Source organism: Arthrobacter sp. B3I4 (assembly GCF_030816855.1).
Taxonomy (GTDB): Bacteria; Actinomycetota; Actinomycetes; order Actinomycetales; family Micrococcaceae; genus Arthrobacter.
On the sequence record NZ_JAUSYK010000001.1, the window covers coordinates 1,469,442 to 1,525,599 of the forward strand.

The 56,158-nt window shown below is 67.9% G+C and carries 55 protein-coding genes, 3 tRNA genes and 1 pseudogene (2 of these 59 only partly in view); 34 read left to right on the forward strand and 25 right to left on the reverse strand.

What is annotated here, in order from left to right; all coding sequences use genetic code 11:
* On the reverse strand, positions 1–135 hold the 5' end (the start) of the coding sequence (locus QFZ61_RS06895) for a catalase (RefSeq protein ID WP_307034561.1). The gene continues 1,377 nt to the left of window position 1, outside the view; only the first 135 of its 1,512 coding nucleotides appear in the window; it begins with the start codon at positions 133–135; the stop codon falls past the left edge of the window.
* Between the two features lie 24 nt (positions 136–159).
* Entirely contained in the window at positions 160–624 is a 465-nt protein-coding gene (locus tag QFZ61_RS06900; protein ID WP_307034563.1) for a Fur family transcriptional regulator, read from the reverse strand.
* 115 nt (positions 625–739) lie between these two features.
* Between QFZ61_RS06900 and QFZ61_RS06905 the strand changes: the two genes are divergently transcribed.
* Both QFZ61_RS06905 and htpX read left to right on the forward strand, forming a co-directional pair.
* Positions 740–2,011 carry an MFS transporter gene (locus QFZ61_RS06905; protein WP_307034565.1) on the forward strand — a complete coding sequence of 424 codons (1,272 nt, stop codon included), beginning with the start codon at positions 740–742 and terminating at the stop codon, positions 2,009–2,011.
* A 62-nt stretch (positions 2,012–2,073) separates the two neighbouring features.
* Entirely contained in the window at positions 2,074–2,946 is an 873-nt protein-coding gene (htpX, locus tag QFZ61_RS06910) for a zinc metalloprotease HtpX (protein WP_307034567.1), read from the forward strand.
* A gap of 25 nt (positions 2,947–2,971) precedes the next feature.
* On the opposite strand, the gene QFZ61_RS06915 is transcribed toward htpX, so the two are convergent.
* Entirely contained in the window at positions 2,972–3,463 is a 492-nt protein-coding gene (locus tag QFZ61_RS06915; protein ID WP_138768479.1) for a YajQ family cyclic di-GMP-binding protein, read from the reverse strand.
* 199 nt (positions 3,464–3,662) lie between these two features.
* Between QFZ61_RS06915 and QFZ61_RS06920 the strand changes: the two genes are divergently transcribed.
* On the forward strand, positions 3,663–3,917 hold the full coding sequence (locus QFZ61_RS06920; protein ID WP_307034570.1) for a hypothetical protein: 255 nt from the start codon (positions 3,663–3,665) through the stop codon (positions 3,915–3,917).
* Between the two features lie 150 nt (positions 3,918–4,067).
* A tRNA-Tyr gene (locus tag QFZ61_RS06925) sits at positions 4,068–4,149 on the forward strand.
* A 98-nt stretch (positions 4,150–4,247) separates the two neighbouring features.
* Here QFZ61_RS06925 and QFZ61_RS06930 read toward each other — a convergent pair.
* Positions 4,248–4,952 (reverse strand): alpha/beta fold hydrolase, encoded by a 705-nt coding sequence (locus QFZ61_RS06930; protein WP_307034572.1) that lies wholly within the window; start codon positions 4,950–4,952, stop codon positions 4,248–4,250.
* 228 nt (positions 4,953–5,180) lie between these two features.
* On the reverse strand, positions 5,181–5,705 hold the full coding sequence (locus QFZ61_RS06935; RefSeq protein ID WP_307034573.1) for a hypothetical protein: 525 nt from the start codon (positions 5,703–5,705) through the stop codon (positions 5,181–5,183).
* 542 nt (positions 5,706–6,247) lie between these two features.
* Between QFZ61_RS06935 and QFZ61_RS06940 the strand changes: the two genes are divergently transcribed.
* From QFZ61_RS06940 to trxA, 6 genes are all read left to right on the forward strand, one after another.
* A complete protein-coding gene (locus QFZ61_RS06940) occupies positions 6,248–6,424 on the forward strand; it encodes a DUF1059 domain-containing protein (protein ID WP_307034575.1) in 177 nt (58 codons plus the stop codon).
* Complete coding sequence (locus QFZ61_RS06945) at positions 6,421–7,572, forward strand: EAL domain-containing protein (RefSeq protein ID WP_307034577.1); 1,152 nt, start codon at positions 6,421–6,423, stop codon at positions 7,570–7,572. Before QFZ61_RS06940 ends, QFZ61_RS06945 begins: the two co-directional genes overlap by 4 nt.
* 127 nt (positions 7,573–7,699) lie before the next feature.
* Positions 7,700–8,428 (forward strand): MgtC/SapB family protein, encoded by a 729-nt coding sequence (locus QFZ61_RS06950; protein WP_307034579.1) that lies wholly within the window; start codon positions 7,700–7,702, stop codon positions 8,426–8,428.
* A 267-nt stretch (positions 8,429–8,695) separates the two neighbouring features.
* Complete coding sequence (locus QFZ61_RS06955; protein WP_307034581.1) at positions 8,696–8,884, forward strand: hypothetical protein; 189 nt, start codon at positions 8,696–8,698, stop codon at positions 8,882–8,884.
* A 192-nt stretch (positions 8,885–9,076) separates the two neighbouring features.
* Positions 9,077–9,622 carry a thioesterase family protein gene (locus QFZ61_RS06960; protein WP_307034583.1) on the forward strand — a complete coding sequence of 182 codons (546 nt, stop codon included), beginning with the start codon at positions 9,077–9,079 and terminating at the stop codon, positions 9,620–9,622.
* A gap of 112 nt (positions 9,623–9,734) precedes the next feature.
* Entirely contained in the window at positions 9,735–10,139 is a 405-nt protein-coding gene (gene trxA, locus QFZ61_RS06965) for a thioredoxin (protein WP_307034585.1), read from the forward strand.
* Between the two features lie 111 nt (positions 10,140–10,250).
* Here the strand turns inward: trxA and QFZ61_RS06970 are convergent, their stop codons facing one another.
* Positions 10,251–10,529, reverse strand: coding sequence for a putative quinol monooxygenase (locus QFZ61_RS06970; protein WP_307034587.1), 279 nt, complete (start codon positions 10,527–10,529; stop codon positions 10,251–10,253).
* A 112-nt stretch (positions 10,530–10,641) separates the two neighbouring features.
* Here QFZ61_RS06970 and QFZ61_RS06975 point away from each other — a divergent pair, with 112 nt between their 5' ends.
* Positions 10,642–12,318 carry an AMP-binding protein gene (locus QFZ61_RS06975; RefSeq protein WP_307034589.1) on the forward strand — a complete coding sequence of 559 codons (1,677 nt, stop codon included), beginning with the start codon at positions 10,642–10,644 and terminating at the stop codon, positions 12,316–12,318.
* 72 nt (positions 12,319–12,390) lie between these two features.
* On the opposite strand, the gene QFZ61_RS06980 is transcribed toward QFZ61_RS06975, so the two are convergent.
* Positions 12,391–13,371: a DNA-3-methyladenine glycosylase gene (locus tag QFZ61_RS06980; protein ID WP_307034591.1), complete on the reverse strand. Its 981-nt coding sequence runs from the start codon at positions 13,369–13,371 to the stop codon at positions 12,391–12,393.
* Between the two features lie 169 nt (positions 13,372–13,540).
* Here QFZ61_RS06980 and QFZ61_RS06985 point away from each other — a divergent pair, with 169 nt between their 5' ends.
* Positions 13,541–13,978, forward strand: coding sequence for a VOC family protein (locus QFZ61_RS06985; RefSeq protein WP_307034593.1), 438 nt, complete (start codon positions 13,541–13,543; stop codon positions 13,976–13,978).
* A gap of 54 nt (positions 13,979–14,032) precedes the next feature.
* Here QFZ61_RS06985 and QFZ61_RS06990 read toward each other — a convergent pair whose 3' ends face one another.
* On the reverse strand, positions 14,033–15,166 hold the full coding sequence (locus tag QFZ61_RS06990; protein ID WP_373427193.1) for an SLC13 family permease: 1,134 nt from the start codon (positions 15,164–15,166) through the stop codon (positions 14,033–14,035).
* Positions 15,167–15,322: 156 nt separating this feature from the next.
* Between QFZ61_RS06990 and QFZ61_RS06995 the strand changes: the two genes are divergently transcribed.
* The 5 genes from QFZ61_RS06995 to QFZ61_RS07015 all read left to right on the forward strand — a co-directional run bounded on the left by QFZ61_RS06995 (position 15,323) and on the right by QFZ61_RS07015 (position 21,608).
* Complete coding sequence (locus tag QFZ61_RS06995; protein ID WP_307034596.1) at positions 15,323–16,708, forward strand: cystathionine beta-synthase; 1,386 nt, start codon at positions 15,323–15,325, stop codon at positions 16,706–16,708.
* A gap of 17 nt (positions 16,709–16,725) precedes the next feature.
* Complete coding sequence (locus tag QFZ61_RS07000; protein WP_307034598.1) at positions 16,726–17,934, forward strand: cystathionine gamma-synthase; 1,209 nt, start codon at positions 16,726–16,728, stop codon at positions 17,932–17,934.
* Positions 17,935–17,940: 6 nt separating this feature from the next.
* On the forward strand, positions 17,941–19,221 hold the full coding sequence (locus QFZ61_RS07005) for a glycosyltransferase 87 family protein (protein WP_307034600.1): 1,281 nt from the start codon (positions 17,941–17,943) through the stop codon (positions 19,219–19,221).
* A 154-nt stretch (positions 19,222–19,375) separates the two neighbouring features.
* Positions 19,376–20,776, forward strand: coding sequence for a glycosyltransferase 87 family protein (locus QFZ61_RS07010; RefSeq protein WP_307034602.1), 1,401 nt, complete (start codon positions 19,376–19,378; stop codon positions 20,774–20,776).
* A gap of 10 nt (positions 20,777–20,786) precedes the next feature.
* Positions 20,787–21,608, forward strand: coding sequence for an SDR family oxidoreductase (locus QFZ61_RS07015; RefSeq protein WP_307034604.1), 822 nt, complete (start codon positions 20,787–20,789; stop codon positions 21,606–21,608).
* 181 nt (positions 21,609–21,789) lie between these two features.
* On the opposite strand, the gene QFZ61_RS07020 is transcribed toward QFZ61_RS07015, so the two are convergent.
* On the reverse strand, positions 21,790–22,977 hold the full coding sequence (locus QFZ61_RS07020; RefSeq protein ID WP_307034606.1) for an acyl-CoA dehydrogenase family protein: 1,188 nt from the start codon (positions 22,975–22,977) through the stop codon (positions 21,790–21,792).
* 223 nt (positions 22,978–23,200) lie between these two features.
* Here QFZ61_RS07020 and QFZ61_RS07025 point away from each other — a divergent pair, with 223 nt between their 5' ends.
* From QFZ61_RS07025 to QFZ61_RS07050, 6 genes are all read left to right on the forward strand, one after another.
* A complete protein-coding gene (locus QFZ61_RS07025) occupies positions 23,201–23,854 on the forward strand; it encodes an MOSC domain-containing protein (RefSeq protein WP_307034608.1) in 654 nt (217 codons plus the stop codon).
* Positions 23,855–24,318: 464 nt separating this feature from the next.
* Positions 24,319–26,352 carry a DEAD/DEAH box helicase gene (locus QFZ61_RS07030; protein ID WP_307034611.1) on the forward strand — a complete coding sequence of 678 codons (2,034 nt, stop codon included), beginning with the start codon at positions 24,319–24,321 and terminating at the stop codon, positions 26,350–26,352.
* Positions 26,353–26,657: 305 nt separating this feature from the next.
* Positions 26,658–26,729: transfer RNA gene (locus QFZ61_RS07035), tRNA-Thr, on the forward strand.
* Positions 26,730–26,790: 61 nt separating this feature from the next.
* A tRNA-Met gene (locus QFZ61_RS07040) sits at positions 26,791–26,867 on the forward strand.
* A gap of 244 nt (positions 26,868–27,111) precedes the next feature.
* Complete coding sequence (locus QFZ61_RS07045; protein WP_307034613.1) at positions 27,112–28,110, forward strand: DUF808 domain-containing protein; 999 nt, start codon at positions 27,112–27,114, stop codon at positions 28,108–28,110.
* Between the two features lie 46 nt (positions 28,111–28,156).
* The gene (locus tag QFZ61_RS07050; RefSeq protein ID WP_307034615.1) at positions 28,157–28,816 is read left to right on the forward strand and encodes an NAD(P)H-binding protein; all 660 of its coding nucleotides are present in this window, start codon (positions 28,157–28,159) and stop codon (positions 28,814–28,816) included.
* 174 nt (positions 28,817–28,990) lie between these two features.
* Here QFZ61_RS07050 and QFZ61_RS07055 read toward each other — a convergent pair whose 3' ends face one another.
* A complete protein-coding gene (locus tag QFZ61_RS07055) occupies positions 28,991–31,261 on the reverse strand; it encodes a M43 family zinc metalloprotease (protein WP_307034616.1) in 2,271 nt (756 codons plus the stop codon).
* Positions 31,262–31,382: 121 nt separating this feature from the next.
* Between QFZ61_RS07055 and QFZ61_RS07060 the strand changes: the two genes are divergently transcribed.
* Positions 31,383–31,685: a hypothetical protein gene (locus QFZ61_RS07060; RefSeq protein WP_307034618.1), complete on the forward strand. Its 303-nt coding sequence runs from the start codon at positions 31,383–31,385 to the stop codon at positions 31,683–31,685.
* A gap of 182 nt (positions 31,686–31,867) precedes the next feature.
* On the opposite strand, the gene QFZ61_RS07065 is transcribed toward QFZ61_RS07060, so the two are convergent.
* Positions 31,868–32,947 (reverse strand): ROK family protein, encoded by a 1,080-nt coding sequence (locus QFZ61_RS07065; protein ID WP_307034620.1) that lies wholly within the window; start codon positions 32,945–32,947, stop codon positions 31,868–31,870.
* Between the two features lie 203 nt (positions 32,948–33,150).
* On the opposite strand from QFZ61_RS07065, the gene QFZ61_RS07070 reads away from it, so the two are divergent.
* The 5 genes from QFZ61_RS07070 (at position 33,151) to QFZ61_RS07090 (ending at position 38,197) form a co-directional block, all read left to right on the forward strand.
* On the forward strand, positions 33,151–34,857 hold the full coding sequence (locus QFZ61_RS07070; protein ID WP_307034622.1) for a glycoside hydrolase family 13 protein: 1,707 nt from the start codon (positions 33,151–33,153) through the stop codon (positions 34,855–34,857).
* A gap of 83 nt (positions 34,858–34,940) precedes the next feature.
* Complete coding sequence (locus QFZ61_RS07075) at positions 34,941–35,888, forward strand: aldo/keto reductase family oxidoreductase (protein WP_307038045.1); 948 nt, start codon at positions 34,941–34,943, stop codon at positions 35,886–35,888.
* Between the two features lie 128 nt (positions 35,889–36,016).
* Positions 36,017–36,880: a CoA ester lyase gene (locus tag QFZ61_RS07080; RefSeq protein ID WP_307034623.1), complete on the forward strand. Its 864-nt coding sequence runs from the start codon at positions 36,017–36,019 to the stop codon at positions 36,878–36,880.
* Positions 36,881–36,907: 27 nt separating this feature from the next.
* Complete coding sequence (locus QFZ61_RS07085; RefSeq protein WP_307034625.1) at positions 36,908–37,843, forward strand: DUF2797 domain-containing protein; 936 nt, start codon at positions 36,908–36,910, stop codon at positions 37,841–37,843.
* Positions 37,844–37,972: 129 nt separating this feature from the next.
* Positions 37,973–38,197, forward strand: a complete 225-nt coding sequence (locus QFZ61_RS07090) for a DUF3188 domain-containing protein (RefSeq protein ID WP_307034627.1) — start codon at positions 37,973–37,975, stop codon at positions 38,195–38,197.
* Here the strand turns inward: QFZ61_RS07090 and QFZ61_RS07095 are convergent.
* Positions 38,187–39,866: a SulP family inorganic anion transporter gene (locus QFZ61_RS07095; protein ID WP_307034629.1), complete on the reverse strand. Its 1,680-nt coding sequence runs from the start codon at positions 39,864–39,866 to the stop codon at positions 38,187–38,189. The two genes, QFZ61_RS07090 and QFZ61_RS07095, sit on opposite strands and share 11 nt — an antisense overlap.
* The gene (locus tag QFZ61_RS07100) at positions 39,863–40,240 is read right to left on the reverse strand and encodes a metalloregulator ArsR/SmtB family transcription factor (protein ID WP_307034630.1); all 378 of its coding nucleotides are present in this window, start codon (positions 40,238–40,240) and stop codon (positions 39,863–39,865) included. Before QFZ61_RS07100 ends, QFZ61_RS07095 begins: the two co-directional genes overlap by 4 nt.
* 197 nt (positions 40,241–40,437) lie before the next feature.
* On the opposite strand from QFZ61_RS07100, the gene QFZ61_RS07105 reads away from it, so the two are divergent.
* The 4 genes from QFZ61_RS07105 to QFZ61_RS07120 all read left to right on the forward strand — a co-directional run bounded on the left by QFZ61_RS07105 (position 40,438) and on the right by QFZ61_RS07120 (position 43,807).
* Entirely contained in the window at positions 40,438–40,935 is a 498-nt protein-coding gene (locus QFZ61_RS07105) for a MaoC family dehydratase N-terminal domain-containing protein (RefSeq protein ID WP_307034632.1), read from the forward strand.
* A gap of 3 nt (positions 40,936–40,938) precedes the next feature.
* Positions 40,939–41,376, forward strand: a complete 438-nt coding sequence (locus QFZ61_RS07110; RefSeq protein ID WP_307034634.1) for a MaoC family dehydratase — start codon at positions 40,939–40,941, stop codon at positions 41,374–41,376.
* 21 nt (positions 41,377–41,397) lie between these two features.
* Positions 41,398–42,669 (forward strand): sugar MFS transporter, encoded by a 1,272-nt coding sequence (locus QFZ61_RS07115; protein ID WP_307034636.1) that lies wholly within the window; start codon positions 41,398–41,400, stop codon positions 42,667–42,669.
* A gap of 70 nt (positions 42,670–42,739) precedes the next feature.
* Positions 42,740–43,807 (forward strand): UDP-N-acetylmuramate dehydrogenase, encoded by a 1,068-nt coding sequence (locus tag QFZ61_RS07120; RefSeq protein ID WP_307034637.1) that lies wholly within the window; start codon positions 42,740–42,742, stop codon positions 43,805–43,807.
* A 39-nt stretch (positions 43,808–43,846) separates the two neighbouring features.
* On the opposite strand, the gene QFZ61_RS07125 is transcribed toward QFZ61_RS07120, so the two are convergent.
* Complete coding sequence (locus tag QFZ61_RS07125; RefSeq protein ID WP_307034638.1) at positions 43,847–44,332, reverse strand: hypothetical protein; 486 nt, start codon at positions 44,330–44,332, stop codon at positions 43,847–43,849.
* A gap of 85 nt (positions 44,333–44,417) precedes the next feature.
* Between QFZ61_RS07125 and QFZ61_RS07130 the strand changes: the two genes are divergently transcribed.
* Positions 44,418–45,524 (forward strand): winged helix DNA-binding domain-containing protein, encoded by a 1,107-nt coding sequence (locus tag QFZ61_RS07130; RefSeq protein WP_307034640.1) that lies wholly within the window; start codon positions 44,418–44,420, stop codon positions 45,522–45,524.
* Positions 45,525–45,539: 15 nt separating this feature from the next.
* On the opposite strand, the pseudogene asd reads toward QFZ61_RS07130, so the two are convergent.
* The 11 genes and pseudogenes from asd to QFZ61_RS07185 all read right to left on the reverse strand — a co-directional run.
* Positions 45,540–46,683: pseudogene (gene asd, locus QFZ61_RS07135) on the reverse strand (aspartate-semialdehyde dehydrogenase).
* 77 nt (positions 46,684–46,760) lie between these two features.
* Positions 46,761–47,162, reverse strand: a complete 402-nt coding sequence (locus QFZ61_RS07140) for a hypothetical protein (RefSeq protein ID WP_307034642.1) — start codon at positions 47,160–47,162, stop codon at positions 46,761–46,763.
* Positions 47,149–47,802 carry a hypothetical protein gene (locus QFZ61_RS07145; protein ID WP_307034644.1) on the reverse strand — a complete coding sequence of 218 codons (654 nt, stop codon included), beginning with the start codon at positions 47,800–47,802 and terminating at the stop codon, positions 47,149–47,151. Before QFZ61_RS07145 ends, QFZ61_RS07140 begins: the two co-directional genes overlap by 14 nt.
* Positions 47,803–47,811: 9 nt before the next feature.
* On the reverse strand, positions 47,812–48,918 hold the full coding sequence (locus QFZ61_RS07150) for a WXG100 family type VII secretion target (protein ID WP_307034646.1): 1,107 nt from the start codon (positions 48,916–48,918) through the stop codon (positions 47,812–47,814).
* A 218-nt stretch (positions 48,919–49,136) separates the two neighbouring features.
* On the reverse strand, positions 49,137–49,355 hold the full coding sequence (locus QFZ61_RS07155; protein WP_307034648.1) for an NF038396 family protein: 219 nt from the start codon (positions 49,353–49,355) through the stop codon (positions 49,137–49,139).
* The gene (locus QFZ61_RS07160; RefSeq protein WP_307034650.1) at positions 49,355–49,948 is read right to left on the reverse strand and encodes a dihydrofolate reductase; all 594 of its coding nucleotides are present in this window, start codon (positions 49,946–49,948) and stop codon (positions 49,355–49,357) included. Before QFZ61_RS07160 ends, QFZ61_RS07155 begins: the two co-directional genes overlap by 1 nt.
* On the reverse strand, positions 49,945–50,748 hold the full coding sequence (locus QFZ61_RS07165; protein WP_307034653.1) for a thymidylate synthase: 804 nt from the start codon (positions 50,746–50,748) through the stop codon (positions 49,945–49,947). The genes QFZ61_RS07160 and QFZ61_RS07165 overlap by 4 nt, the downstream gene beginning before the upstream one ends.
* A gap of 35 nt (positions 50,749–50,783) precedes the next feature.
* On the reverse strand, positions 50,784–51,218 hold the full coding sequence (locus QFZ61_RS07170; protein ID WP_307034655.1) for a GntR family transcriptional regulator: 435 nt from the start codon (positions 51,216–51,218) through the stop codon (positions 50,784–50,786).
* The gene (locus QFZ61_RS07175) at positions 51,215–52,873 is read right to left on the reverse strand and encodes a hypothetical protein (RefSeq protein ID WP_307034657.1); all 1,659 of its coding nucleotides are present in this window, start codon (positions 52,871–52,873) and stop codon (positions 51,215–51,217) included. Before QFZ61_RS07175 ends, QFZ61_RS07170 begins: the two co-directional genes overlap by 4 nt.
* A gap of 78 nt (positions 52,874–52,951) precedes the next feature.
* Positions 52,952–53,917 carry an NUDIX domain-containing protein gene (locus QFZ61_RS07180; protein ID WP_307034659.1) on the reverse strand — a complete coding sequence of 322 codons (966 nt, stop codon included), beginning with the start codon at positions 53,915–53,917 and terminating at the stop codon, positions 52,952–52,954.
* An 11-nt stretch (positions 53,918–53,928) separates the two neighbouring features.
* Positions 53,929–56,158 carry the 3' portion of an RNA degradosome polyphosphate kinase gene (locus tag QFZ61_RS07185; RefSeq protein ID WP_307034661.1) on the reverse strand. It continues 35 nt past the right edge of the window, so the window shows 2,230 of its 2,265 coding nt (coding positions 36–2,265); its start codon lies off the right edge, out of view — the gene reads right to left on this strand; the stop codon is at positions 53,929–53,931.

Consider the following 56,158-nt stretch of genomic DNA (forward strand, 5'->3'; position numbering starts at 1 on the left):
GAGCTTCTCGATCAGGTAGTGATCGGTCAGGATGATCGCTCCGTCAGCACCGACGGTCTGGGAATGGGCATCGGACGTGACGGGGGCGCCGGACTGTGTCGTGGACACTGCGGGCGCAGAGATGTTCTGGGTCATCGTTCTCCTATTACTGTTTCTTGCTTAGTTGCGGGTGGGAAGTTTTTGGTTGCGCTGGCACTCTTCGCAGACGCCCTGGTACAGAACATCGGCGATCTGGATGGTCATCGGCTTGGAGCCGGCCTCCCAGTGCGGCGTCAGGCAGGGCGCGTGGCCGACGGCGCATTCGACGTCCTCGACGCGGCCGCAACTGACGCAGACCGCGTGGTGGTGATTGTCGCCGACCCGGGTCTCATACAGCGCGGGAGAGTGCGGCGGCTCGAAGCGGCGCAGCATCTGCAGTTCCGTCAGGTCGCCCAGGACCACATAGACCGACTGCGCGGTAAGGTCCGGCAGTTCCTCGCGGGCGGCGGCGAGGATGCCTTCGGCCGGCGAATGCGGATGGCGTTCGACGGCGGCCAGCACGGCCAGCCGCTGCTTGGTCACCCGGCGCCCGTGGGCACGCAGGGCGCCGGCCCACGCGTCGGTGCTGCCAAGGGAATCCGTCATGCCCTCATTCAAGCACTTATTTTTAGCGGTTCACAATAAGGCACCCCTTATCCCGACACTCCCTGCCGGAGCTGAGGGAGCGTCCGGGGTTCGTGCGGGCCATTAGAGTTGCCGGGTGGGGAAATTGCTGGCGGACATCTCGCCTTTACGTGAGAGCCCGGCGTTCCGCCGTCTGTGGCTGGGATCCGCTGCTTCGGCCCTTGGCAGCCAGCTGACCCTGGTGGCGGTGAGCCTGGAGGTCTACCGACTCACCCAGGACAGTCTCTATGTGGGCCTGCTGAGCATCTTTGCGCTGGTTCCGCTGGTTTTCGGCGGCCTGCTGGGCGGCTCCATAGCTGACGCCCACGACCGGCGGACGGTTGCCCTGCTGGCCTCGGGCGCGCTCTGGCTGACGACCGGTTGCCTGGCGCTCCAGGCCTGGCTGCAGGTGGGGAACGTGTGGCTGCTCTACGCACTGGTGGCGGTGCAGAGCGGGGCGCAGGCCATCAACCAGCCGGCCCGCAGCGCCATCATCCCGTTGCTGGTGCGCCAGGAGCTGCTGCCGGCGGCCAATGCGCTGAGCATGATGAGTTTCGGCCTGACCATGACCGCAGGGCCGCTGCTGGCCGGCGTCCTTGTGGCCTCTGTCGGCTTCGCCTGGACCTACACGATCGATGTAGCCAGCTTCGCGTTTGTCCTGTGGGCCTTACTGAAGCTGCCGGCGATGCCGCCGGGGCACGAGTCGCACCGTGCCGGCCTGCGCTCCGTCGTCGAGGGTTTCCGTTTCCTCGGCACGCGGCCCAACCTGCGGATGACCTTCGTGATCGACCTCGTGGCGATGATCCTGGCTCAGCCGCGGGCGCTGCTGCCGGCGATCGCGGCGCTGATGATCGGCGGCGGCGAAGCGACCGTCGGTGTGCTGCTCGCTGCCACCGCCGTCGGCGCCTTTTTGGCCGGGCTCTTCTCCGGCCCGCTGGGTGCCGTCCGCGCGCAGGGCACCGCGGTGGTGTGGTCGGTGATGGGGTGGGGCGCCTCAATCGGCGGGCTCGGCCTCGTCGTCGTGCTGGCCGGGCGCGCAGGCGCCGACGGCGTGACGGTGTGGCTGGTGCCTGCCGCGCTGTGCTGTGCGCTCGCCGGAATTGCTGACTCCGTCAGTGCAGTCTTCCGCACTACTATTCTGCAGTCAGCCACTCCTGACCACCTGCGTGGCCGGCTGCAGGGCGTGTTCGTTGTTGTTGTGGCAGGCGGCCCCCGAGTGGGTGACATGCTGGCGGGCGGTGCGACGAAGTTGCTGAGCGAGGGCTGGGTCCTGCTCGCGGGCGGAGTGCTGTGCGCGGTGGTGGCCTGGCTCGTGGCGCGGTGGCAGGGCGGGTTCCTGGGGTACGACGCCCGGAACCCGGTTCCCTAGCCGTTCGTTTTGAAAGTGGGTGTCCGAGTGCAGGGCACCCGGGGCCAATCTCGGGAGGACCAGTGCACAACCATCACAACGGTTTGAAGACGGCAGTCCTGTTCGGAGTGTTGTGGGCGGTGCTGCTCGGCCTGGGAGCGCTGATCGGATCGAGCATGCGCAGCGCGGCACCCATTTGGATCATGGCACTGATCGGCGTCGGCACCACCTTTTACGGGTACTGGAACAGCGACAAGATCGCGATCCGGTCCATGCACGCCTATCCGGTCTCCGAAGCGGAGGCGCCGCAGCTGCACCAGATCGTCCGGGAACTGTCGGCCCGCGCCAACCAGCCGATGCCGCGGATTTACATTTCACCGACGATGGCGCCGAACGCCTTCGCCACGGGCCGCAACCCGCAGAACGCGGCGGTGTGCTGCACGCAGGGCATCCTGCAACTGCTCGATGCCCGCGAACTGCGCGGCGTGCTGGGCCACGAACTGATGCACGTCTACAACCGGGACATCCTGACCTCTTCCGTGGCGGCCGCCGTCGCCGGCGTCATCACCTCGGTGGGCCAGATGCTGCTGTTCTTCGGCGGCGGCGGTGACCGCCGCAATGGGAATCCGCTCGCCCTGCTCGCGATGGCCCTGCTGGCCCCCTTTGCTGCCTCGCTGATCCAGATGGCCATCTCCCGGACACGGGAGTACGACGCCGATGAGGACGGCTCGGCGCTGACCGGCGACCCGCTGGCGCTCGCCTCAGCCCTGCGCAAAATCGAGCAGGGCGTCCAGCTTGCGCCGCTGCCGCAGGACCAGCGCCTGGTGAACGCCTCGCACCTGATGATCGCGAACCCGTTCCGCGGCGGGGGAGTGGCACGGATGTTTTCCACCCACCCGCCGATGGGCGACCGGATTGACCGGCTGGAGCGGATGGCCGGGCGTCCGCTCCGTTAGGAGACCCGCCACCGGTCCGGGGGCGTCAGCTGCGGAAGTTCACAAACTGCAGGTCGGCCTCGTCGAAGCCCTTCAACAGGTTCATGGTCTCCTGCAGGTCGTCCCGGGACTTGGACGTGACCCGCAGCTCATCGCCCTGGATCTGGGACTTGACCGACTTCGGGCCCTCGTCGCGGATCAGCTTGTTAATCTTCTTCGCGAGGTCCTGGGCGATGCCCTCCTTGATGGTCGCCTCGAGCCGGAACTCCTTGCCGGACGGGTAGGGTTCGCCGGTGTCCAGAGACTTCAGCGAAATACCTCGGCGGATGAGCTTGGACTGCAGCACATCCAGGACCGCCAGCACACGCTCCTCGGAGTTGGCCTTCATCAGGATCTTCTCGCCGCTGAAGTCGACCTCCGCGCCGACGCCCTTGAAGTCGTAGCGCTGCGCCAGCTCCTTCTGGGCCTGGTTGAGCGCGTTGGCAACTTCCTGCTTGTCGACCTTGCTGACGACGTCGAATGTGGATTCGCCTGCCATGACTGTCCTCCTAATGTTGTCCGGACGCCCCCGGGAGGGCGGTGTTTTTCTGCGTTCCAGCCTAGTACGGATGCCCCGCCTGTGAAGCTGCCGCCCGGCACTGGTCCTCACAGCCGGCTCAAAGCTGAACCGCGGGAGGAATGAAGCTTGAGCAGGCACAGTTGTAGCCGTCGAACCAGCCGTCCGAAAGGCAAGGGACATGAACCGCAAGGCCGTCCGATCCGTTCCGAGTTCCTCCGCGCAGGCGGCCGCCTCCCTCTCCGCGGCGGCGAGCTCGATGGCCGCCGCGGCGCTCGCGGCGTCCATCATCCTAAGCCCGGCCGCCGGTGCGTCGGCCCGCCTGGACGGGGTGCAGGCGGACCTGACCCGGGCGGTGCAGCTGAACCAGGTCACGGCCGAACAGGCCGCGAAGTTCGAGGCAAAAATGGCCGACCGGATCCTCGGCGAAGCCTGATATTCCGGCCCCGACAGTACGGTGCCGTGCCGATTCGATTCTTCGGCGGAAGTTCTGTAAAGTTGTCTTGCCCGCGGTTGCTGGAAGCGGAACGGACTGGAAACAGCCGTTCCGAAGACGGAAGCTGCGAGTGATCTTCTTTTGAAGTTCGGCAGATTACCCGAGCGGCCAAAGGGGGCTGACTGTAAATCAGCTGGCAACGCCTACGGGGGTTCGAATCCCTCATCTGCCACCCTCGGAAAAGCCTCCGGAACCCATCGGTTCCGGGGGCTTTTCCTTTTGCCCGCACCGGTTAGGTGGCGGGCCGGCGAGGTGCCGGTACCGGCGCTTTCAGTCTGTCCGGCCCACGGCGCCGAGGATGGCTGCGCCCAGCTCTGCTGGCCTCGTGAACTGCGGCCAGTGACCCGTGGGCAGATCGATGAATTCGACGTCGCGGACCCGGGCCAGCTCCGCCACATACGGGTGCCGCGCCTGGATCCATTCGCGCAGCACCGCCGACGGAAATTCACAGGCGATGACGGAGGCGGGGACGTTGTAGCGGCGTTCATCGCCGAGCCGCTGCTGGTCAAAGGCGACTCCCTTGGGTTCCGGGACGGCTCGGGCCCGGAAGGCCTCCCGGATTCCGTCATCCAGGTCAACGAGGTCGGCATCCTCGAAAAATTCCCACGGCGGCAGGGGTATCTCGTCGCCGTCGGCGGGCAGACTGTCGTTGATTACCCCACCGTCTGCCAGCGGGCCACTGTCCACGTAGATCGCGCGCGCGATGCGGTCCGGGCGGGCATCCACCGCGCCGTGGATGATCGCTCCGCCGCCCGAGTGGCCCACCAGAACGACCGGGCCGTCGATCCTGTCCACAGCGGCCACGACGGCGTCGATGTGGGTCCGCAAACCGATTCCTGCCCGGGGTGCGGACCGGGATGCCAATCCGGGCAGCGTGAGCGGATGGACCCGATGTCCGGCGTTCAGCAGGGGCGGCGTAACTTCCGACCACGACGACGCGTCCAACCAGAAGCCGGGAACGAGGATGATGTCCATGGCGGCACCCTACGCCGTTTCGTTGGCGGTTGCTGTCCAAAAAGCAGACGTTCTCTTCCGGCCGGGAGGTTCCTCGTCCGGCTGCCCGCCGGCCGCGGAAGACAGGTGCAAGGGTGGGTGCAGGTGCCTGCGCACCGGGAATCCCGTTGGCCGCAAGAGCAGGGGCACCGCCGAGACGGTGCCCCTGCTCTCCCGGCGCGGCATTCCGCGGGCGGGAAACCGGCCTCCTTATGACTTCTTGTGGGACTTGTCGTCGCTCTTGTGGTCGCTCTTGTGGTCGTCCTTGTGGGACTTGTCGTCGCTCTTATGGTCGCTCTTGTGGTCCGACTTGTGGTCTACGGACTTCTTGTTTCCGTCGTCGTGGCCCTTGGAATTGCCACGGTCATCACGGTGGTTGTCCCAGTTGTACCTGCCGTCATGGTCCCACCAGCCCCAGCGGTCGTGCTCGCAGCCATTGCCGTCATGCCAATGGCCGTTGTAGTCGTCGTCTGAGCGCAGGTTGCAGTCGTCGTCGCGCCAGCCGGCACGGTCGCTGCGGTCGTGGTAGCGGCCCTTTGAGTCCCAGGAGCCATGCGAGGAGTCGTGCCTGGTCATGCAGGTGTCGTCCTTGGCGTCCCGGTGGTTGCCCGACAGGGTAGTGGCAGCCTTCAGCCCGGTATCCGCCGACGCCGCTCCCGCGGAAAGAACGGTGCCGCCGAAGCTAAGGCCTCCGGCAAGCAGGGTGACGCCAACCAGTCGAATTGAGCTCTTCATGAGGGTTTCCTAGCGTGAGTTTCATCTTGATGGACCGCAACACCTAAGTGCAAAGGCAGCGCTTTGCGGCCAGCGCCCATTCGAATACTGCGGCTGTAGGCCCCAAAGTGCCGAGGCGCCACAGCAACAGCAAATCAGCGCCTGACGGCAGTCGCTTGCGGGGCGCTAGCGGTGCCGAGCGGTCTCGGGGCTCCGTGCCAGGTGCGAGTGATGCTAACTGTCACGCCGGCGCACGGTTTGTTTTTTCTTTGGGGACCCCCCGCGCCTGCCCCAACGCCTGCAACTGCGGTTCCCGGAACGGTGATCCTGGACCGGTTGCGGCTGGAACGATACCCGCCTCGTCATTGAGTCATCGGCAGAGGTTCGTTCAGCAACCACGATAGTCCGATGCGGGAGTTGTGAGTAGGTCCGAGACCCAACTTTTTCTGTCCGCCACTAGCACCTCAAAGAAGGCGGCCGACATTCAGGAACGGTGAATCGGCCGGTTCTGGCCTACCGCGGAGTAGGGTTGGGCCGTCAATTGTTGAAGCATAGGAGCTGAAGTGAAATCTTTTGCATGTGGTGACGTCGTTCCGGGCTGTGAAGCCCGCTGGGTGTGCAGCACGGAGGATGAAATCCTGGTCCAGGTAGGGGCGCACGCGGCGTCGGTTCACGGCCTGACCGAGGTGCCCGCCGAGCTGGTTGAATCGGTCCACAAAGCCATTCGCCCGGTTAGTTGAGCCGATCGGCGGGCGGGCCGCACCCCGACGCCGGTGCCCCCGCGCCGTCGGAGTGGGCCGGGCTGCTCGCGGCAGCCTGCCGCGGCGAGGGGCTGGCGGCGGCCTATCAGCCGATCATTGACACCGCCCGGGGGACGGTGGTGGGCTACGAAGCCCTCGCCCGGTTTCCGGGCTACGCCGAGAAGAACCCGGAGTCCTGGTTCGCCGCGGCGCGCGAGCACGGCATGGCCGCCGAGCTCGAAGCGGCGGCACTGCGCACAGCCCTGCGGGCACGCGCGTCGCTGCCCACCAACTGTTTCCTGACCCTTAATGTCTCGCCCGAGCTGCTTACCTCGGAGAGTATCCGCGCTGTCTGGCGCGAGGAGGGCCAGCTGGGCGGCCTCATTGTCGAACTGACAGAACAGACGCCCATCGATTCGTATGTCGGGCTGGAGCCGGACCTCAACCAGTTGCGTTCCGCCGGTGCCCTGATTGCCGTCGACGACGCCGGTGCAGGGTATGCGGGCCTGCGCCACTTGCTGGCACTTCGGCCCTCGATGATCAAGATTGACCGCGAACTCATCCAGGACGTCGACAGGGACGAAGCCAAGCGTGCCCTCATCAGCATGCTCGGGACGTTCGCCAGCCACGTGGACGCGTGGATTCTCGCTGAGGGAGTGGAGCGGGTCGGGGAGCTGGATGCGCTGGTGTCCCTCGGAGTGCCGCTGGTGCAGGGCTACTACCTCGCCCGGCCCGCGCCGCCGTGGGCCGCTCTGGATATGGACCTGGCCCACCGCCTTGCTTCGAAACGGCCCGTGGCGCACAAGACTGTGGTCCGCGACGTCGTCGAACCGGCAACGACGACGGCGAGCGCCGGGTTGGCGGCGGACGCCTTCACGGACAACCCGGCGCTGGAGGCCGTGGTGCTGCTCGGTGAGCACCGGCGGCCGGTTGCGGTGCTGGATGCCGGGGCGGCCGCGCTGGGCGTAGTGAGCCCCGGGATGCGGGTGAACCTCGATACTCCGCTGGACCAGGCGCTGGCCCGGTCCATGACCCGGGCAAAGAACCAGCGCTTCGATCCGCTCCTCGTCACAGACAACGCGGGCCGCTTCGCAGGTGTCGCGAGGATGGAGCGCATGATCACGGCGCTAACGGAAGCTGGCCGGTAGGCACCGCCAAGGCTGGGCAGCGGAGTGCCGGACAACCGGGACCGTATGTGGATTGCTAGAGTCTGCTGTACACGGACGGTACCGGCGGGCCCGCTCTTCCTGCCCGGCCAGGAAGGAAGCGCGCGGCATGGCCCAAATGCTGGGACTGTTCACCGAGACGAGCCTGGTGGAACTCGTGCTTCTGCTCGCCACCTTTGTCCTGACCTCACTCATCGGCATCGAGCGGCAAATCCGGCAAAAGAGCGCCGGCTACCGTACCCATGTGCTTGTCGGACTGGGCTCCTGCGCCTTTTCCCTTGTCTCGGCCTACGGGTTCGCCTACGTGCTGGACCCCGGTGTGAGGATGGATCCGTCCCGGATCGCGGCGCAGGTCGTCAGCGGGATCGGCTTCCTCGGCGCGGGTGTGATCTTCAAGGGCAGGGATGTCGTCCGGGGGCTCACCACGGCGGCGACCATCTGGGTGGCCGCCGCGGTGGGTATGGCGTGCGGAGCAGGAATGGTGTCCCTGGCGGTGGCGCTGACCCTGTTCCACCTCGTCACGCTCTTCCTCGTGGCCCCCGCCGTCCGGAAAATCCCCACGGCGGACCGGCGCCGCGTTCTGCACATCTCCTACGCCGACGGCCGCGGAGTGCTGCGTGAGGTGCTCGAAATCGCCACTGCAATGGGGTTCAGCTCCTCCATCCTGCGCACCAAAAGGACCGGAGACGAGCAGAAACCGATGGTGTCGATGGACGTACGGTTCTTCGGCCAGCACCCGTTGCGCAACCTGGTTCCGCACCTGATGGAGCTGAACGGGGTCGAGAGCGTTATTCTCCGCGGTGCCGACACTGACGCCGACGACGACGACGCGGCCTGACACACCCGCCGTCGGTTGAACCTCCCCGGATGCGCTGAATCCCCGGTCTCCGGCAGGTAGCGTAAGGCGTATGAGCATCTTTCTGGTGGGCGGGGGCCCGGATACGGTGACAACGCCAGTCATTTTCGACCGGTTCGTGCGCGACATCCCGGGCCGAAGCGGGAGCCGGCCTTCCCGGATCGCCGGGGTGCTGTTCGATCGGGAGGCAGTTCCGAATATTTCCTGCCCGCCTACACCGAGCCGCTGCAAAGCGGCACAGCCTGCCAGGTGGACCCCGTTCTCTTGCGCTCGAACGAACCGGCAGATCCGGCGTCGTTCGACGACGTCGACGCGATCGTCGTGGGCGGCGGTCCCACACCGGAGTACCTGGCGGGCCTGCTCGACTCAGCGCCGCGAATCCAGGCGGCCGTCCAGGCCGGCACCGGGCCTGGTGGACCGGGCTGTGGCGGTGGATGAGAACACCGCGCTGGTGCTACGCCATGCGGACTTGGCGGAGCTGGAGGTGGTCGGTGCCGGGAGCTGCTGGACCATTCGCGGAACCGGGCGCAAAGCGACTGTGTCGGTCTTGTCCGCACGTTGAGCCGCAGGCTTCTTCTGGTGCTGAGATGCTTCTTGGCACGCCTTGTTACTCATGGGTAACATTGGTTCATGCATCTGCTGCTCCGCACCCTCCTCCTGCTGCTCAAGTCCGCCCGGCGCTCGCCGCTGAGCATCTGGGACTCGTCCTCCCTGCCGCTCCGGGTCTTGCCGACGGACATCGACATCGCCCTGCACGTCAACAACGGCATGTACTTCTCGCTCATGGACCTGGGCCGGTTCGACCTGATGGCACGCAGCGGGACCTGGAAGACCATGCGCCGCCGCGGGTGGACGCCGGTGGTGGCTGGTGAAACCATCGCCTTCCGCCGCTCACTGCAGCTCTGGCAGCAGTACACGATCGAGACGAAGGTGATCGGCCTCGACGAGAAGGCCATCTACTTTGAGCAGCGTATGGTGGTCGACGGCGAAATTTATGCCCGCGCCCACATCGCCACCCGCCTGGTCAGCAAGGGCAAGCCGGTCAGTCAGGAGGACATCCTGCGCGAATTCGGGGCGCCTCCGGCGGACCTGGAGCTCCCGGCGTGGATCCACGAGTGGCGCGAAACGAACGCGCTGCCCGGCGCCCGCCGTGCCGCCCCGCACGTCTGGGCGTAAGGCCGGCAGCAGGGTCCTGAGTGCGGGCCGCGGAGTCCGGCAAGACACCTAAGGGATGTGCCGGGAGCGAAACGCGGGGGACTTTCACGGACGGCTCGCGTACCGTTGAGGGATGGCAACCGTAAACATTACAGGTGAACAGTTCGCAGCGACCGTCGAGGACAACGACATCGTCCTCGTAGACTTCTGGGCCGAATGGTGTGGCCCGTGCAAGCAGTTCGGCCCCACATACGCGGCCGTCTCGGAGAAGCACCCCGACGTGGTCTTCTCCAAAGTGGACACCGAGGCAGAGCAGCAGCTGGCCGCCGAGGCCGGGATCACGTCGATCCCCACCCTGATGGCCTTCCGCGAAAAGGTGCTGGTCTTCTCCCAGCCCGGCGCGCTGAACGCCCAGCAGCTGGAGCAGGTTGTCGACGCCGTGAAGGCGCTCGATATGGAGGAAGTCCACGCGCACGTGGCACGCTCCCAGGCCGAGGCTGCGACCACCCAGGACGGCACCCAGATCCCGGACCTCTAAGCCGGCTTCACCTTCCACTTAACCCAAACGCGGGGTCACTCTGCGCCCATCCCGGTCGGGATTATCGGCGTGGAGTGACCCCGCGTTTGTTCTCGCTGCGTCGGGACTGCCCTAGAGCTTTTCGAGCTTGATCGGCTCGGCCAGCAGGGCGCTGAGGGACTCGTTCAGGTCCTGGACCGCCGAGCCCTTGGAATGAACGTCCAGGTCCTCCTGGGAGGCCCACCGCTCGGTCAAGACCAGCTTGTCTTCGCTCGCCTCGGTCAGTTCGTACCGGATGCACCCGGGCTCGTTGACGACCTCGTCGATCGCGATTTCCAGGGCAAGCTTCACGCGAAAGAATTCGCCCGGGTTGGGAATGAAAGTGGCCTGCAGGTCAATGGGTGCGCTCATGGCCCTTACCCTACCCGGCGGCCGTGCCGCCGTCGGAAACGGCGCCAAAGATTTCCTAGGACTTCCACGCATTGCCCTTCTCTTGCCAGGCGCCTGTTGGTAGCGTTCCACCATGCTTGCGTACACAGCCGGGGACACTGACGTCCCGCTGATCGAAGAGACCATCGGCGACCATTTCGAGCGGATCGTCGACCGATTCCCCTACCACGACGCGCTTATCGAGGCCGCCGCGGTGCCCGGCGGGGAGGCCCGGCGGTGGAGTTATTCAAAGATGAACGACGACGTCGACCGGCTGGCCCGGGCCCTGCTCGCGCTCGATGTTGCCAAGGGCGACCGGGTCGGCATCTGGAGCCCGAACTGCGCCGAGTGGACCATCCTGCAGTACGCCACCGCGAAAATCGGCGCCATCCTGGTCAACGTCAACCCGGCCTACCGCAGTCACGAGCTCGAGTTCGTCGTCAAGCAAAACGGCATGCGGATGCTGGTCGCGGCGCCGTCGGATAAAAACAGCGACTACACCGGCATGGCCCGGCAGGCCCTGGCCGAATGCCCTGAACTGCGCGAACTCGTGTTCCTGCCAGACGGCGGACTGCCCGGCCTCGCCGCCGGAGTCCCGGAACGCGACACGGAGCAGACGTTCGCCGAACTGCTGCGGCGGGCCGACGACGTGCCGCATTCCGGGCTCAAGGCGCGGATGGCGGAACTGGATCCGCACGATCCCATTAACCTGCAGTACACCTCGGGGACCACGGGTTTCCCGAAAGGTGCCACCCTCACGCACCACAATCTGCTCAACAATGGCTACTCCATCGGGGAGCTGCTGCGCTATACCGAGCACGACCGGGTGGTGCTGCCGGTGCCGTTCTACCACTGCTTCGGCATGGTGATCGGTAACCTCGCCGCGCTGAGCCACGGGTCCGCCACCATCATTCCGGGCCGCGGGTTCTCGCCGGCCGCCGCCCTGGAAGCTGTGCAGGACTTCGCCGGGACTTCGCTGTACGGCGTACCGACCATGTTCATCGCCGAACTGGCGTTGCCGGACTTCGCCTCCTACGACCTCTCCACGCTGCGCACCGGTGTGATGGCCGGTTCGTTGTGCCCCATTGAGGTGATGAACCGGGTGATCGCCGAGATGAACATGCGTGATGTGGCCATCTGCTACGGCATGACGGAGACCTCGCCGGTGTCCACCATGACGCTTGACGGGGACACCCTGGAGCAGCGCACGCAGACTGTGGGCCGGACGATGCCACAGCTGGAGAGCCGGATCGTGGACCCGGTCACCGGCGGTGTGCTGCAGCGCGGTGAAATCGGCGAGCTGTGCACGCGCGGCTACTCAGTGATGCTCGGGTACTGGAACCAGCCGGACAAGACTGCGGAAGCGATCGACGCCGAGGGGTGGATGCACACCGGTGACCTCGCCCGGATGGACGAGGACGGTTACCTCGTGATTGAGGGGCGGATCAAGGACATGGTCATCCGCGGCGGTGAGAACGTGTATCCGCGCGAGATCGAGGAGTTCCTATACACCCACCCGGACATCCAGGACGTCCAGGTAATCGGCGTCCCGGACGCCGCGTACGGCGAGGAGCTGATGGCCTGCATCATCCTCAAGCCGGGCGCCAAGACCCTCGACGCGGCGGCGCTGGCGGACTTCTGCCGTGGCAAGCTCGCCCACTACAAGATCCCCCGGTACGTGGACGTCCGCGAAAGCTTCCCGATGACTGTCTCCGGGAAGATCCGCAAGGTGGACATGCGTCAGGAAGCGGTCGCCCGACTGGGCCTCTAACCGGTTGGCGGCGGCCGGCCGGGGAGTCTTTTCGCCCGTAGCCTGCTCTCTGCCGCGACTCAGTGACCGGGGTTAGTGCCCGCGGTGGTCCTGGATGGTCATCCGCGGGCCGAAGACCGGCTTGCGGAAACCGCTGAGGCCGATCAGGCGCACCACCCGTTGCCGGTGCCCGGCCCAGGGCGCCAGCAGCCGCAGCATGCCGGCGTCGTCCGTCCGGCGGCCGGTCAGGGCCGCGCCGACGTACGCCGCCAGGTGGTAATCGCCCACCGCGATCGAATCCGGGCAGCCGTGGGTGCGCTGCACCACTTCGGCTGCCGTCCAGACGCCGATGCCGGGAAAGGTCTGCAACTTCTGGCTCGCGTCCGCCGAGGGCAGCCCGGCCAGTCGTTCCAACGCGGCAGCGGACCGTAGCACCCGCATGACAGTGTCCGAGCGCTGCGGACCAACACCGGCCTTATGCCATTCCCAGGACGGGACACGCAACCATTGCTCAGGTGTCGGCTGCACCATCAGGTTGCCCGGGGCCACCGTCCCGGCGCCCGGGGCGGCGGTCCCGAAGCGGTACATCAGGTAGCGGTACCCGCGGCGCGCCTCGATGACGGTGACTTTTTGTTCCAGGACCGTCGGCACCAGGGCATCAATCATCCTGCCCGTGGCCGGCAGCCGGACCTCGCGGTTCCTGCGCCGGGCGTCGGCGACCATGCGGGGGAGGGTGGCGTGGAAGGCCGGTTCATCGAAAGCCGTCCAGTCGTCGTCACCGCCCAGCAGCCGGGGAACACCGCGGACGGCCTCGACGGCGCCGGGTCCCCACGCACGCGCGTCGATCCAGGGCGCGGACACCGGACCCGCGGCGGCCAGGCGGAGCGTGGCCGGGCCGGCCGGCGTCGTGAATGCCATCCAGACCCCGTCGGGGGCGACCCGGATCGACGGGTCGCCGTGGCCCCGGCGCAACGGGCTCAGGGTCCGAAGCAGGTCATACGGGCCCCCCGGATGCCAGCGCAGGGAGGCGTCCGCATCGGCGCCCGGGCCGGCGGAAAGTTCTGCGGAAGTCACAGAACATGTTCCCACGACCGGGCCGGGCGGACGCACCGGAGGTGTCCGCGGCGGCGGGAAGCCCGGGTCCAACGGCCCTGCACCCGGGCCGGCGCCGGAACTAGGCTCGCGGTGCCGGCAGGTACTCCGGGGCCGGTCCGGCGGGGGTCATGAGAGTCAGGAGAGCGGCATGGCTGGCGGAGTGGTGCACTTTGAACTTCCCGCAGACGATGAGGAGCGTGCCCGTAACTTCTACGGTTCCCTCTTCGGCTGGGGATTCCAAGTTATGCCCGAGATGGAATACACCCTGGCGATGACGACGCCAATGGACGAGGACGGCCGGCCCGCCGTGTCCGGTTCCATCAATGGCGCCCTCTTCCGCCGGGGGGACCTGAGCGCCCCGGTGGTGACCGTAGATGTCGAGGACATCGACGCGGCGCTTGCCAAGGTCGAGACGCTCGGCGGTGCCGTCCACCGCGGGAAGATGGACGTCGGCGGGATGGGCTGGAACGCCTACTTCAGGGACACCGAGGGCAACATCATCGGACTGTGGCAATCCGCGGCGCCGACAGGCGGCGCGGGAGAGGGCGGCCCCGGAACAACGGCGGGAAACGACCTCGGAGCGTGACCGGCGTACCGGTGCGCAGTGCCCGCCGTGCGTGCCGAAGGTACAAACGTCCCGTCAATGCATCCTGTTGGTCAGCCACAGCGCCAGGACGGCCAGCGGGAGCGTGAGAACGACGGCAGCCAGGCCGGCGACCGCGAAGCCGCTCCAACGGATTTCGACGTTGAGCGCCCGCAGGCGTTCATGCCAAAGCAGGGTCGCCAGCGACGCCCAGGGTGTGACCAGCGGGCCGAGGTTCACGCCGATCAGCAGCGCCGCGAGCCGTACCGGCGAGCCGCCCACAGGCTCCAGCGCGAGGTAGGCCGGGAGGTTGTTGACCGCGTTGGCGGCCCCCGCGCCGAGCCCCGCCAGCTGCAGCAGCGCCGGCAGGCTGTCCCCCGACCCGGCCGCCCCGGCCAGGAAGGAGGTGGCACCGTTCGCGTGCAGCGCCTCCACCACCATGAACAGGCCGGCGGTGAGCATGAGCGGCCGCCACGGGACCATGGACCAGCGCAGCGTTGAGCGGCGCCGCCACAGGAAGAGCCCCAGCAGGACCGCGGCCGCGGCGGAGGCGGGCAGGTACACCGGTATGCCGGATACCAGGGCCGGCAGCAGAAGCAGTACCACGCCCGCTGAGGCGGAGAGCAGCACCCTGTCCTGCACCCGATGCAGCGGCTGCGGGCCGTAGCGGCCGCGCAGCTCCTTCCGGAAGGCCAGCCAGAGCAACAGCGGGGGCAGCAGGATTCCTATCAGCGCCGGAGCCCAGACCAGCGAGGCGAACGCTGCCGGGCTGAGGCCGAGCCGGGCCTGGGCGAGCAGATTGGTCAGGTTGGACACCGGCAGCAGCAGCGAGGCGGTATTGGCCAGCCAGATAGTGGTCAGGGCAAACGGCAGCGGCGGGATCCGCGCGTGCACGGCCAGCAGCACGACGACGGGGGTGACCAGCACCGCCGTCGTATCCAGGGACAAGAACACCGTGGAGAGTGTCGAGAGGCCGATCACCAGGGACCACAGGAGCCGGATGCGGCCCCGGCCCCAGGCAGCCACCCGGTCGGTGACCGCCCGGAAGACCCCGGCGTCGTCCGCCAGTTCCGTCACCAGGGACATTGCCACCACGAAGCCCAGCACGGGCAGCGTGCGCCCCGCGAGCTCCTCGAACGCCGGTCCGGGCAGCAGCCCGCTGCCCAGCGCTGCGATCCCGGCCAGCAGCATCCCGCCGGGAAGCAGGTAAGTATTCAGCGCCTTCCGCCAGGTCCTCCGTTTCACCGCCCTATCGTCCCACCGTCGGACGGCCCGCAGCGTACCGCAGAGCGCGCGGCCCGGGCTGCGCGGCCTGCCCGCGGCCGCGGAGACGGTAACTTTGTACCTATGAAGTACGCCCAGTCCGTCCTGGACCTCATCGGCAACACGCCGCTCGTCAAACTCAACCACGTGACCGACGGCATCGCCGCGACAGTGCTGGTGAAGCTCGAATACCTGAATCCCGGCGGGTCCATCAAAGACCGCATCGCCGCCAAGATGATCGAAGAGGCGGAGCGCAGCGGCAAGCTGCAGCCCGGCGGAACCATTGTGGAGCCGACGTCCGGCAACACCGGCGTCGGTCTGGCCCTGGTGGCGCAGCAGAAGGGTTACCGCTGCATCTTTGTGGTCCCGGACAAGGTGGGTGAGGACAAGCGCGCCGTGCTCCAGGCCTACGGCGCCGAGGTCGTCGTGACGCCCACCGCCGTCGCACCGGACAGCCCGCAAAGCTACTACGGCGTCTCGGACCGGCTCGTCAGCGAAATTCCCGGTGCGTACAAGCCGGACCAGTTCTCCAACCCGGCGGCGCCGGGCAGCCACTACGAGTCCACCGGCCCCGAAATCTGGACCGACACCGAGGGCAAAGTTACGCACTGTGTCATCGGCGCCGGCACCGGCGGCACCATTACCGGCACCGGCCGCTACCTCAAGGAAGTCTCCGCGGACCGCCCCGCGGCCGACGGCGGCGTGGTCAAGATCATCGGCGCCGACCCGGCCGGATCGGTCTACTCCGGCGGCACCGGCCGGCCGTACTTCGTCGAAGGCGTCGGCGAGGACATGTGGCCCGGCAACTACGACAAGGCCGTCCCGGACGACGTCATCGCCGTCAGCGACGCCGACTCCTTCGCCATGACCCGGCGGCTGGCCCGCGAAGAGGGCCTGCTGGTGGGCGGTTCCTCCGGCATGGCCGTCGTCGCCGCGCTGCAGGCCGCCAAGGACCTGCCCGCCGACGCCGTCGTCGTCGTGATCCTGCCCGACTCCGGCCGCGGTTACCTGGGCAAAATCTTCAACGACCAGTGGATGCGCTCCTACGGCTTCCTCGCCGGCGGTGACGAAGCGTCGGTGGGCGACGTCCTCAAGGCCAAAACCGGGGAACTGCCGGACCTGGTGCACATCCACCCCAACGAGAGCGTCCGCGACGTCATCAACATCATGAACGAGTACGGGGTGTCGCACATCCCGGTGCTGTCGCAGGAACCGCCCGTGGTGATGGGCGAGGTCCTCGGCGCCGTCGATGAACGCACACTGACCGCGAAGCTCTTCCGCGGCGAGGCCAACCTCACGGACAAGATCTCCGAACACATGGAAGCGCGGCTGCCCGTGATCGGTTCGCTCGAATCGATCCCCACGGCCCGTGACCTCCTCTCCGGCACCGACACCCTCATGGTGACGTTCGCCGGCGCCCCGGTGGGAATCCTGACCCGCCACGACCTCCTCGCCTACCTCAGTAACTGACCAGCCCAAGGAGCCCCATGTCCCAGCCAGAAAGCACTTCCGCGAAGAACACCGGGTTCAACACCCGGGCCGTGCACGCCGGCCAGACCTTCGAGCCGCGCACCGGTGCCGTGGTGCCTCCGGTGCACTTCTCATCCACCTACGCCCAGGACGGGATCGGCGGCCTCCGCGCCGGTTACGAATACGGCCGTGGCACCAACCCCACCCGGGACTCCCTGCAGGAACAGCTCGCCGCGCTTGAGGGCGGGACCGCTGCGTTCTCGTTCAGCTCCGGGCTGGCCGCGGAGGACTCGATGATCCGCGCGCTTACCCGGCCCGGGGACCACATTGTGCTCGGCAACGACGCCTACGGCGGAACGTACCGGCTGATCAGCCGCGTCCTGGGGGAGTGGGGCATCGGCAACTCCCCGGTGGACATGTCCAACCTTGACGCCGTGGCCCGGGCCGTCGCGGCAGGCGGTTCCGCATCCGGCGGCGGCAACACCCGGCTGGTCTGGGTGGAGACGCCGTCGAACCCGATGATGAAGATCACCGACATCGCCGCGCTCGCCAAGGTGGCGCACGACGCCGGCGCCCTCCTGGTCGTGGACAACACCTTCGCGTCCCCGTACCTGCAGAACCCGCTGGCGCTCGGCGCCGACATCGTCGTGCACTCCACCACCAAGTACATCGGCGGGCACTCCGACGTCGTCGGGGGCGCGATCATCGTCAACGACGCGGAACTGGCAGAGAAGATCGGCTTCGTGCAGTTCGCCGTCGGCGCCGTGTCCGGTCCGATGGACGCGTTCCTCACCACCCGCGGGCTGAAAACCCTTGGCGTGCGGATGGACCGGCACAGTGACAACGCCCAGGCCGTCGCGGAATGGCTGCTGCAGCGCCCCGAGGTGGAGGCCGTGCTGTACCCGGGCCTGCCTTCGCACCCGGGACACGAGCTGGCGAAGAGGCAGATGAAGAAGTTCGGCGGGATGGTTTCCGTGCAGTTTAAGGGCGGCGAAGCCGCGGCGCGCACCGTCGCCGAGTCCACGTCCGTCTTCACGCTGGCCGAGTCCTTGGGCGGCATCGAATCGCTGATGAACTACCCCTCGGAAATGACGCACGCATCCGTCAAGGGCACCGAACTGGCGGTCCCGGAGAACCTGATCCGGCTCTCCTGCGGCATCGAGGACGTCGAGGACCTGATTGCCGACCTTGAGCAGGCCTTCGCGCGCCTTGAGACGGGCAGCTAGCGTCCGGTGACTGTCGTTTCCAAGGCCGCCGGCACCTCCACGCGCGGCAGGGCGGCGACGACGGCGGCCGGTGCGGCCGCCGTCGTCGCCGCCCTGGCGGTGCTGTACACCGCGTACATTCCGCTGATGAACGACTTCGAGGTCTACTTCTACGGCGGAAACCGCGTTCTGCAGACCGGCGAGACGGGCGTCAACGAGCTCTACGCTCCCCGGGACGGCCTGCCGTTCACCTACCCGCCGTTCGCGGCGCTGATCTTCGCGGTGATGGCCGCGCTGGGCCAGAGCGGGGGGAGCCTGGTCTTCATTGCCACGGCGCTGCTCGGCGCCGCCGTCGTGTCCGCGTGGCTGACCCGGCACTACTTCGGCCTGGGCCGGTGGCGTGATGCGGTGGCGGACTGGCGGTTCCGTACCGTGTCGCTGGCCGGTACCGCCGCCATCCTGCTGCTGGGCCCGTGGCGGGACACTTTCGACTTCGGCCAGATCAATATCATCCTGATGGGCCTGATCCTGGCGGACTTTGCCCTGTACGGAAAGTCCCGGGCCGGGGAGTTCCGGTGGCCGGCGGGCCTGCTGATCGGGATCGCGGCCGGGATCAAGCTGACCCCGCTGGCGTTCGGGCTGTATTTCCTGGTCCGCCGCGACTTCAAAGCCCTGGGCTGGATGGCTGCCGGGTTCTTCGGCTCCATCGCGCTGGCCTGGGCCCTTCTTCCCACCGCGTCGCTGACCTTCTGGACCAAAATCCTGCCGGACACCGGGCGCATCGGCGGCCCGGCTTACGTGGACAACCTCTCGGTCAAGGGCCTGCTGCTGCATTTGGGGCTGCCGGACTCGTCCTCGACCACGCTGGTCTGGCTGGTGCTCGCCCTCGGCCTCACCGCCGTGGCCGCGCTCGTGATCAAGTGGGCGGTCGACGCGGACGAGAACTTCGTGGCCGTGTCCGCGACCGCGCTGCTGATGCTGCTCATCAGCCCGGTGTCGTGGTCCCACCACTGGGTCTGGATGGCTGTAGCGCTGCCGTGCATGGGATTCGCCATCCACCGGGTCCCCTCGCGGAACGGCCGGATGCGGCTGGCGGGCTGGGTGATCGTGGCCGCGTCCGCCCTCGCCTTCTACCTGACGCCCAAGTACCTGTCGGTCATGGCCGGGGCGCACGAGTGGGGCAAGGACCCGCAGACCCAGTGGCAGCTCATCGTCGCGAGCCTTGGCGTAGTCTGCGGGGTCGCCATGCTGGTCTACTGGGCGCTGGCTTACCGGCCCTCACGCGCTGCGCTGCGGCCCGCATCGTAGCCCGCTCTTTCCTCGCCCCCTGCCGCGAGTGTGCATTTCACGGCAGTGTTTGCGACAAACACTGCCCTGACCTGTAACCTCGATGAGGCAACCGCCGCATGCAGATGGCGCGCGCGGGTTCCGCGTCCAGGGCAGTTATTTTGGGGAGAACGAGATGCCAGTGCTCGACGCCGATGGCCGCCCGGCCCCGCCCGGGAACCCGTCCAAGCCCCTGACGAACACGAAGCCGGCACGCCCGGCCCGAGCCGCCGTGCTCGCGTCGGCTCTGCTTCTGCTGGCGCTGGCCGCTTTGGTCTTCGTGGTGAGGCACTGGTTGACCCTCTGGGGCGAGCAGGGCCTGGACTTCAGCGTCTACTGGTATGGCGGCAAGATCCTCAACGACGCGGGCCAGGCGCCGTCGGACCTCTACCAAGGCTACGTCGACAAGGCCGGCGGCCCGGCGCTGCCGTTCACCTACCCGCCCTTTGCCGCCCTGCTCTTCGGCCTGTTCGCCAGGCTCCCGGAAAAAGTTGCGCTGAACCTGTTCAACACAGCGGGAGTCCTCACGGCGTTCTGGGTGGCGGCCCGCACGGTCCGCTATTGGAATGGCAGGACAGGCTGGCGGGAGACCTTCCGCTCGCCGGGCAACGGCTGGGCCGCGGTGATCCTGTTTTTAGCCTTGCTCAATCTCGGTCCCTGGCGCGAGACGCTTGCTTTCGGGCAAATCAACATCCTGCTTATGGGGCTGATGGCTGCCGACCTGCTGGCCCGGAACCCCCGCTGGTCCCGCGGCATCCCCGGACGGGGGTTCCTGGTGGGTGTAGCCGCCGGCATCAAACTGACCCCGCTGGTGTTCGGGCTCTACTTCCTGCTTCGCAAGGACTGGCGCGGCCTGCTGAACATGGCGGCGGGATTCTTCACAACTGTCTTCATCGGAGGCCTGCTGCGCCCGGCTGAAACCCTCGAGTTCTGGCTCTCCACCCTGCCGGACACCTCCCGGATCGGTGGGGCAGGCTACGTCGACAACCTGTCACTCAAAGGCGCGCTGCTCCACTTCGGCGTTCCCGAGGCCGCCGTCACCGTGCCGTGGCTGGTTATGAGCGTGCTGGTGGTGGCCCTCGCCGCCAGCATCATCAAGACCGCGAGCGAACAGGGCGCGCGGGTGGTCGCTATCTCCGCCACAGCGCTGACCATGCTGCTGATCAGCCCGGTCTCCTGGTCGCACCACTGGGTATGGGTCGCTATGGTGCTGCCGGCCTTCGCCTGGACCCTCCGCGAGACACCACGCCGCTACCGCGGGACCCGGTGGCTGCTGGGAACGGTGCTTGGCGTGTCCGTGCTCGTTTTTCTGTTTTCGCCCAAAACGATCGGCACTGCCCTCGGAGCGCAAAACCTGGACCTGCAGACACCAGACTTGTGGATAATGGCGTCCAGCGCTGGCGTCTTCTGCGCTGTTGCCCTCATGCTGTGCTGGCTGTTCGTCCTGCGTCGGGGATCATTGGCCCGGGACGTCATCAACATCGACCGGACGCTGAAGCCAGCGGCTGCGGCCCTGCTGCCGCAACCGCCGCGCTAGGCTGGGCCGCATGACCCCGTCCACCGCTTCGCCTCAGCCTGCACCCGAGAACCTGGGCACAAAGGCCGCCCCCGGGCCGGCCGTGCAACGCAAGACCGCGCTGGTGACCGGCGTCGGACGGCTCGCCGGACTCGGCGCCGGCATCGCCCGCCGGCTTGCCGCCGACGGCTGGGACCTCGTCCTGACCTACTGGCAGGACTACGACGCCAGGATGCCGTGGGGCGTCCAGCCCGACGACGTCGAACGGCTCACCGCCGAGTTGCAGGCCACCGGCGCCGCTGTGGTGGCGGTGCAGGCCGACTTCCAGGATCCGGGGGCAGTCGACCGGCTGATGGCCGCTGCGGCAAACGAGGCGGGAAGCCTCCAGGGGCTCGTCCTGAGCCATGCCGAGTCGGTGGATTCCGGCATTCTGGACACGAGCATCGAGAGCTTCGACCGGCACTTTGCGGTCAATACCCGCGCAAGCTGGCAGGTGATTACGGCCTTCGCCCGGCAGGTTCCGGCCGGCGGCGGCGCCATCGTGGCCCTCACCAGCGACCACACCGCCTTCAATCTGCCCTACGGCGCCTCCAAAGGCGCCCTGGACCGGATCGTGATTGCCGCGGCCCGGGAGCTCGGCCCGCTGGGCATCAGTGCCAACGCGCTCAACCCGGGGCCGGTGGACACCGGCTGGATGGACGAGCAGTTGCGCGAGGACCTGGCCGGGAGGCAGCCCGGCGGACGGCTCGGAACTCCGGCGGACGTCGCCGGGACGGTGGCGTTCCTGCTCTCGCCCGAGGGCCGCTGGGTATCCGGGCAGCTGGTCAAGGCCGACGGCGGCTTCTCCGCCTGATGCCCCGCCGGGCGCCGAGTTCGCATTTCGCGGCAATGTTCCCGTGGCGCATTGCCGTGAACTGTCAACTCGTGGCCAGCGACAGCCGGACGGGACGGTTCGACCGACGGGAGGGTTCGGGCGGCGGAAGGGTTCGGCCGACAGGACTGTGGGATCTACGGAAGTCCAGGCGCGCGGCCGGTCAGCGGAAGGCGGCCAGCCCGGTGATGTGCTGGCCCAGGACCAGGGTGTGCACCTCGTCGGTGCCCTCGTAGGTCCGGACCGATTCGAGGTTGGCGGCGTGCCGCAGCGGTGAGTAGTCCAGCGTGATGCCGTTTCCGCCCAGGATGGTCCGTGCCTCCCGGGCGATCGCGATCGCTTCCCGCACGTTGTTCAGCTTGCCCAGCGAAATCTGTTCCGGCCGCAGCTTTCCGGCGTCCTTGAGCCGGCCCAGCTGCAGCGCCAGCAGTGTGCCCTTCTGGATTTCCACCAGCATGTTCACCAGCTTCTCCTGGGTGAGCTGGTACCCGGCCAGCGGTTTCCCGAACTGCAGGCGCTCCTGCGAGTACCGCAGCGCGGCCTCATAGGAGTCCCGGGCAGCCCCCATCGCACCCCACGCGATCCCGTACCGCGCCTCGTTCAGGCAGCTGAAGGGACCGCGCAGCCCGCGCGCCGCCGGCAGCAGCGCCTCCGGGCCGAGCCGGACACCGTCGAACGCGACATCGCACTGGATCGACGCCCGCATTGAGAGTTTCTGCGTGATCGGCGCCGCCGTGACGCCCGGTGTCCCTGCGGGAACCAGGAAGCCGCGCACGCCGTCGTCGGTCATGGCCCAGACCACCAGCACGTCCGCCACGGAGGCCAGCCCGATCCAGCGCTTGGCGCCGTCCAGGATCCAGCCGGCGTCCTCGCCGGTGCCATCCCGGCGGGCGAAGGTTTGCATGGCTGCGGGGTCGGAACCGGCAGTGGGTTCGGTCAGGGCGAAGCAGCCGATCATCTCGCCGGCGGCCATCCGGGGCAGCCATTCCTGCTTTTGCTCTTCCGAGCCCCACAAGTGGATGGCGGTCATTGCGAGGGAGCCCTGCACCGACACAAAGGTGCGGATCCCGGAATCACCGGCCTCGAGCTCCATCGCGGCCAGGCCGTACTCGACGGCGGAGCGCCCCGGGCAACCGTAGCCTTCCAGCTGCATGCCCAGCACCCCGAGTTCACCCAGTTCCGGAGCCAGGTCCAGCGGGAACACGCCGTCGTCGTACCAGCCGGCAATGCCGGGGCGGATCCGCTGGTTGGTGAAATCGCGGATCCCCTCCCGTACTGCCAGCTCCTCGGCGCTCAACAGGGAATCGAGGGCCATCACATCGGACGCATTCATCGCTCCATCGCTGCTCATTGCAGCATCCTATTCCTGCAGCAGCCCTTGCCCCCGGTCCTGCCGCCTGCCCGGACGCCGCCGTGCGCGCTCCTGCCCAGTTGCCTCGGCGGGCCGCACCTGACTCGCGCCGACACGCCGGTGTCAGGAGGCTGCGGACGCCCGGGACCGCTAGTAACTGGGCAGGAACGCGGCGGTTGCTCGCTTGCGGCCTGCCCGAGTCCACCGGTCCTACACTGGTGCCATGAAAACCGCCTCTGTCCTTGCCGTCTGCCGGGTGCACCAGCTGCTCAGCGATGAGGGCAGGCTCGGGGTGACCGCCATCGACAAGCGGGCCGTGGATGGACCCGTCAAGGTTCACCGGCTGGGGCTGCGGGGGGACGTCCAGGTTGACCGCGTCGATCACGGCGGCGAAGACCAGGCCCTTTACGCCTACTCGCAGGCCGACGCCGACTACTGGGCCGCGGAACTGGGGCGGGACATCCCGCCGGGCTACCTCGGCGAGAATCTGCGCGTCGCCGGCCTCGAAGCGACCCACGCCGTAATCGGCGAACGCTGGCGGATCGGGCTCGACGTCGAGGTCGAGGTCACCTCCCCGCGCATCCCGTGCGGCACCTTCCAGCGGCGGGTCAACGAACCGCACTGGGTGAAGCGGTTCACGGAAGCCGGCAGGGTGGGGACGTACCTGCGGGTGGTGCGGGTCGGCAGCGTCCGGGCCGGGGACCACATCCACCGCTCCTACGTGCCAGCGCACGGCGTGACCGTGGGCAAGTGGTTCTCCGACCCCACGGTCCAGGATATGGAGGCCCTCCGGGACGCCGACGCCGAGGGTTCCATCCGGTTGCAGGCGGAGTACCACCGGCAGTTCGAGAAGCTGCAGGCGAAGACCCGGAGCTAGCACCCAGACGCACCGGCTCCCGAGCTCAGCAGGCCGGCACGTGGCTGCCGAGCTGAGCTGGCCGACACCGGAACCAGTGCCAGCTGTGTGCGCAAGCTCACCGCCGTCGTCGTCGTCCGCGTTGGCATCGGTGCGTTTGCATGCCGTACACTTGAAACATCCCCCACTCCGGAAATCCCTTATTTCCTGCCCAATTCTTGAGGCAAGACTGGTAAGTGTTGGGGCCTGCGCGATTGCGACGCAGGCATTTTCATAGGGAGAGCCGGCTAAAGAAAACGCTGTACAGACTGCTGGGATAGCAGCCAAGAGATGCAGCGGGAAGTCCTGCCACGGGATTGCGAAAGCGCCGGACTTCTATGTGACCGGCCGGTCAATGTATGTCCGGCACCACGGCTCACGCGTACTGCGGCTCCGCTCACCTCGGGTAGTGCCGCCTGGCCCCTATGGATGAGGAACATTCCCCTATGCCCGAAAATCAGGACAACTCCGTCGACACTGAAAACACCCAGGCCGACGTCGAGGGTACTGAAACGGCTGCCACTGCGGCCGCCGACACCACTGCTGCCCCCAGCACCGAGAAGACCTCTGACGCCACCGGCGACGACGAAACGGGCCTCCGCTTCGTCGACCTCGGTATCGACGCCCGCGTCCTTGCCGCCCTTCAGGATGTCGGCTACGAGAAGCCGTCCCCGATCCAGGCAGCCACCATTCCGCTGCTGCTTGAAGGCCGCGACGTCGTGGGCCTGGCCCAGACCGGTACCGGCAAGACTGCAGCATTCGCAGTGCCGGCCCTGTCCCGTCTGGCCGAGCTCCACGACCTGAACGGCCCGTCCCGCAAGACCCAGGCCCTGGTCCTGGCCCCGACCCGCGAGCTGGCACTCCAGGTCGCCGAGGCGTTCACCTCCTACGCCAAGCACATCGATGACTTCACCGTCCTCCCGGTCTACGGCGGCTCCGCGTACGGTCCGCAGCTCGCCGGCCTGCGCCGCGGTGCCCAGGTTGTTGTCGGCACCCCCGGCCGCGTCATCGACCACATCGCCAAGGGCTCGCTGGACCTGTCCGAACTCCAGTACCTGGTGCTGGATGAGGCCGACGAGATGCTGCGCATGGGCTTTGCCGATGACGTCGAGCAGATCTTCCAGCAGACCCCCGAGGGCCGGCAGGTTGCACTGTTCTCCGCCACCATGCCGAGCCAGATCCGCCGCATGTCGAAGCAGTACCTGAACAACCCGGCCGAGGTCCAGGTCAAGTCCAAGACCACGACCGGCGCCAACACCCGCCAGCGCTACCTGCAGGTGATGGGACCGCACAAGCTCGATGCCATGACCCGCATCCTTGAGGTTGAAGAGTTCGATGGCGTCATCGCCTTCGTGCGCACCAAGATGGCCACCGAAGACCTCGCCGACAAGCTGCGCGCCCGCGGTTTCCAGGCCGCGGCCATCAACGGTGACATCCCGCAGCAGCAGCGCGAACGCACCGTCGACGCGCTCAAGGAAGGCCGCATCGACATCCTGGTCGCTACCGACGTCGCGGCCCGCGGCCTCGACGTCGAGCGGATCAGCCACGTGATCAACTACGACATCCCGCACGACACCGAGTCCTACGTCCACCGCATCGGCCGCACCGGCCGTGCAGGCCGCTCGGGTGACGCGATCCTGTTCATGACGCCGCGGGAGAAGTACCTGCTGCGCTCCATTGAAAAGGCGACCCGCCAGCCGGTCGAGCAGATGCACCTGCCCACCGCCGAGTCGGTCAACACGCTGCGTCTGGGCAAGTTCGCTGACAAGATCACCGAAACCCTCGAGTCCGAGGACGTCTCGGTGTTCCGTGACCTGATCGCTTCCTATGAGCAGGAGCACAACGTTCCAGCCGCCGAGATCGCCGCCGCACTGGCCGTCATGGCGCAGGGCGGACAGCCGCTGCTGGTCAAGGAACTGCCGGCAGCGCCGGAATTCCAGAAGCGCGAGCGGTCCAAGGACGGCTTCGGCTCACGCGGCCCGACCCGCACCCTGACCGAGGGCAACGCCACTTACCGGATCGCCGTCGGACGCCGCCAGCGCGTCATGCCGGGCTCCATTGTTGGCGCCATCGCCAACGAAGGCGGCATCTCCTCGGCGCAGATCGGCGGCATCGACATCCGCTCGGACCACTCCCTCGTGGAGCTCCCGGCGGACCTGAGCCCCGACCAGCTGAGAGCACTGTCCCGCACCCGGATCGGCGGCGAGCTGATCCACCTCGAGCTGGACAACGGCCGCAAGCCCTCCGGTGACCGCGGCTCCTACCAGGGCAACCGCGGGGGAGAACGCAGCGGCGGCTACTCCGGCGGCAGCGGAAACTTCAAAGGCAACGGCGGCTTCAAGCGCGAATTCCGCAAGAACGACGGCGAGCGTTCCTCGGCTGACCGCGGCGGACGCTCCTTCAGCGACCGGAACGAACGCGGTGCGGACACCCGCAAGCCGCGCACCGAAGGCGGCTTGAAGCCCCGCAACAAGTGGTAACCACTCGGTTATAAGCAGTGCCTGAACGGGCCGGCTCTTCGGAGCCGGTCCGTTTCTGCTATCCGTGGGCCGATGCCCGGCGTCGGGACGGCGCGATGCCCGACGTCGGGATTGGCCTTTTTGACGGTGTCGACCGCTCCCGATGTCGGCTTCGTCACATCCCCGGCCGTGGGCCTTTTACCGTGCCGGATGAAGAGCCCGCCAGGTCCGGAAAAGCCCGGAATACCGCGGCCGGTGCCGGCATGGGAGGAGGCCGTTGGCCGATTTGTTGGCAGCGGAATCTTCCGGTAAAGTATTTACTCGTTGCCCCCCTAGCTCAGTGGTAGAGCGCGTTCTTGGTAAGAACGAGGTCACCGGATCGATTCCGGTGGGGGGCTCTGGGTGAGGGCCTGTGTCAAGGCGGTTTTGACCGGCTTGATGCAGGTTTTTCTCATTCGTGGCGGTGTAGCTCAGTTGGTTAGAGCGCACGACTCATAATCGTGAGGTCGGGAGATCGAGCCTCCCCACCGCTACCAGATCAGACCCCCGGAATCCGCAAGGTTCCGGGGGTTTTCTGCGCTGCTGGGAAGCATCAGTTTGTGGAGCATGGGTTAGCCCTGGAGCATTCCCCTGCTTCCCCTGCCGGCAACGTCCCACGGGCTGCCCGCCACTCCAGCCCAGGTACTGCCCGCCGCCATATAATTCGAATATGCCACTCCCTCGTCTCGACCGAGACACCCACGCTCAGCCGTCCACCTTCGAGCGGTCCGGGGGTGCCTTGTGAGCGGCGGTCTCGTTGCCCTGCTGGACGACATCGCCGCCTTGGCCCGCATAGCGGCCGCCTCGGTGGACGACGTCGCCGCCGGAGCCGCGAAGGCGGGAACCAAAGCAGCCGGCGTGGTCATCGACGATGCCGCCGTCACCCCGCAGTACGTCTCCGGGGCGGACCCGTCCCGGGAACTGCCAATGATCAAGCGGATCTTCTGGGGCTCGCTCCGGAACAAGCTCTTATTCATCCTGCCGGCGCTGCTGCTCATCAGCGCCTTCATCCCGGGGGTCATTCCGTTCATCCTCATGGCCGGTGGCACCTACCTTTGCTACGAGGGTGCCGAAAAGGTCTGGCACAAGCTCCGCGGAGACCACTCGGACGAAAAGGCTCCGGCGGTCGAGCGGGGCCCGGAGGCGGAGGCCAAGGTCACCCAAGGCGCCATCACTACTGACTTCATCCTGTCCTGCGAGATTATGGTCATCTCGATGAACGAGGTGGCCAGCGAGTCCCTGTGGGTCCGCGCCGTCATCCTGGTCGCCGTGGCCATCGCGATTACGGTGCTGGTCTACGGCGCCGTCGGGCTCATCGTCAAGATGGACGACATCGGCCTGCACCTGACAACCAAGGACTCCGCGGGCTCCCAACGTCTCGGTGAGCTCCTCGTCAGGGGAATGCCCAAGGTGCTGGCCGTGATCACCTTCGTAGGGACGATTGCCATGCTGTGGGTCGGCGGCCACATCATGCTGCAGGGGGCCCACGACCTCGGCTGGCACGCACCCTATGACCTGGTCCACGTCCTTGAACACCCTGTGGCCGGGATCCCCGTGTTCGGCAGTTTCCTGGCCTGGCTCGTGAACACCGTATGCTCGGCCGTCATCGGTCTCGTCTGGGGCCTCGTCGTCCTGGCCGTCGTGCACCCGCTGCTAAAACTGCTGCCGTCCGGGGCGAAGAAGGGCGGGAACGAGGAAGGTGACGTCGCTGTCACCGGCGCCCATGGCAGCTCCGACTGACAGGGCAACCGGTGCAGAGCCGGCCGAGGTGGGACACAATGGGACGATGACGCGAATCGCAATCATCGGTGGCCACGGCAAAGTGGCCCTAGAACTGTCCAGCCTGCTGTCCCAGGACGGGGCCGAGGTGACGTCCATTATCCGCAATCCCGACCACCGCGCCGACGTGGCCGCCACCGGCGCCTCCCCGCTCGTGCTGGACGTAGAGAAGTCCACGACGGCGGAAATCGCCGCGGCGCTTAAGGACCACGACGGCGTCGTCTGGTCCGCCGGAGCCGGCGGCGGCAGCCCGGAACGCACTTACGCGGTGGACCGCGACGCGGCGATCCGCTCAATCGACGCGGCCACGCAGGCCCGTGCGCGCCGCTACGTCATGGTCTCTTACCTTGGCGCCGGGCCGGACCACGGCGTCCCGGCGGACAACAGCTTCCACGCCTACGCCGAGGCGAAGGCTGCTGCCGATGAACACCTGCGGGGGAGCGGGTTGGAGTGGACCATCCTGGGGCCCGGGTCCCTGACGGACGGTCCCGGCAACGGGCTGATCGAGGTCGACCCGGCCGACACATCGGACGGCACCGACACGGCACGCGCCAACGTGGCTCTCGTGGCGGCCGCGGTGCTGGGCCTGCCGCAGACCGCCGGGCGGACCATTGAGTTCCGGGACGGGACGCTGCCGCTTGCCGCCGCACTGGAGTCGGCGAGCTAACAGTCGCCCAGGGGGTGCCAGGCTGTGTTAGCGGGCCGCCCGGGTTGGAGAGCCAAGTACCAAGCGTCGATGGCTTCCCGTCCCCGTCCCGCGGCGGGGCTTGCAGCATACGACGAAGGCAAGTGACGACGGCGGCCCCTATCGTCACTTGCCTTCGTTATCACCTGCGTTGGTCTAGGGCGTTACTACCGTGCCCTGGTTGGCTGACCATTTGATGGATCCGAACTGGAATCCCTGGGAGCAGCTTCCGTCGGCTCCGCATGCTTGATTTGCGACGGGATAGCCGAGCCTGCCGTTTTCGTAGCCAAGGTCACCCCAGGCAGCTCGGATAGGCCCGGAGGTGGCGTAGGCGCCGATACCGGGGGCGTAGTGGATGGTGCCGTTCTGGAAGCCCTGGTAGCAGCCGCCGTTGACCAGGCCGCAGATCTCGTTGGTTACCGGGTAGCCGAGTTTGCCGTTCTCGTAGCCGAGTTTGCCCCATGTTGCGCGGATTCCACCCCAGGTGGCGTAGGCGCCGATGCCGGGGGCGTAGTGGATGGTGCCGTTCTGGAAGCCCTGGTAGCAGCCGCCGTTGACTAGGCCGCAGATCTCGTTGGTTACCGGGTAGCCGAGTTTGCCTTTCTCGTAACCGAGCTTGCCCCATGTTGCGCGGATTCCGCCCCAGGTGGCGTAGGCGCCGATGCCGGGAGCGTAGTGGATGGTGCCGTTCTGGAAGCCTTGGTAGCAGCCGCCGCCGGTCAGGCCGCAGATTTCGTTGGTCACCGGGTAGCCGAGCTTGCCGCCCTCGTAACCGAGTTTGCCCCACAACGCGCGGATTCCGCCCCAGGTGGCGTAGGCGCCGATGCCGGGGGCGTAGTGGATGGTGCCATTCTGGAAGCCCTGGTAGCAGCCGCCGTTGACTAGGCCGCAGATCTCGTTGGTTACCGGATACCCGAGCTTGCCGTTTTCGTAGCCGAGCTTGGCCCACGCAGCGCGGATTCCGCCCCACGTGGCGTAAGCGCCGATGCCCGGAGCGTAATGGATATCTCCGCCTTGGAACGACTGGTAACACCCGCCGTCGACCAGGCCGCACGACTCATTGCTGGTGGGGTATCCGAGCTTGCCGTTTTCGTAACCGAGCTTCCCCCATAAGCTGCGGGTGCCTCCCCAGGTGGCGTAGGCGCCTCCGCCGGGAGCCCAGTGGATGGTGCCGTTCTGGAAGCCCTGGTAGCAGCCGCCGCCGGTCAGGCCGCAGATCTCATTCGTGACGGGGTAGCCGAGCTTGCCGTTTTCGTAGCCCACAACGCCCCAGGCGTAATGGATAAGGCCAGTGGTAGCGAACGCGCCAACGCCAGGAGCCCAGTGGACTGTGCCGCCCTGAAAGGCCTGGTAGCAACCGCCGTCCCGCAAGCCACAGAGGACCCCGGAAGTGGCCTCGCCCAAAGAAGTGTTCTCGCTCGCGACGGGCGCGATAGCCCGAGCCGCCACTCCGGCGACGGATTCGATGGTTACGCCTGCCCCAGTGGAGGAGATCCAGTCAATCGACACGCTGGTTCCCGCATGGGTGGTAAAGACTTGACCCGCCTGCCAGGCCTGGTTCGCGCCATAATATCCCAAGAATCCCCGGCTATCCGGCTGCAAGGCGAGGGAACCCGCGTCGAGTGCTTGAACGACCTTGACGCCCCGGTTGCCGTTCACGGCGACGGCGGTGTCGTAACCCACCGGCAGGCGGAGTTCGAGGTAGTAGACCTCCCCGCTCACGGGGTCAGTGAACCTCACGGCGCGATTTGCTTCGGTTCCGGCCCATGGCTTGAGTGTGTAGCTCTTTCTACCCCCGACCGTGCCGGCGTTCAGAACTTCATCACCGCGGCCAAAGCCGCCGAATTCCCACATTGGGGAACTGATGACTGGCTGACTCGCCTGCGAAGCGCCCATGAGGTCCAAGGTGTCCTTGTACTCTTGGATGCTGCAGCTCGTGTCAGCAAAAGTGCCGTTCATGGTGGTGCTGACGTCCTGTGCACCGCTGCCACACTGGAGTGCATTGGCATGCATCAACCCCAGAACGTGGCCGAATTCGTGCGTTAAGACGCTGCTACTCATCTGCCCGGGACCGGGCAGAGGCATAATGACTCGCCCGCTCGTGCCGTTGTAGCTCCACCCTGCCCCATACGCGCCGTCTGAAAGTGTCGGCGTCGAGACAAAGACCACCAGAGCAGTCCAGGGGTTGGGACTGGCTGGCCAACCGAGTTCGGCTGAGATGGTGTTCATCATGTCCGTGTAGCTCTGCTTGGAGGTGGCCTTACTCGTCCAATTCTCCGGGGTTCCCAGCTTCATGCGTATGCGCGGGCCGTTAGCGCCAGTACTCATGGCCTGCCAATAGTTGTTGGCCGTGCTCACTGCACCGGTGACATCGGTGTCGTAAATATCGGCCTTGCGGTCAGCCAGCTGGACCTTGACGATCCTCACAGAGATGGTGCCGGCCCTGGTTAGTGAGTACGCCTCGGTAGCGAGTTTCTGTGGGGCGGCGCCCTTGGGCCTGCTTGGCGGCGGTGTTTGAAAGGTGTGCTCGGCAGGAAGTGCACCTTGGGTGGCGTCAGGCGTCGGCGAGGCCGAAGTGGTTGCCGCGACGTCAACCGGCGTCGGCGACGCGGCGGACGTCGGGGACGTGGCCGGCGTCAGCGACGTGGCGGACGTCGGGGATGCGGTGGACGTCGGGGACGTGGTGGGAGCTGCCGAAGGCGCCGCCGTCGCGGGGGACGTTGCTGTTGGAGTAGGAGTGGGGACCTCCTCCGCCCAGGCGGGTGCGCTGCTAAGGGCTGGGAGGGACGACACAGAAAGTACCAGCGCTGCGACAAGCGCAGCCGACTTCCGAATTAGATTCACTTCTTGACCTTCGTGAGACCGCTGCTTTCACCGATACTGAGCGGTGCCGCCGCGGGAGACCGGGAAACGAGGCAAGTCTACGGAGACACTATGAAAAGGCGAGGCGACTTGCGCAAACCTTTCCGCAGCAATCGCCAATTGTTGTAAAAACTGCGCAAACCTTGTGATGGAATGCGTCCCGGCGCAAAGCTACCGGGCCAGCTCCAGCTCCAGCGCGTTGGCCTCGACGAAGTCCAGGGCGTGCCGGATGGCTCCGACGGTGACGATGGCGTCGCCCAGCGGCGATACTGTCACGCGCGGGGGAGTGGCGGTAAAGCGGGGCAGGGCGGCAGTGATGCCGGGCAGGAGGGCGGCTGCCGAATCGGCGACGGCGCCGCCAATGACCACCTGTTCGGGGTTCAGCAGGCTGGCGATGGCGGCGACGACGCGGGCCATCCGGTCTGAGAGGCGGGCCAGGATGGCGACGGCGGCCTCGTCGCCGGCCGCAGCATCGGCGAAGACCCGCCGCGCACCGGGTGTGCCCCCGGACGACGGTCCGCCATCCGCGGCCTGCCACTGCCGGGCCAGGCTCGCGATGCCGTCGCTGGAGCCGACTCCCTCCACCATCGCCAGGAAGCCCATTTCGCCGGCTCCGCCCCCGCGCCCATGCAGCAGCCGGCCGGACTCCAGCACTCCGGCACCAAGGCGCTCACCGGCCAGCAGCACGACCAGGTCATCCACGCCGGGCCCGGAGCCGCGCCACCGTTCACCCAACGCGGCGAGGTTGGCGTCATTCTCCAGCAGTACCGGCCAGCCGTGCAGGTCCAGCAGCGCGGAGCGGAGCCCGACGTCGAAGAGGCTCCAGAAGTGCTGCGCCGCCAGAACATTGCCGGCACGGTCCACAGGGGCTGCGATGCCGGCTCCTACGGCCAGCACCTTGCCCGGGCTCTCGCCGGCATCGTTCAGGGCCTGCCTGCAGGCCCGGTCCACAACGCTGATGCGTTCCTCGGCGGGGATGTCCGCAGCCCGGAAGCTCCCGCTGGCGCGGGCGAGCACGGTGCCGCGCAGGTCGGCGACAGCTGCAGTGGTGGTCGCGGCGCCAATGTCGAGGCCTAGCACGACGCCGGCCCGTGCCTTGAGTTCGAACCGGCGTGCCGGCCTGCCCTTCTGCGCTGTTCCGGCGGTGCGGGCGTCCTTTCGGGGAACATCCAGTTCGCGGATCCAGCCGCGCCGGAGCAGGTCCTCGCAGACGGCAATCACCGAAGCCCGGGTCAGTCCTGTCTCAGCCATGAGTTCCGTGCCGGTGGCCACCTCGGTCCCGCGGATGGCGGCCAGGACCGACTGCGCATTGACCCGGCGCAGCAGGTGCGGCGTGGCCGCTGTCTGTGGTGCCGGAATCTTGACCTCCCCTTGGCTGCGGACCCATAATTGACCTAGTAATAAATTTAGTATCTATCTAAATTATCAGACGCCCCCAGCCCGAAGGACTTCTCTTGTCGAACACCGCCACGCTGGCAACCCTGTCCGGATCCGACCTCGCCGCTGACCCTAACTGGTGGCGCCAGGCGTCCGTGTACCAGATTTACCCGCGCAGCTTCTCCGACTCCAACGGGGACGGCCTGGGCGACATCAAGGGCATCACCGCGAAGGTCCCTTACCTCAAGGCGCTGGGGATCGACGCCGTGTGGCTCTCTCCGTTCTACCCCTCCGCGCTCGCTGACGGCGGCTACGACGTCGACGACTACCGCGACGTGGACCCGAAGCTCGGCACGCTCGATGACTTCGACGAAATGTCCGCCGCGCTGCATGCCGCGGGCATCAAACTGATCGCCGACATCGTTCCAAACCACTCCTCCAACCGGCACGTCTGGTTCCAGGAAGCGCTCGCCTCCCCTCGCGGTTCGGCCGCGCGGGAGCGCTACATCTTCCGGGATGGCAAGGGCGAAAACGGCGAGATCCCGCCCTCGGACTGGGAGTCCGTCTTCGGCGGGCCGGCCTGGGAACGCATTACCGAGCCCGATGGCACCCCCGGCCAGTGGTACATGCACATCTTTGCCAAGGAGCAGCCGGACCTGAACTGGTCGAACCGTGAGATCCGCGACGACTTCCTCAAGACCCTGCGCTTCTGGTCCGATCGGGGTGTGGATGGTTTCCGCGTCGACGTCGCTCACGCCCTGACCAAGGACCTGACGGAGCCGCTGCTGTCCAAGGTCGAGCTCAACCCGGCGGGAACCGGCGCCGACGGCCACATCGACGGCTCACACCCGTTCTGGGACCGTGACGAAGTCCACGAGATCTACGTTGAGTGGCGCGAGCTCTTCAACGAATACAACCCGCCGCGCACCGCCGTCGCCGAAGCCTGGGTGCACGCCAGCCGCCGTGCCCGCTACGCCAGCCCCGAGGGCCTGGGCCAGGCGTTCAACTTCGACCTGCTGCAGGCGGATTTCGACGCCGACGAGTTCCGCGAAATCATCACCCGCAACCTCGCCGAGGCCACCGAGTCCGGCGCCTCTTCCACCTGGGTGTTTTCCAACCACGACGTCGTCCGGCACGCAACGCGCTACGGCCTGCCCAAGGCCGTCGGACGGCACGCCAAGGGCCAGGACGGCAAAGGCTGGCTGCTGGACGGCGCCCCGAGCGAGGAACTCGACGTCGAGCTGGGGCTGCGCCGCGCCCGCGCCGCGACCTTGCTGATGCTGGCCCTGCCCGGCTCCGCCTACCTATACCAGGGCGAGGAACTGGGCCTGCAGGAAGTCGGCGACATTCCGGACGCCGAGCGCCAGGACCCCACCTTCTTCCGCAACAAGGGCGTCGAGGTCGGCCGTGACGGCTGCCGCGTTCCGCTGCCGTGGGCGGCGGACGGTTCCTCCTTCGGCTTCGGCGACGGCGGCGCACACCTGCCGCAGCCGGAATGGTTCGGCCGTTACTCCGTTGCCGCCCAGGACAACACCGAGGGTTCCACCCTCGAGTTCTACCGCCGGGCTTTGAAGCTGCGGCGTGAACTGCAGACCTCCGAGGAACTGGAGTGGCTGGAAACTGAACACGCCAACGTGCTGCACTTCCGCCGCTACGGCGGCTGGCAGTCGGTGACGAACTTCGGGGACGACGCCGTCGAACTGCCCGCCGGTGAGGTGCTGATCAGCAGCGGCCCGCTGGACGGGAACCTGCTGCCGGGCAACACGAGCGTCTGGCTCCGGTGACTTCACCGTCTGGGGAGCGCACCGGGCAGCACGGTGAGCGGGCGGCTACGGCCCTGCCGTCCGGGGTTTCCGGGGCGGAGCCGATGCCGACCCAGGAATTGATTTACGGCTGCATGGGGCTGGGCGGCAGCTGGTCGGCGGAACCGTACTCGTCCGCGCACGTGGACGAGGCGGCCGCCGCCGTCGGCGCCGCGCTGGAGGCCGGCATCACGCTCTTTGACCATGCGGACATTTACCGCAGCGGCAAAGCCGAAGCGGTGTTTGGCGAGGTGCTGGCGCAGACGCCGGGTCTGCGTGAGCGGATCCGGCTGCAGACCAAATGCGGCATCCGGCTCAACCAGGAAGGCTTGGACGCGTTCTACGACCTGAGCCGGGAGGGGATCCTGGAAAGGGTCAACGGGAGCCTTGCGCGGCTTCGGACCGACTACGTGGACGTGCTGATGCTGCACCGGCCGGATCCGTTGCTCGACCCGGCCGAGGTGGCCAGCGCCGTCGGGCAGTTGATGGCCGAAGGCAAAGTCCGCGCCCTGGGCGTGTCCAACATGTCCGCTCCGCAGATCGAGTTGTTGCAGGACCGGCTGGAGGTGCCCGTGGTGGCGAACCAGCTGGAGATGAGCCTGTCCGCCCGGGCATGGCTGGAAAGCACCGTGCTGGTCAACCACGCCGAGGGCACGGACTACAGCTTCCCGCACGGCACCGTGGAGCATTGCGTGCGCCGCGGCATCACCCTGCAGGCTTACGGTTCCCTGTCCCGGGGGCTCTACACCGGGGCACCGGCGGCAACGCCGAGCGCGGCGGAGCGGGCCACGGCAGCCCTGGTGGCCGAGATGGCTGCGGCCAAAGGCACCACCGGGGAGGCGATCCTGCTGGGCTGGCTGATGAAGCACCCGGCCCGGATCTCACCCGTGCTCGGAACCGCCGAGCCGGAGCGGATCCGGGCCTGCGCCGGGGCCGTCGGGGTGGCGGCCTCCATGAGCCGCGCCGAGTGGTACCGGCTATGGATCACCGCCCGCGGCAGCAACATCCCCTAAGCCGTCCGCCTGCCGCTGCGCCCCCAACCGCCCGCAGGTGGGCGTCGGATGCGGTTTTGTTCGTATTGGTCGCCCCGAACGGGGGTCTTACTTGGCGGCGGGCGGTCCCGGGCGGCTAGCGTAGAGACATGACCTCTATGACCACCGCCGGGATTGTCCGGCCCCAACGCAACGTCCCGGCCGAAATTGCCCGCTCCTGGCTGCTGGTCAACGCCATGAAGCCGGAACTTTTCGGACCGTCGGCAGAGTCCCGCGCGGACGCCATCATCCTGGACATCGAAGACGCGGTGGATCCTTCCCAGAAAGACGCGGCCCGCGAGCACGTCGTCGACTGGCTGACCGCCGGTGGAAGCGCCTGGGTCCGGATCAACGACGCCACCAGCCCCTTCTGGGCGGATGACCTCGCAGGCCTGCGCGGCACGCCCGGACTGCTGGGCGTGATGCTCGCCAAGACCGAGTCCGCGGACCAGGTCACCGAGAGCTTCCACCGCATGGACGGCAAGACCCCCGTGATTCCGCTGGTCGAGTCGGCCGTAGGCATCGAGGAGGCCAACCACATCGCCAAGGCCCAGGGCGCCTTCCGGCTGGCCTTCGGCTCGGGCGACTTCCGCCGCGACACCGGCATGGCCGCCACCGCGGAGGCGATGGCCTATCCCCGCGCCAAGCTGGTCGTGGCCAGCCGCGTGGGCAACCTGCCCGGCCCCGTCGACGGCCCCACGGTGGGCACCAACCACCCGATCCTGCGCGAGCAGACCGGCATCACGGTGATGATGGGCATGACCGGCAAGCTCTGCCTCGCCATCGACCAGACCCCCGTCATCAACGAGGTCATCAGCCCCACGCCCTCCGACGTCGCCTGGGCCACCGACTTCATGGCCGACTTCGAGGCCAACGGCCGTGTCATCCGGGACGGCTCCGACCTGCCGCGCCTGGGCCGTGCCGAGAAGATCATGAAGCTCGCGGTAGCGTTTGGGGTGCAGCCGGCCCTGTAGCCGACCCCGATCCAGCAAGGAGACCCCGTGACCGATACCCGTTATCTGGTCCACGGGGTCTTTTGGGATGGTCCTGCGCCCTCGGCCGCCGGGGAGGCCCGGGTCGTCCTGCGCCTGCAGGACGACGCGGGGGCGATCCGAGAGGTAGCGCTCGACGCCGGAACCCGGCTCGGCTTCCGCGTCACCGCCCCGGGGAAGCGCTGCCTGGGCCACCACAAGGTCCACGGTCCGGCGGAGCGCGACTACGTCCGCTGCGCGGAGCGGGCCGCTGCCGAGCGCGGTCACCAGTGCGGCACCTGTTTCGCCGTCGACGATTCCCGGCTGGTCCACGATTTCCACCGCGGCGGCCGCGTGCCGGCGGGGCTGCGGGCCTATCTCATGCAACCGCACTGGCTGTACGTGGCGACCTTCGCCAACGGGGCCAGCAAGGTTGGCACCGCCGCGGAGCTGCGCAAATGGAACCGGCTCGCGGAACAAGGAGCCGTCGCGGCCCGCTACGTTGCCGCCGCCGACGACGGGCGGATCGTGAGGCTTCTGGAGGACCTCGTCACCCGCGACGCCGGGCTGCCGCAGCAGGTCCGCTCGACGGCGAAGGCCGCCGGGATCGCCGCGCCGCTGCTCCCTGCCGACGTCGATGCCCGCAACGCCCGCCGGGCCGCCGGAGCCCGCGCAGTGCTGGCCGTCGCCGGCAGTGAGGGGTACCGGGTCGTGGACGAGCAGTGGCGGCGGCCCCGGTTGGCGGACGCCGCAGCCGTCCCGGCGCTCCGGCACGCCTACCCGCATGATCTCGGCTCCGGCACGCACGGCTTCGAGACCACGGCGCTGAGCGGCAGCGTTGCCTTGGCCCGGCTCGACGGCGCGGACTTGGACTTCGTGGTGAACCTCGCCAGCCTGAAGGGGCGGACCATCGAACTCGGCCAGCACCGCTCGGAGGTCCCGGCGGTCCAGGAGTCCCTGTTCTGAAGCGCAAATTACCTGGCGACGCGCAAAAGTCCGGACGCGCCCGGTATTCCCGCGTCGGTGGGTAATATCCGCGGCGCCGGGAACCAGGCGCGTCGCAGAGCGACCCACTGCTCCCCGTAGAATGGCACGGTGCTGAACGAATTCTGGGCTACCGCATCAACCACCTACAAGGTGCTCGTTTTCAGCGCCATGGGACTGATCGCCGTCGGCATCATTCTTAACCTGGTCGGCAACAACACCGGCAACCAGGGACTCGCCATGACCTCGCTGGCAGTTATCGGGCTCGGGCTCATCCTGCACATCGTCGGCATCGTGGTCCGCGGCCAAACGATCCGCAGGAACCTCAAGCGGTAGCAGCGGCGTTCCGCAGCACGTGGCTGCGGGCGTGCTCCACCGCTGCCGGCAGGCTGTCGAACAGGTGCTTGTGGTGCCGCAGCGAGCGGATCACGCCGACGTTCGTGACGAGGTCCAGGTGCTGCGGCTGGACGCCCTTGAGCAGCACGGTCACGCCCCGCAGCTCCAGCGCCGCGATCACTTCAACGAGCGTGTGCGCCCCGGTCGCGTCGAGCATGCGGACCTGGGACAGCCGGATGATCGCGACCTGGATGTCCTTGACCTGGCTGATTTCCTGCAGCACCCGTTCCGCAGCGCCGAAGAACATCGCGCCGTCCAGCCGGAAGATCGCGATGTGTCCGTCGCCGGGCGCCGAGGCCCCGGGGATGGGCTCGCGCTGCACCCCGCTGAGCGAGGCGAACTTGCGCAGCGTGAAGACTGCCGCCGCGACCAGGCCGATTTCGATGGCCACGATAAGGTCGAATGCCACGGTGATCAACGCGGTGAGCACGAAGACGAAGGCGTCGGCCCGGGTGGAACGCAGCACCGCCGCGACGGTCTGCCGGGAGACCATGCGGGTGGCCGTGACCATCAGGATTCCGGCCAGGACCGCCAGCGGGATCCTGCCCACCCAACCGGCCGCCAGGTAGATGATCGCCAGCAGCACGAGGGCGTGCGCAATGGCTGCGAGCCGGGTCCTGGCGCCGGAACGGACGTTGACCGCGGTGCGTGCGATCGCCCCCGTGGCCGGCATCCCGCCGAAGAACCCCGCGGCGACCGAGGCCAGGCCCTGGCCGGTGAGTTCACGGTCCGGGCTGTACGCGCCGGTCGGCCGGCCGTCCGGACCCACCATGCCGGCCGCCACCCGGGCCGACAGCAGCGACTCGATGGCCGCGAGGGTGGCAATGGACACCGCAGGCATGAACAACTGGCCGAGCCCCGACAGTTCCATGGACGGCAACGACGGCGCGGGCAGGGAATGCGGCAGTAAGCCGATCCGGGGGATCTGGAGGTCCAGGACTTCAGCGGCGACGGTGGCCAGCAGCACCGCGGCCAGGCTGGCGGGGACGGCCTTGGTAAACCGGGGCAGCAGGTACATCACGGCGGCGACGCCGGCCACCACGGCCAGGGTCTGCAGCACCGCGGGTGCGGTGGCGGTGGCGGCGCTCTCGACGGCGGCGAGCAGGGTGTTGTGGCCCGGAACTCCTTCCGTGCCGGTGGCCATCGGCACCTGCTGCAGGAAGATGATGGCGGCGATGCCCAGGGTGAAGCCTTCGACGACGGGCCACGGGATGAACGCGACGGCCCGGCCCAGGCCGCTGAGGCCCAGGACGATGACCATCAGCCCGGCCATGACGGAGACCAGGGCGATGCTTCCCGTCCCGTGCGCCGCCACTACGGGAGCCAGGACCACCACCATGGCGCCGGTGGGGCCGGAAACCTGGACGGAGGATCCGCCCATCAGCGCGGCCACCAGCCCGGCAACCACTGCAGTGACGAGGCCGGCCTCCGCACCGACGCCCGAGCTCACCCCGAAGGCGAGGGCCAGGGGGAGGGCGACGATTCCTACGGTGATGCCGGAGAGCAGGTCCGTCCGCCACGACGAGCGCAAGCCGGAATAGTCATCCCGGGAGGGCAGGAACCTGGCGACCCGGACCCGGGCGCCCCGGAGCGCTGTCCCGGCGCTCACGAGGCGGAACCGTTCAGGTGTGCGGCGGGCAGTTGCTGGGCGAGCCGGAGCTGCTCGCCCGAGTCGGCGAGGCTGTCAAGCAGGAAGATCCGGGCGATGGCCAACAGCTCGGCGATTTTCGGGTGCGCCAGCCGGTAGGTCACCACGTTGGCCGTCCGGACCGACGTCACCACCCGGTGCCGGCGGAGCGTGGCGAGGTGCTGGGAGAGGTGCGAAGCCTCAAGACCTGTTTCAGCAAGCAGGTAGCTCACCGGCGCAGCCGTGTCCGGAGCGGCCGCCAGCAGTTCCAGGACCCGGATACGCGCGGGATGCGCCAAGGCCTTGAAGAGGTTGGCTTTGATCTCATACAGGGGAGTCTGGGCTGCTGGAATCATGGGGCTCTGGGCTCTCTCGGCGGATGAGCGCCGGGGGAGCGCTGCACCGTGAATTGATGGAATGATCGTTTCATCATATCGTGCCCCGAACGCCCTCCGGCGACGGGGTGGTGGGCTGGCAGCCACGCCGCAGGAGCGTGTCCCGCCGCCGGGCGTAACCCGCAGAGCCGCAGCAGGCCGGGCGCTAGGCTGGAACCATGACAATCAATCCGGACCTGCAGGGCCGCAGCTACCCTGCCGCAGAGGTGTATGACGTCGGGCGCGAGAAGATCCGCGAGTTCGCCCGCGCTGTCAAAGCAACCCACCCCGCCCACTTCGACGTGGACGCCGCCCGGGCCCTCGGGCACGGCGACCTCGTGGCACCGCCCACCTTCGCGATCATCGTCGCCCAGCGCGCCGATGCGCAACTGATCGAGGATCCGGAGTCAGGGATCGATTTCTCCCGCGTGGTCCACGCCGACCAGCGCTTCGTCCACCACCGGCCGATCGTCGCCGGTGACCGGCTCGTCGCCGAGCTGCACGTCGACGGCGTCCGCGCCATGGGAGGTGGCGCCATGATCACCACCCGTTCAGAGATCTTCGCCCTCGCCGGAAGCCCCGCAAGCAATGCGTCGGGCGGTGACCCGGAGACCGGGACGCGCGAAGCGGTCGCAACCACCACCTCGTCCATCCTGGTCCGCGGAGAGGGACAGTAGCGCATGCGCCCCACACTTTCAGAGCTCACCGTCGGCCAGGACCTTGGCAGCCGCAGCATCGACGTCACCCGAACCGACCTCGTCAAGTACGCCGGCGCCTCCGGCGACTTCAACCCGATCCACTGGAACGAGGCTTTTGCCTCCAGCGTCGGCCTTCCCGGGGTGATCGCCCACGGCATGTTCACCATGGGGGCCGCCGTGCAGCTTGTGACCGACTGGGCCGGCGACCCGGCCGCCGTCGTCGACTTCCAGACCCGTTTCACGAAACCGGTGCCGGTCGCTGACACCACGGGCACTCCGGAGGCCGGCGCCGCCATCGAAGTCAGCGCCGCGGTCGGCGCGCTCGACGCCGAGGCGGGTACCGCCCGCGTGGATCTCACCGTCGTCGCCGGCGGCCAGCGAGTCCTGATGAAGGCCCAGGCCGTCGTCCGGCTGGGCTGACCGGATGACGCGCTTGTGAGGGTGAACGCCGCCCAAAGCCTTGAGGTCACCCGGTGGCGCAACGCAGTAGTGGCCGCTTATGCCTTCAGCGGCATAGCCTTCGCGAGCTGGGTGTCCCGGCTTCCCGCTATCCGGGACGGGCTGGACCTCACCCCCGGAAACGTCGGGCTCCTGCTGCTGTGCATGACGCTGGGCTCCTTCGTCTCGGTGTCCGCGTCCGGGCTGATCGTGCTGCGCTTTGGCTCCAAGCAGACCATCCGGATCGGCAGCATCATGGTGGGCGCCGGCCTTGTCCTTGCCGGGTTCGGCACCTCCGTCCTGGTCAACCCGCTGGCAGTTGCGGCCGGCCTCGTGGTGGTCGGCCTCGGGACGGCCAGCTGGAACACTGCCTCCAACGTCGAGGGCGCCGCCGTGGAGCGGGCGGTCAGGCGGCACATCATGCCTCGCCTGCACGGCGCGTTCAGCCTCGGCACGGTCGCCGGCGCGGGAGCCGGTGCCTGGGCGGCAGGAGCATCGGTGCCCGTCTTCTGGCACCTGAGCGTCGTCGGCCTGCTGGTCGCCGGTTCCGTGGCCACGGCCGCCGGCTGGTTCCGGGCCGACATCACCGAGGTGGAAGAGGCCGCGGCTTTCCGGCCGGACACGGCGGACACCTTCGAGGATCCCTCCACCGGCCCGCTCCCGGTCATCAGCCAGACCACCCGAAACCCGGCAGCGCCGCTGGACAACAAGCGGCAGATTGCGCAGGCGTGGCGGGACCGCAGGACCCTGCTGCTGGGCGTCCTGGTGCTGGGACTGGCCCTTGCCGAGGGTGCAGCAGGGGATTGGGTGGCTCTGGCACTCGCCGACGGCCACGGCCAGTCGGACGCCGCCGGCGCGGCCGGCTACGGACTCTTCGTCACCTTCATGACCGTGGGGCGGTTCGCCGGGACCCTGGTGCTGGACCGCTACGGCCGCGTTCCGGTGATGCGCTGGTGCGCAGCGCTGGCTGTGGCGGGGCTCGGGTTGTTCGTCTTCGCTCCGGTTCCCTGGCTGGCCTACGTGGCCCTGGCTGTCTGGGGGCTGGGTGCCTCGCTGGGCTTCCCGGTGGGCATGTCCGCTGCCGCCGATGACCCGGTCAAAGCCGCCGCACGGGTCTCTGTCGTGTCCACTATCGGCTACGGGGCGTTCCTTTGCGGACCGCCCCTGCTGGGTCTGCTGGCCGAGCACGTCGGTATCCTGCACTCGCTGCTGGCCGTCATGGTGATGCTGGTGGTCAGCTTTCTGCTGTCACCGGTAGCCCGCCGGCCCGCCTAGCCCCGCGCGCGACGGCGTAAGGGCTGGCCGGCTTTCTGAGGGACCCGGGGAACCCGGCTAGGCTGGAGGGGTGACCCAGACACTGCTTTCTGCCCTGACCACGGCCCGCGTCGGCGGTCCCGCCGCCCGCTACATCGAAGCCGGCACCGAAGCGGAGATCATCGACGCCGTCCGGACGGCCGACGCCGGCGGCGAACCGCTGCTGATCATCGGCGGCGGCTCCAATCTGCTGGTCGGGGACGAAGGCTTTCCCGGCACGGTGCTGAAGATCGCATCCCAGGGGTTCGCGGTCAACGCGGAGGACTCGTGCGGCGGCGTCGCCGTCGTGGTTCAGGCCGGCCACAACTGGGACGCCCTTGTCGATCACGCCGTGAAGCATGCCTGGTCAGGCATTGAGGCGCTCTCCGGCATTCCGGGCGCCACCGGCGCGACCCCGGTCCAGAACGTCGGGGCGTACGGCGCCGACGTCTCGCAGACCATCGCGGCGGTGCGCACCTGGGACCGAGAACGCAACGCCGTGCAGACGTTCACCAATTCCGAACTCAAATTCGGCTACCGCGACTCCATCCTCAAGCAAACGACAATCAACGGCTCGCCGCGCTATGTGGTCCTCACCGTCGAATTCCAGCTGCCCCTGGGCCGGATGAGCGCCCCGGTCCGCTACGCCGAGCTGGCACGCGCGCTCGGGGTCGAACCCGGCCAGCGGGCTTACTCGAACGACGTCCGCCGTGAGGTGCTCCGGCTCCGCGCGTCCAAGGGCATGGTGTGGGACGCGGCGGACCGGGACACCTACTCCACCGGCTCCTTCTTCACCAACCCGATCGTGGCCGCCGAGGTCGCCGGCACGCTGCCGGAAGATGCGCCCCGCTACCCGGGCGGCGCCGACGGGCTGACGAAGCTCTCAGCGGCGTGGCTGATCGATAAAGCCGGTTACGGCAAGGGCTTCGGGCTGGACCCGGGAAGCGTCTCCGGCGGCCGGGCCTCCCTGTCCACCAAGCACACCCTGGCCATCACCAACCGGGGCGGAGCCAGCGCCGCTGACCTGCTGGCTATCGCGCGTGAGGTGCGCCGCGGCGTGGTGGAACGGTTCGGCATCGAGCTGCATCCGGAGCCCCTGTTGATCGGCGTCACGCTCTAGACCCCTGTGCTCGGCGGTTTCGCCAGTCCGCGGGACCGCCTAGTTGCGGCCGCGGCGGGGAGCGACCTTGCTGAAGAGCATAAAAGTGAAGCCGGAGGCAGCGGCGCCCAGCAGGAAGACCTGGCAGAACGCCACGGACTGGGCACTGGGTCCGCTCCGCAGCACCAGCCCGGCGCCGGCGAAAGCCACCGCCCCGACCAGCAGGACCACCGAACCCAGCAGGAAACTTTGCACGGTGGCGGGGAACTCCGCGCCGGGATCGAAGGACAGTTCCCGCCGCTCGGTGCCCTGCGCGGCCGGTCGTCGGGGCTGAAGTGAGGCTGCAGTGACGAAGCTGGCCATCGCAACGGCCATCGATACTGTGGAGACCGTCTGCAGCGACGTCATCAAAGGGGAGAGGCGCGGACCGCCGGCGATGGCCACGGCAAGGCCCGCAACCATTCCTGCCGCGCTGGAGACCCAGCCCAGTAGGGCCAGCCTCCTGCATAGCGGGCGCAGGCGCGGCCACACATCACCCAAAGTCATGGGTCCAGCTTAGGGAAAAGGGCTGGACGCAGGCTGGGAGGGCCCCGGCACTCTCCGGGTGTCCCACCCGCCCTAGGATGTTGCCATGGCAGCGGTGGTGCGTGCGCGTTTGAACCGGCAGGTTATGGGGCGGCTGCGCCTGGCCTCGCAGGGGCTCATCGGTCCGGGCTTCGGGTCGGCTCCGGAGGCTGTGCGGTCGATGACTGCGATGCAGGCGCAGGATTTGCCGGCGTCGTTGTGGGCCGTGGGGCAGCGCGTGCCGGGATCCCGCGCAGCGGATGTCCGTTCGGCCTTGGACCGCGGCGGGATCGTCCGTTCCTGGCCGATGCGCGGCACCCTGCACCTGCTGGCACCGGAGGACCTTAAATGGATCCTCGCCATCACCTCAGGCCGCGTTCTCAAGAGCCTCGCCGGCCGCCACCGGCAGCTGGACATCTCCGCCGCCGACGTAGACACCGCCGCCGGCGCCGCCCTGCAGCGGCTCGCAGGCGGTGCCGCAGCCAGCCGGGCGGAACTGTTCGGGGTTTTCGAGCGGGCCGGCCAGTCCACCGCAGGCCAGCGGGGCATCCATCTGCTGGCAGCGCTGTGCCAGGAGGCGATACTGGTGCTGGGTCCGCTGGCCGGGAACCAGCAACTGGTGGTCGGCTTTGACGACTGGATTCGGCACTCGCGGTCCCTGGACCGTGCCGAAGGTATCGCCGAGTGGCTGCTGCGGTATTTTCGCAGCCACGGACCGGCCACGGAGCGGGACTTCGCTTGGTGGTCGGGGATTCCCCTGACGGAGACACGGGCGGCGTTGGCTGAGGTGTGCGACCAGCTGGTGGGGCTGGAATTCGACGGGCGGCAGTACTGGCTTTCGCCGGACGCAGCTGCCCTGCTCGACGACGGCGTGCCCGGCCAGCGCACTGTCCTGGCGCTTCCTGCCTTCGACGAGTTTCTCCTGGGCTACACGGACCGGTCCGTCGTGCTGCCCGCACACCACTCGGACAAGATCGTCCCCGGCGGCAATGGCGTCTTCAAGCGGACCATTGTAGCCGGCGGGCAAGTGGTCGGCACCTGGGCGGCTGCCTGGAACAGCCGGGGCGCCGCCGTCGTGCCCGAGCCTTTCGACGCCGTTAACGGCCTGCGGCCCGCGGCTCGAAAATCCTTTGAGCTGCAGGCCGCGAAGTACCGGAGATTCGTCGGGGGCTGAACCCCCTGCCGGTGCTTAGAGCTTTCCGGTGGCGATGTTGAGCATGCGCCGCAGCGGCTCCGCCGCACCCCAAAGCAGCTGGTCGCCCACGGTGAAAGCGCTGATGTACTCCGGGCCCATTTCCAGTTTCCGGATGCGGCCCACCGGGATCTTCAGAGTGCCCGACGCCGCCACCGGGGTGAGGTCCGCCATTGAGGCTTCCTTGGTGTTGGGCACCACGGTCGCCCATTCGTTGTCCGCGTCGATCAGCTTCTCGAGCTCAGCGACCGAGAGATCCTCGCGAAGCTTGAGCGTGAGCGCCTGGGAATGCGAACGCATGGCTCCGATCCGGACGCACAGCCCGTCCATGACCACCCGGTCCCCGCCGGAAGTGCCGAGGATTTTATTTGTTTCGACGCCGGCCTTCCACTCTTCCTTGGACTGGCCGTTCCCGAGGTCCGCATCGATCCAGGGGATCAGCGAGCCGGCCAGCGGCACGCCGAACTGGGTGGCGTCGATGTCGGTGCGCTGGTGGGCCAGAACCTTCCGGTCGATGTCGAGGATGGCCGACGCCGGGTCGTCCAGGTCGCTGCTGACCTGGGCGTTGAGCGTGCCGAACTGGCTCAGCAGCTCACGCATGTGCCGGGCGCCGCCGCCGGACGCCGCCTGGTAGGTCATGGAGGTGCCCCATTCGACGAGGCCGTTCTTGAACAAACCTCCGAGGCCCATCAGCATGCACGAGACCGTGCAGTTGCCGCCGATGTAGTCCTTCACCCCGCCGGAGAGTCCGGCGTCGATGACGTCCCGGTTAATCGGGTCCAGCACGATGATCGAGTCGTCGTTCATCCGCAGCGTGGACGCGGCGTCTATCCACAGGCCGTCCCAGCCGCGGCTGCGCAGCTCGCCATGGACCTGCTTGGTGTAGTCCCCGCCCTGGGCGGTCACAATGATCGGCAGCTTCGCCAGCGTCTCGACGTCGAACGCGTCCTCCAGCTTGCCGGCAGCACCCGCCGCCTCGCCGGCGATGCCGGGGGCTGCGCCGGCCGGCGTTCGAGGTGGAGAAGAAGACCGGGTTGATGCCGGCGAAGTCGCCCTCGTCCTGCATGCGCTGCATCAGGACCGAGCCGACCATGCCGCGCCAACCGACCATTCCAACGGAGGGGGAAGCTGCTGTAGTCATTGGGCCAGTTTAGACTTTTCGGCGGGCGGGCCGCAGTCGGTTACGTCACGCCCGGCGGCAGCCGCTGCGGACGAGCGTCACTCAACCGGCCGCGGCAGGTTGCGGGCCTTGCGGAGCTTTTCAGCCTTCCGCTCCTTGAAATACCCCGTCCAGCCGGCGAACAGCGGAATGAGCACCAGCGCGTACAGCCACCAGATCTCGCCCATGATGTGCCACTGGTCGGTCACGGCCATCTGGACGACGCCGTAGAGCATCAGTCCGAACAGGGCAGTCATCAGCAGGGACAGGAACAGCAGGCCGCCGGAGGAGTTCACCGGCTTGATGACGCCGAGGCCGTCGTCTTTCCGGACCCCGTATTCACCATCGGTGTAACTGACGATCTCGCCGTTCTCGGCCAGGCGGTGCTTTAGGGGCGTCTCCGGGGGCGGCTGCGGTGTGTAGCCGGGCTCCTGGGGGACGTCCCTGCTACGCCTCGCCACGGGAGTCCTTGAGGGTGGCAAGCAGACCGGCGTCGTCCAGCGGCGCGCTCTCGGCGACCTCGTCGGTGGCGAAGTCCGGCACCCCGGTGGCCCAGGACGCCCCGTCGCGCCGGATCAGCAGGTGTTTTTCGTCCTGGAGCGTCTTGAACACCAGGTAAGCCGTGCCGCCCGGGTGGTCCTCGACGTGCTGCCGGAGCACCCGCAGGGTGGCCTCCGCTGAGCCGATGGTGGGATCCTGGGCGAAGGCGAACCACGTGCCCAGGGCCCGGGGTTGCAGCATCAGGGACACCTCCGGGGCCTCGAGCAGCACCACGTTGTCCATGCTGCCTTCGGTCAGCAGGGACATCTCGGTCCAGCGCGTCGCCTGGCCCAAGGCGGTCGCGACGGCGGCGGCCACTCCCTTGACGCCGAGCTCGTCGTCATCTGTGACGACGGCGAGGTCCCGGGCCAGCAGGGAGGAAGCGCCTGCCGTATTCAGGGTGGAGTCTTCCACGAGGTCGCCGGCCCGGAAGACGCTGACGGAGCGGTCACGGGCCGGGCCCTCGAAGACGTTGAGGAGGTAGGCGAGCTCGCCCACGCCAAAACCAATGACGTCGACGCCGAGCTGCGGTTCCTGGGTCATCTCGTGCTGGACGGTCATCTGTGTCTCCTAATCTCCGAAGCCGAAGAAGTTGGCCACGGACTTTCCTGCATCTTTGACGTTATCGGCGGTGTCGCTGACGAACTTGCCGGGATCCTTTACCGCGTTGACGATGCCTTCGCCGACGTCCTTGCCCACGCTGGTGATGGTGTCCCAGTTCTCGTACACGGCGATTCCCACGCTGGCGACCTGGCAGACGGTACCGGCAGGCGGCGGCAGGAAGCAGCCGACGCCGAGCAGGGCCTTGCCGGCGCTGGCTGCGCCGCCCTTGACGTCGCCGTCGGCAAAGCTCTTGACGGAATCAAAGGTGTTGAAGCCGACCCCGGCCCAGCCCAGCCCGCGGGCGATGCCGGACTTGCCCAGCCACTCCAGGCTGGTGCCCTTGCCCAGCCATGGTTTCTCGGCCACGAAGCCGCCCAGCCTGTCCAGCGCTGGGATGAACCTGTTGAGGTTCTTCAGGGACGCGGCGTCGGAGGCCTTGTCGATGGCGCCGACGGTGCGGCTGCCGGTGGACGAGTCCCTGAGCAACCCCTCGAGCGTCTTGTTGCCCGCGGTGGTCTGCCAAAGGTTGCGCATCTCGAAGCCCGGTCCGCCCAGCCGGTGCCGGCCCCTGGTGAAGAGGGCGTTGACCAGGCCCTCGCGCTGGTTCTTCAGCACCCAGCCGTACTGGCCGACAATTTTAGCCAGCGAGAGCGGGGTCTTGATGTTCTTCTGGATCCCCATGAGCCACCTGAGTCCTGCGGCGCCACCGGTCAGGATGCCGCCGGCCGCGGCCCATGCCCCGTCCCCGGCCCCATGGCTGAGGGGTCCGAGCGGCCCGCCGCCGGAGCCGGCCGCGGCGTTGCTGGCCTTCTCCTGCTCCTCGGCCTGGGTCAGCAGCAACTTGGACTGTGCCTTGAGGGCCCGGGCGGTCTGCTGGATCAGGGCACGGTGGCTGCCGTTCCACTCCGAGGTAAAGCGCGCGCTGTCCGCGCCCTTCCACGAGGTGTTGTTATTGATCGCCGCTGTGAGGGCCGTCGACTGCTGCAGCAGCGTCTCCGATGTCTGCCCGAAGTTCTGCGCCAGCATGCGAAGCTGGGCGACGTCCGCGCCCCACACGTTTCCTGCCACGATCACAATCCCCCTCTTTCGGGCAACAGCCTACTGTGTCGCCGCCACACTCCAACGCATTCCACCGGCCGCGGCCCACCTCAGCGTGCGCACCGGGAACCGGACGGCCCCAATCTAACCCGGTTGCCGGCATGCCGCGATGGGGTGCTCTCCCCATCCGAAGCCCGTCGAGGGCGCCGGACCCGACGAGGGCGCCGGAGCCCGACGACGGCGGGCCGGTGCCGTTACTGGCCGTCAGGCTCTGCCAGCAGGGCAGCCTTCCGCCGCCGCAATGCGAAGACCGCCCCAAAGGCGAACAGCTGCGTGACCACGACGAGCACGACCGCCCCGGCAATTTTGTTCCCGCCCAGGATCATGGTCAGCCCCACGATTGCGGACAGCAGCGCCAGCAGTGGCAGCAGCATGTAGCCGAGGACAAAGAGGGTTTCCGGCTTGCGCAGCATTACTTGGCCTCCGTCCGGCGCCACAGAGTGACGCGGTAGCGGGAGCCGTTCGCGGCGGTGAGCCAGCCGTCGGCCGGGACGCTCGCCTCTGCGGTCCAGTCGTAGCCCAGTTCGGGGGCGAAGGTGTCACCTTCCGTGGCGGTGTCGATGGTGGTGACCACCGCGACGTCGGCAAGGTCGAGGGACTGGGTGAAGATCTCCCCGCCGCCGATGATCCAGACCATCTGATGGCCCGGCGCGAACTGGGATTCCAGCAGGGCATCGTCCAGTGACTTGACCGCCAGCGCGCCCTCGGCTTCCGGCGTCGCGCCCCAGCCTTCCTGCCGCGTGATGACGATGTTTGTCCGCCCGGGAAGGGGCCGGTACTTGTCGGGGAACGATTCCCACGTCTTCCGGCCCATGATGACAGGATGCCCGGTGGTGAGCCTGCTGAAGTGCTGCATGTCCTCGGGCAGGTGCCACGGCATGGCACCGGCCCGGCCAATCACACCGGTGTTGGTCTGCGCCCACACCAGCCCGAGCCCCGTGAGGGTGCCGCGGAGCTGTTCGGTGAACTCGTTAAGTTCCGACGGGGTGCTGGTCTCGTTGCTCATACGGCGATCGGGGCCTTAATCGTGGGATGGTGCTGGTAGCCGACAACCTCGAAGTCCTCGAGGTTGTAGTCGAAGATGGACCCAGGCTTGCGGGTGAACTTCAGCCGGGGATAGTCATACGGCTCCCGGTCCAGCTGGGTGCGCACCTGATCCACGTGGTTGTCGTAGATGTGCACGTCCCCGCCGGTCCAGACAAACTCACCCGGTTCCAGGCCGGCCTGCTGCGCGATCATGCAGGTCAGCAGGGCGTAGGAGGCGATGTTGAACGGCACTCCGAGGAACGTGTCTGCGGAGCGCTGGTAGAGCTGGCAGGACAGTTTCCCGTCGGCGACGTAGAACTGGAAGAAAGCGTGGCACGGCGGCAGGGCCATGTTCTTGAGTTCGGCGACGTTCCAGGCGGAGACGATGTGACGGCGCGAGTCGGGGTTGGCCCTGAGGTTTTCCACCAGCTCGGCGATCTGGTCGATGTGGCCGCCGTCGGGCGTGGGCCACGAGCGCCACTGCACCCCGTACACCGGGCCGAGTTCGCCGTCGGCGTCGGCCCATTCGTTCCAGATGGTCACGCCCTGCTCCTGCATCCATTTCACGTTGCTGTCCCCGCGCAGGAACCACAGCAGCTCCACGGCGACGGACTTGAAGTGCACGCGCTTGGTGGTGATCAGCGGGAAGCTTGTGACCAGGTCGAAGCGGAGCTGGCGGCCGAAGACGCTGCGGGTACCCGTCCCGGTGCGGTCGGATTTGTGCGTACCGTGCTCCAGGACGTCGCGCAGGAGATCTTCGTAGGGCGTTGGGATGCTCACCGTCCCAGTCTACTGAGAGAACGGGCTTGCCGGCCCTACCTTGGGTGCCGGCCGAGCCTGGTGCGCACCAGCGCTACGAGCGCTTCGTCGTCGAGTCCTGCGGCGCGGGCAGCCGCGATGCAGCCGTCGGCGGCGGCTATCAGCGCCGCATCGTGCGCCGGGGGCGGCTGCTTCGGTGCGGTGCGGCCTGGTGCTTTGGCGGAGGGTCCGGCGGATGCAGCGGCGGCGGGGACAGCGACCGAGGTTCCATTGCGGCGTCCGGTGGTGATCACGCCGGCCTGTTCGAGTTCCCGGTAGGCCCGGCCCACCGTTCCGGCCGCGATCCCCAGGTCTGCCGCCAGGCTGCGGATCGTGGGCAGCCGCGTTCCCGGCGGCAGCGCCCCGACCGCCACCAGCGAAGTGATCTGCGTGCGGATCTGCTCATAGGGCGGCGTGGCCGAGCGCAGGTCGACGGAGATGCCCGCGGTCATGCCACGGTCTCGCGGTCCCGTCGCGGGGCGGGGCCGGCGGAGGAACGCACCGGCCCGGTGAGGGGAACGACGGCGATCACGGTGGCCGCGCTCCCAAGGATGGCACCGGCGAGGGTTGCCGGCCACCAGGTGCCGGAAGAGGGATTGATCGGCTCGCCGAAGGAGCCGGCCACGAAGACAGCAGCCCAGGCCGGGCTTTGCGTGAGCAGCAGGACGGCGGCCTGGGCTACAAAGAGGGCCGCGAGGGTCCGCACAGCGCGGTGGACGGTGATCGCCCGCAGCGCAGCATCCATGCCGTCGGCCAGGGCGGGCACCCCCTGGCGGAGTCTGGCTGCGGCGAAGGCCGGCACCGCGGCGGCCGCTCCGGCGGCCGTAAGGAGCGCGACGGGAAGCACCTCCGGTTCCTGCTGCAGCTGGCTGCGGCCCGTTGCTGTGACAGCCAGGGCCAGCAGAAAGGTCAGCAGGGCCAGAATGGCGGTAGTCAACCAGGCCCGGCTCACCGGCTGCCGGGGCCAGCCGCGAGGCGCGTCCGCGGCGCCGTAGTTGCGCTGCAGGAGCAGCTCCCCGCCGGCCAGCACCAGCAGCACCATGGCCGCCATCAAGGTGACAAAACCGGCCATTCCAAGGCCGGCCGCGGCGGCCATCAGCCCCGGCACGACAAGGACGCCGGCCAGTAGCGGCACCGCCGCTGCAAGGCCGAGCAGGGGCCCGAGGGAGGACACCAGCCGGGCTGCCGGGTGCTGTCCGCCGGTGTGAGGACCGGCAACCGGCCGTCCGGGCGCCGCCGGCCCGGCCGCGGCTATCCGCGGAGGCTTCCAGATCCACATGGCGAGGAGCACGGCCATTCCGGCGAAGCTGGCCGGGTTCGTCCAGGACACGCCGCCGGAAGAAGGGTCCGGCCGGGCGGCAAAGTTGCCCGCGACGCTGCCCAGTCCCGCCGCGACCGTGGCCACGGTCCGGAGCAGACGGTTCATGGCGATGGTGCGGAGGACAGCGTTGTCGGCAGCGTCAAGGGCTTCGAGTTGGCGGCGGCTGGCGATTAGCCAAAGCACCAGCCAGGTCCCGCCGGCCAGGACCGCCAGCGCCCCGCTAAGCCATAGGGCAACCTCCGGCCCGGGAATGCGGCCGTCAGCGCCGGGGCTCTGGCGGGTGTACGGCCCATCCATCGTTGTCGTGGACAGGACCGGCGGAAAGCCCGGGAGAGTGGCGGTGGTGGCGATGAACGCCCCCGCGGCTGCGAAGATCGCCGCCGTGACGGCGGCCAGCCGGCGCGGCAGGAAGTCGCGGATCCGCCGGACGGACAGTACCGCCTCCCGCCGCAGCCGCCGGGGCCCCGGATAGCTGACCTGGCCAAGGGCGTGCACGCCCAGACAGCCGAGGATAGGCCAGCCCAGGGCCGGCAGGATTGTCCAGCTACTGGTCAGGGCGCCGCCGGGGTAGGGGTTGCCCGGAATAATGCCCACGTTCGCCGCGCCCTGGAGCGAACTGGCCAGCCAGCCGATGACGCCGACCCAGAGGGCGTGGGTAGACACCGACGCCGGCGATGTGCCGGTGTTGGGCGCCCAGACTACCCAGCGGAGCACGGCATACACGATCATGGCAGCAAGGAGCGGCCCGACCAGCAGCATCGACGATAAGTAAAACTGGCCCGGCACGAAATCCCCCAAGATTCAGCAGTTATGTATCAAGCGCTTGATACAAAGTAGGCTGGCTCGCCGCCGTGGTCAAGGGCCTCAGTCGTCGAAGGGCCGGAACTGCTCGACCGAAACGACCTTGCCTTTGGCGTGTGCGACGTGGCAGACCACGATTTCCCCGGGCGAGAGGTAGGGGTCCGAGGACGGCAGCAGGGCCCGCAGGCGCGAGTTCATGTGCTTGCCCAGCTGCGCGAAGACCGTGGGCAGAGCGGGGCGGTGGGTACACAGGGCCACCGCACGCTCCTTGTCGAAGAGTGACTCGACGACGTTTGCGGTCTTGTGCGGGCTGCGGCCGTGCAGGTGCTCGGTAAGCGACTCGTGCAGCTTCACCTTGGCGTCGACGGCCTTGGCGTAGGGGGCGACGGTGGCCACGCAGCGCAGCCACGGGCTGGTCACGACCCGGGAGGGGCTCCAGGCCTGCAGCAGACGTCCCACCGCCTGGGCTTGGCGCGTCCCGGTGGCGGCCAGCGGGCGGTCGCCCTCCGCCTTGGACCAGGACGACCGCGGTTTTGCCTTCGCGTGGCGGATTACGACCAGCGGCCAGGTGTCCAGCTCGTTGCGGGAGTGGGCGGTTACAAGATGGTCCAGCGGGGCGCGGTCGCTGGGGTTGCTCAGCAGGCGGGCAGCCTTCTCCGGGGAGCACCACATCACGCTGTCCACCTCCTTCCCGTCGGGGCGGAGCGGGGCGCCGTCGACGTCGACTGCCCAGTAGTGCACCACCTTCAGGCCGGCCGGGACGTGGTAGTGAATGGGCGGCAGCGGAATGCCAAGCGGCGCCTTCAGGCCGATCTCCTCTTCCACCTCACGTGCGGCGCACTCCGGAACCGTCTCGCCGGCGTCCAGCTTGCCCTTGGGCCAGGACCAGTCGTCGTACCGGGGACGGTGGATGAGCAGGACTTCGAGCTTGTCTTTCTTGACCCGCCAGGGCAGGGCGCCGGCGGCGACGACGGCGATCGCTTCGCCGAGGTGGTCGGTCTGGTCCGCGACCAGGGAATCGCTGCTCACAACCGGCAGCCCTAGCGCAGGCTCGTCGAGCGCTGCCGCGAACGGGAGGCAAGCAGCCAGGACTGGACGTCCTGCAACGCCGTGCCGTCCTCCGCGAGGTGGTGGCGGACCCATTCGCCGCTGGTGTCAAGGTGCCAGCTGGCGGTGTCCGGGTCCATGTACCGGCGCAGCATGTCCAGAACGTAATTGGTGTCATCCCCGCTGCTGAGCTGTACGAGGGCCTCCACCCGCCGGTCCAGGTTGCGGTGCATCATGTCGGCCGAACCGATGTAGACCACAGGATTGCCGGCGTTGGCGAAGGCGAAGACGCGGGAGTGTTCCAGGAAGCGGCCGAGGACCGAACGCACGGTGATGTTGTCGCTCAGGCCCGGGACGCCGGGACGCAGGGAGCAGATGCCGCGGACTACGACGTCCACCTGCACGCCCGCCTGGGAAGCCCGGTAGAGGGAATCGATGATGGCCTCGTCCACCATGGAGTTCACCTTGATCTGCACGCGGGCGGTGACCCCGGCGCGGGCGTTGCGGATCTCCGTCTCAATCCGGTCGATCAGCCCGGAACGGACCGACCGCGGGGCAACGAGGAGCCGTTTGAAAGTCGATTTCGGCGCGTAGCCGGAGAGCTGGTTGAAGAGTTTCGACAGGTCCTCGCCAACCTGCTCGTTGGCTGTCAGCAGGCCGAGGTCTTCGTAGTAGCGGGCCGTGCGGGGGTGATAGTTGCCGGTGCCGATGTGGCAGTAGCGGCGCAGTCCGTCGACTTCCTGGCGGACCACCAGAGAGAGTTTGCAGTGGGTCTTGAGGCCCACAATGCCGTACACCACGTGCACGCCTGCTTGTTCCAGTTTCCGGGCCCAGGAAATGTTGGCCTGCTCGTCGAAGCGGGCCTTGATTTCGACCAGGGCGAGGACCTGCTTGCCGGCCTCGGCGGCGTCGATCAGGGCATCGACGATGGGCGAGTCGCCGGAGGTCCGGTACAGGGTCTGCTTGATCGCCTGCACCTTGGGGTCGGCCGCGGCCTGCTCGAGGAAGGCCTGCACGGAGGTGGAGAAGGAATCGTAGGGGTGGTGCAGCAGGATGTCCCGCCGCCGCATCGCCGCGAAGACGTTGGCTGCCTTCGAGGTTTCCGATTCGTTGAGGTAGCGGGAGGTGTGCGGCACGTGCTTGGGGTAGTGCAGGTCCGCGCGGTCGATTCCGGCGATGACGGACAGTCCGCGCAGGTCCAGCGGGGCCGGGACGGAGTAGACCTCGGATTCCTCGACGCCGAGCTCGCGGATCAGCAGTGCCCGGATGTTGGGGTTGATGTCCGTGGTGACCTCAAGCCGGACCGGCGGGCCGAACCGGCGGCGCAGCAGTTCCTTTTCCAGCGCCTGGAGCAGGTTCTCGGCGTCGTCCTCTTCAACTTCGACGTCCTCATTTCGGGTGACGCGGAAGGTGTGGTGTTCGAGCACCTCCATGCCGGCGAACAACTGGTCCAGGTGGACAGCGATGACTTCCTCAAGGGCGATGAAGCGCGCGACCCGGCCGGGCACGGAGCCGGCCCGCGGACCGTCGATGGAGATCAGCCGCGGCAACTGGTCCGGCACCTTGACGCGGGCGAACAGTTCCTTGTCGCTGACGGGGTTGCGGACCACCACGGCGAGGTTCAGTGAGAGCCCGGAAATGTACGGGAACGGGTGCGCGGGATCCACGGCCAGCGGCGTCAGGATCGGGAAAACCTTTTCGGCGAACATGGCACTGAGCTGGTCCTTGGCCTGCTGGTCCAGCTCTTCCCAGTGCATCAGGTGGATGTGCTCGTAGGCCAGGGCCGGCCGGATCTGCTCCGCGTAGACCCGGGCGTGGCGCTGCTGGAGCCGGTGGGCTTCCTCGCCGATCTGTTCCAGGACCTGCATGGGGCTCAAACCAGCGGGGGAGGGCACCGCGAGGCCGGTGGCGATGCGGCGCTTGAGCCCGGCGACGCGGACCATGAAGAACTCGTCCAGGTTGGAGGCGAAGATGGAGAGGAAACCGACGCGTTCGAGCAGATACAGGTTGGGGTCTTCGGCAAGTTCCAGGACCCGGGCGTTGAACGCGAGCCAACTCAGCTCCCGGTCCAGGAACCGGTCGGGGCTGATGTCGCCCTCGGGCTCCAGGTTAGGAGCGAACTCGGGGATGTCAATCCGGTCCTGGGTGGCGCGCGAGGCCGGCACTTCGGAGGAGCCGAACCGGGCACGCTCGGGGCGCACAGCCTTGCCCGGCGAGGCGGTT

Bases quoted from the DNA above. Each gene is read 5' to 3' on its own strand.
- QFZ61_RS07000 (WP_307034598.1), top strand. From the start codon at position 16,726: ATGTCCCAGCCAGAAAGCACTTCCGCGAAGAACACCGGGTTCAACACC.
- QFZ61_RS07110 (WP_307034634.1), top strand. From the start codon at position 40,939: ATGCGCCCCACACTTTCAGAGCTCACCGTCGGCCAGGACCTTGGCAGC.
- QFZ61_RS07130 (WP_307034640.1), top strand. From the start codon at position 44,418: ATGGCAGCGGTGGTGCGTGCGCGTTTGAACCGGCAGGTTATGGGGCGG.
- QFZ61_RS06935 (WP_307034573.1), bottom strand. From the start codon at position 5,705: ATGAAGAGCTCAATTCGACTGGTTGGCGTCACCCTGCTTGCCGGAGGC.
- QFZ61_RS07025 (WP_307034608.1), top strand. From the start codon at position 23,201: ATGAAAACCGCCTCTGTCCTTGCCGTCTGCCGGGTGCACCAGCTGCTC.
- QFZ61_RS06900 (WP_307034563.1), bottom strand. From the start codon at position 624: ATGACGGATTCCCTTGGCAGCACCGACGCGTGGGCCGGCGCCCTGCGT.
- QFZ61_RS06990 (WP_373427193.1), bottom strand. From the start codon at position 15,166: ATGCTGCTGGCCGGGATCGCAGCGCTGGGCAGCGGGCTGCTGCCCGGA.
- QFZ61_RS07160 (WP_307034650.1), bottom strand. From the start codon at position 49,948: ATGAGCAACGAGACCAGCACCCCGTCGGAACTTAACGAGTTCACCGAA.
- QFZ61_RS07010 (WP_307034602.1), top strand. From the start codon at position 19,376: ATGCCAGTGCTCGACGCCGATGGCCGCCCGGCCCCGCCCGGGAACCCG.
- QFZ61_RS07155 (WP_307034648.1), bottom strand. From the start codon at position 49,355: ATGCTGCGCAAGCCGGAAACCCTCTTTGTCCTCGGCTACATGCTGCTG.
- QFZ61_RS06985 (WP_307034593.1), top strand. From the start codon at position 13,541: ATGGCTGGCGGAGTGGTGCACTTTGAACTTCCCGCAGACGATGAGGAG.
- QFZ61_RS07015 (WP_307034604.1), top strand. From the start codon at position 20,787: ATGACCCCGTCCACCGCTTCGCCTCAGCCTGCACCCGAGAACCTGGGC.
- QFZ61_RS06960 (WP_307034583.1), top strand. From the start codon at position 9,077: ATGCATCTGCTGCTCCGCACCCTCCTCCTGCTGCTCAAGTCCGCCCGG.
- QFZ61_RS07125 (WP_307034638.1), bottom strand. From the start codon at position 44,332: ATGACTTTGGGTGATGTGTGGCCGCGCCTGCGCCCGCTATGCAGGAGG.
- QFZ61_RS07170 (WP_307034655.1), bottom strand. From the start codon at position 51,218: ATGACCGCGGGCATCTCCGTCGACCTGCGCTCGGCCACGCCGCCCTAT.
- QFZ61_RS07050 (WP_307034615.1), top strand. From the start codon at position 28,157: ATGACGCGAATCGCAATCATCGGTGGCCACGGCAAAGTGGCCCTAGAA.
- QFZ61_RS06995 (WP_307034596.1), top strand. From the start codon at position 15,323: ATGAAGTACGCCCAGTCCGTCCTGGACCTCATCGGCAACACGCCGCTC.
- QFZ61_RS06930 (WP_307034572.1), bottom strand. From the start codon at position 4,952: ATGGACATCATCCTCGTTCCCGGCTTCTGGTTGGACGCGTCGTCGTGG.
- QFZ61_RS07020 (WP_307034606.1), bottom strand. From the start codon at position 22,977: ATGAGCAGCGATGGAGCGATGAATGCGTCCGATGTGATGGCCCTCGAT.
- QFZ61_RS06970 (WP_307034587.1), bottom strand. From the start codon at position 10,529: ATGAGCGCACCCATTGACCTGCAGGCCACTTTCATTCCCAACCCGGGC.
- QFZ61_RS07105 (WP_307034632.1), top strand. From the start codon at position 40,438: ATGACAATCAATCCGGACCTGCAGGGCCGCAGCTACCCTGCCGCAGAG.
- QFZ61_RS07075 (WP_307038045.1), top strand. From the start codon at position 34,941: ATGCCGACCCAGGAATTGATTTACGGCTGCATGGGGCTGGGCGGCAGC.
- QFZ61_RS07145 (WP_307034644.1), bottom strand. From the start codon at position 47,802: ATGACCGTCCAGCACGAGATGACCCAGGAACCGCAGCTCGGCGTCGAC.
- QFZ61_RS06915 (WP_138768479.1), bottom strand. From the start codon at position 3,463: ATGGCAGGCGAATCCACATTCGACGTCGTCAGCAAGGTCGACAAGCAG.
- trxA (WP_307034585.1), top strand. From the start codon at position 9,735: ATGGCAACCGTAAACATTACAGGTGAACAGTTCGCAGCGACCGTCGAG.
- QFZ61_RS07030 (WP_307034611.1), top strand. From the start codon at position 24,319: ATGCCCGAAAATCAGGACAACTCCGTCGACACTGAAAACACCCAGGCC.
- QFZ61_RS07065 (WP_307034620.1), bottom strand. From the start codon at position 32,947: ATGGCTGAGACAGGACTGACCCGGGCTTCGGTGATTGCCGTCTGCGAG.
- QFZ61_RS06920 (WP_307034570.1), top strand. From the start codon at position 3,663: ATGAACCGCAAGGCCGTCCGATCCGTTCCGAGTTCCTCCGCGCAGGCG.
- QFZ61_RS06950 (WP_307034579.1), top strand. From the start codon at position 7,700: ATGGCCCAAATGCTGGGACTGTTCACCGAGACGAGCCTGGTGGAACTC.
- QFZ61_RS06975 (WP_307034589.1), top strand. From the start codon at position 10,642: ATGCTTGCGTACACAGCCGGGGACACTGACGTCCCGCTGATCGAAGAG.
- QFZ61_RS07080 (WP_307034623.1), top strand. From the start codon at position 36,017: ATGACCTCTATGACCACCGCCGGGATTGTCCGGCCCCAACGCAACGTC.
- QFZ61_RS07100 (WP_307034630.1), bottom strand. From the start codon at position 40,240: ATGATTCCAGCAGCCCAGACTCCCCTGTATGAGATCAAAGCCAACCTC.